Here is a 57,671-nt window from a genome sequence, read left to right as displayed (position 1 = left end):
CGTGCCGGAACTCGTGGAGGCGCTGGTCGGCGGTATGACCAAGCGTGAGTTCCTGGAGCGCCACTCCGAGCCGACCTCGGTCCGCTTCCATGTGATGGATCTGGACGACTTCCTGCTGGACCCGCTGCCCAACCACCTCTTCACCCGCGACACCTCCGCCTGGATCTACGACGGGGTGTCGATCAACTCGATGCGCTGGCCCGCCCGGCAGCGCGAGACCGTCCACTACGAGGCGATCTACCACCACCATCCGCTGTTCCGCCACGAGGACTTCCATGTCTGGTCGGAGGGGCAGGCGGACTTCCCCTCGACGATCGAGGGCGGCGACGTGCTGGTCCTGGGCAGCGGCGCGGTGCTGATCGGGATGAGCGAGCGGACCACTCCGCAGGCCGTCGAACTGCTGGCGCGCGGACTGTTCGCGGCGGGTTCGGCGCGCACGATCGTGGCGCTGGACATGCCCAAGCGGCGGGCGTTCATGCACCTCGACACCGTCATGACGATGATCGACGGGGACACCTTCACCCAGTACGCGGGTCTGGGCATGCTCCGCTCGTACACCATCGAACCGGGCTCGGGCGACCGGGACCTCAAGGTCACCGACCATCCGCCGGAGCACATGCACCGCGCCATAGCGGCCTCCCTGGGCCTCTCCGACATCCGGGTGCTGACCGCGACCCAGGACGTCCACTCGGCCGAGCGCGAGCAGTGGGACGACGGATGCAACGTGCTGGCGGTGGAGCCGGGGGTGGTGGTGGCGTACGAGCGGAACGTCACCACGAACACCTTCCTGCGCAAGCGCGGCATCGAGGTGATCACCATCCCCGGGAGCGAGCTGGGGAGGGGGCGCGGTGGTCCGCGCTGTATGAGCTGCCCGGTGACGAGGGAGGCGGTACCGGGGGCGGCGTGAGCGGGGCGGGGCCGGGCCGGTGCGTTCGGACGCGGCGCCCCACCGCGCGCCCCACCCGACGATGCCGTATAGAGATACGGTGTGTCGTATACACTTCCAGTGTTCGACCCCGTCCCCGATTGCCGCGAACCAGGAGCCGACCCATGGCGATAGACCTCACGGGCCGCCACTTCCTCAAGGAGCTGGACTTCAGCGCAGAGGAGTTCCGCCGACTGATCGACCTGGCCGCCGAGCTGAAGGCGGCCAAGCGCGCCGGCACCGAGGTCCCGCGCCTGAAGGGCCGCAACATCGCCCTGATCTTCGAGAAGACCTCGACCCGTACCCGCTGCTCCTTCGAGGTCGCCGCCGCGGACCAGGGCGCCTCGACCACCTACCTGGACCCGTCCGGTTCGCAGATCGGGCACAAGGAGTCGGTCAAGGACACCGCACGCGTCCTCGGCCGGATGTTCGACGGTATCGAATTCCGCGGCAGCCGCCAGTCCGACGTCGAGGAGCTCGCCGCGTACGCCGGCGTGCCCGTCTTCAACGGGCTGACCGACGACTGGCACCCCACCCAGATGCTCGCCGACGTGCTCACCATGGTCGAGCACGGCAACGGCCGCCCCCTGGAGGAGACCGCCTTCGCCTACCTCGGCGACGCCCGCAACAACATGGGCAACTCCTACCTCGTCACCGGTGCGCTGCTCGGCATGGACGTGCGGATCGTGGCGCCGAAGCAGCTGTGGCCCGAGGAGGCGGTCGTCGCACAGGCGCGGTCGCTGGCCGAGGCCAGCGGCGCCCGGATCGCCCTCACCGAGGACGTCGCCGAGGGCGTCCGCGGCGCGGACTTCGTCGCCACCGACGTCTGGGTCTCCATGGGGGAGCCGAAGGAGGTCTGGGACGAGCGGATCGCGCTGCTCGCCCCGTACGCGGTCACGATGGACGTGCTGCGCGCCACGGGCCGGCCCGACGTGAAGTTCCTGCACTGCCTGCCCGCGTACCACGACCTGGGTACGGCGGTCGGCCGGGAGATCCACGCCCGGCACGGCCTGTCGTCGCTGGAGGTCACCGACGAGGTCTTCGAGTCCGCGCACTCGGTCGTCTTCGACGAGGCGGAGAACCGGATGCACACGATCAAGGCGGTGCTGGTGGCGACGCTGGCCCGGCCCTGACCTGACCCATCGGACGGCCCCTGGAGTCCCGCGGGAAGCCGGCGGCAGCCCCGGGCGGCACCCCGCGTCAGTGCATAGCCATACGGGTCAATGGGCGATCATGCAGTTCCGGCGGTTACCATCGAGCCGCTCACGGGGTCCGGACCCACCGGTTCGGACCCCGCTCCGCGCCCGGCGCCACCCCGCCGCGCGCACCGCACCACCAGAGAGAGAACCACCCCATGTCCCGCTCAGGCCCGTCCGGACTGCGCATCAAGTCCCCCGACCTCCTCATCGCCGAATCCGGCGCGGACCTCGAAGGCAACGGCCTGCGGCGCAGCATGGGCCTCTTCCAGCTCGTCTGCTTCGGCATCGGCGCCATCGTCGGCACCGGCATCTTCGTCGGCCTCTCCGACACCGTCGCGCAGGCCGGCCCCGCCGTCATCGTCTCCTTCGTCCTCGCCGCGATCACCTGCGTCTTCACCGCCTTCTCCTTCGCGGAACTGGGCGGCGCCATCCCGGTCTCCGGCAGCTCGTACTCCTACGCCTACGCCACCCTCGGCGAGCGCACCGCCTTCCTCGTCGGCTGGTGCCTGCTCCTCGAATACGGCATCTCGATCTCCGCGGTCGCCGTCGGCTGGGGCCAGTACCTCAACGAACTGCTGGGCAGCCTGACCGGCTGGCAGCTGCCCGCCGCGCTCTCCAGCCCGCCCGGCGCCGGCGGCATCGTCAACGTCCCCGCCGTCGTCGTGATGCTGCTCGCCGCGCTGCTGCTCGTCCGCGGCGTCCGCGAGAGCGCACGTGCCACCGCCGCGATGGCGGTGCTCAAGCTGGCGGTCCTGGCGCTGTTCTGCGTGATCGGCTTCAGCGCCTTCCGGAGCGGAAACCTCGCGCCGTTCGCCCCGCAGGGCATCGCCGGGATCACCTCCGGAGCGTCCGTCGCGTTCTTCTCGTACATCGGCTTCGACGCCGTCACGACCGCCGGTGAAGAGGTCCGCAACCCGCGGCGCAACATCCCCGTCGCGATCATGATCTGCATCGGCGTGGTCACCGTCCTGTACTGCCTGGTCGCGCTCGGCGCCATCGGCGCGCTCTCGTCCGGGAAGGTCGCCGGGCAGCCGGCCGCACTGTCGCTGATCGTCAACCACGTCACCCACTCCACCCTCGGCGGCGGCGTGATCGCCTTCGGCGCGGTGGTCGCCATCGCCTCCGTCGTCCTCGCCGTGATGTACGGGCAGACGCGCATCCTGATGTCGATGTCCCGGGACGGGCTGATCCCGCGGATCTTCGAACGGATCTCGCCCCGGACCTCCACCCCGGTCGCCAACACCTGGATCGTCGCGGCCGTCTTCGCGGTCCCCGCCGCGGTCGTCCCGCTCGACGTGGTGATGAACCTGACCACCATCGGGACCCTGGCGATCATGGCCGTGGTCAATGTCAGCGTGCTGGTCCTGCGCCGCACCCGGCCCGACCTGCCGCGCCGCTTCCGCGTCCCGCTCTTCCCGGTCAGCCCGGTCCTCGGCATCGCCTTCTGCGGCTATCTCATCTACGGCACCGGCCCGGCGACCTGGCTGCAGTTCGCCGGGTTCCTGGCCGTCGGCGCGCTGGTCTACGCGCTGTACGGGCGCCGCCACTCCCGCCTCGGGAGCGGGACCCGGGAGCCGGGCGGGGACACCGTCGGGGGAGCGGACGGGGAGCCGGGCGCCGGCGGGACCGAGGGCAGGATCCGGGACCGGGTCGGGGCCGTCCAGGAGTAGCCGGTCCGGGAAGCCGGGGCAGCCGCTCGGCGGTTCCCCCGCAGCGCGGGCCCGGCACCGGCCGGGCCGACGCGGTACCGGCGGGCAGCGGGTCAGGGCCGCCGCGGCAGCCGCGGCTCCCGCAGCGGGGGCAGGGTGAACCACACGGCCTTGCCGTGCGCGGTCGGCCGGCAGCCGGCGGCGGAGCTGAGCCCCCGGACCAGCCGCAGCCCGCGGCGCGCGGCCGGGCGCCGGCCGGCCGCCGCGCCGGCACTCCCGGTCTCCGGAACCGGCCCCGCCGCCGGTGCGCCGTACGCCGTGTCCTCCGGCCGCTCCAGCCCCGCCAGGGGCGCCGGGTCCCCGTCGTGCACCTCGACCTCGCAGCCCGCCGGCCGCAGCTTCACCACCAGCTCGATCGGAGCCGAACCGCCGGTGTGCGCCACGGCGTTGGCGACCAGCTCCGCGGTCAGCAGCGCCGCGGTGTCGTGGTCGGCGGTGACCCGCAGGTCCAGCAGCGCGGTGGTGATCAGCGCGCGGGCGATCGGCACGGCGGCCGGGGTGTGCGGCAGCGTGACGCGCCAGGAGGCGACGTCGGACGGTTCGGACAGCGGCGGGGCGCCGGCTTCCGGCAGGAGTGGTTCCGGCATCAGGTGTTCCGTTCGCCCGGGGCCGGGTCGGATCCCTCATGGCCCCATCGGACACCTTCACCGTAGGGCCGGGGCCGGGCCGGGCATCAGAGCCGAACGGCAGGGCCGACCGGGACCTGGGTCACCCGCCGGATGGGACGTTCGGCCCCTACGCACCCGCCCGCAGCGAGCGGCGCACACGGGACGATGTATCGCGCCATCATGACGGCAGTCACAAATGAGTGATAGCTTCGAGGGGTTCACGCGCACCGCCACCGCATCCGCAGCCACCGCACACACCAGCCGTCCGGCTGAGGGGGGCAGGCAGACCGATGAGCCCGTTCGCAGGATCCGCCCGAAGCACCGGCGCCTGGCAGCACATCCGGGTGACCAGGGAAGACGGCATCGCGACCGTCACCCTCGCGCGCCCCGAGAAGCTCAACGCGCTCACCTTCGAGGCATACGCCGACCTCCGCGACCTGCTCGCGGAACTGTCCAGAGAACGCTCCGTGCGCGCCCTGGTCCTCGCCGGGGAAGGCCGCGGCTTCTGCTCCGGCGGCGACGTCGAGGAGATCATCGGCGCCACCCTGGGCATGGACACCGCACAGCTGCTGGACTTCAACCGGATGACCGGCCAGGTCGTACGGGCGGTGCGCGAGTGCCCCTTCCCGGTCATCGCGGCGGTGCACGGCGTGGCGGCCGGCGCCGGCGCGGTGCTCGCGCTGGCCGCCGACTTCCGCGTCGCCGACCCCTCCGCCCGCTTCGCGTTCCTCTTCACCCGGGTCGGTCTCTCCGGCGGCGACATGGGCGCGGCCTACCTCCTGCCCCGCGTCATCGGCCTCGGACACGCCACCCGGGTGCTGATGCTCGGCGACGCGATCCGGGCGCCCGAGGCCGAACGCCTCGGCCTGATCAGCGAGTTGGCCGAGGAGGGCCGCGCCGACGAGACGGCCGCCGCGCTCGCCCGGCGGCTCGCCGAAGGGCCCGCGCTGGCCCACGCCCAGACCAAGGCGCTGCTCACCGCCGAGCTCGACATGCCGCTGGCCGCCGCCGTCGAAATGGACGCCGCCACCCAGGCACTGCTGATGAACAGCGCCGACTACGCCGAATTCCACGCCGCCTTCACCGAGAAGCGGACCCCCAAGTGGCAGGGGAAATGACGATGTCCGCGGCGCGGGCCGGCCGGCCGCTGAAGGTCGCCGTCCTCGGCGGCGGCCCCGGCGGGCTCTACGCGGCGGCGCTGCTCAAACGCCTCGACCCGGCCCGCGAGATCACCGTCTGGGAACGCAACGCCCCCGACGACACCTTCGGCTTCGGCGTCGTCCTCTCCGACGAGACCCTCGGCGGCATCGAGCACGCCGACCCGGTCGTCTACCGCGCCCTGCAAGCGGAGTTCGTCCGCTGGGACGACATCGACATAGTGCACCACGGCCGCACCCTGACCTCGGGCGGCCACGGTTTCGCCGCGCTCGGCCGGCGCCGGCTGCTCGCCGTCCTCCAGGAACGCTGCCGCTCGCTCGGTGTGCGCACCGTCTTCCGCACAGAGGCACCGCCGGCCGCCGAACTCGCCCGCGACCACGACCTGGTGATCGCCGCCGACGGCGTGCACAGCACCACCCGCGCCGCCCACGCCGACGTCTTCCGCCCGCAGTTGACCGCCCACCGCTGCCGCTACATCTGGCTGTCCGCCGACTTCGCGCTGGACGCCTTCCGCTTCGAGATCGCCGAAACCGGCCACGGCATCGCCCAGCTGCACGGCTATCCGTACGCCCGGCCGCGACCCGGCGCCGGCCCCGTGGAGCCCGCCGGCGGCGCCAGCACCGTCATCGTCGAGATGCGCGAGGAGGTCTGGCGGGCCGCCGGCCTGGACGCCTATGAGGAGCGCGCCTCGGCCGAATGGTGCGCGGCGCTCTTCGCCGGCGCGCTGGGCGGCCGCCCGCTGCGGTCCAACAACTCCAGCTGGACCGCCTTCCGCACCGTCGTCAACGAGCGCTGGTCGCACGGCCGGATCGTCCTCCTCGGCGACGCCGCGCACACCGCGCACTTCTCCATCGGCTCCGGCACCAAACTCGCCGTCGAGGACGCCCTCGCCCTCGCCGCCTGCCTCCAGGAGCACGCCACCGTGCCGGACGCGCTCACCGCCTACGAGGCCGAGCGCCGCCCCGTCGTCGCCTCCACCCAGCGCGCCGCCCGCGCCAGCCTCGCGTGGTTCGAGGACCTGGCCACCTACACGGGGCAGCCGCCGCACCAGTTCGCCTTCAACCTCCTCACCCGCAGCCGCCGGGTCACCCACGGCAATCTGCGGCTGCGCGACCGGGAGTTCGTCGACGCGGTGACGAAGGAGGCGGGCATCCCCACCGGGACACCGCCCATGTTCACCCCCTTCCGGCTGCGCGGACTGACCCTGCGCAACCGGGTCGTGGTCTCCCCGATGGACATGTACTCCGCCGACGGCGAGGGCACCCCCGGCGACTTCCACCTCGTCCACCTCGGCGCCCGCGCGCTCGGCGGCGCCGGCCTGGTCATGACGGAAATGGTGTGCGTCAGCCCCGAAGGGCGGATCACCCCGGCCTGCACCGGGCTCTACACCCGCGCCCACGAGACGGCCTGGCGCCGGATCACCGACTTCGTCCACACCTCGGCCCCCGGCACCGCCATCGGCGTGCAGCTCGGCCACTCCGGCCGCAAGGGCTCGACCCGGCGGATGTGGGACGGCATCGACCAGCCGCTCCCCGACGGCAACTGGCCGCTCGTCGCCCCCTCCGCACTGCCCTACCGCCCCGGCGTCAACCAGATCCCGCACGCCCTGACCGCCGCCGAACTCACCGCCGTACGCGACCGGTTCGCCCGCTCCGCCGCCGCTGCCGCGCGCGCCGGATTCGACCTCCTCGAACTCCACTGCGCCCACGGCTATCTCCTCTCCGGGTTCCTCTCTCCGCTGACCAACCAACGCACCGACGCGTACGGAGGTTCCCTGGCGGGCCGGCTCCGCTTCCCCCTCGAAGTCTTCGACGCGGTCCGCGAACAGTGGCCGGACGACCGGCCCATGACGGTCCGCATCTCCGCCACCGACTGGGCCGACGGCGGCACCACCGCCGAGGACGCGGTGGCCATCGCGGGCGCCTTCGCCGAGCACGGCGCCGACGCCATCGACGTCTCCACCGGACAGGTCGTACCCGACGAGCGCCCCGACTTCGGCCGCTCGTACCAGACGCCGTTCGCCGACCGGATCCGCAACAGCCTCGGCATCCCCGTCATCGCGGTCGGCGCGATCTCCTCCTGGGACGACGTCAACTCCCTGGTGCTGGCCGGGCGCGCGGACCTGTGCGCCCTGGCCCGCCCGCACCTCTACGACCCGCACTGGACCCTGCACGCCGCCGCCGACCAGGGCTACACGGGGCCGGGCGCCCCCTGGCCGCCGCCCTACCAGGCCGGCAGCCGCACTCCGCCCACCGGCCGCACCGACGCGCCGAAGCCCCGCCTCACGCTGCACTGACGGGGAGGCCACAAGCAGCGGGAGGCGGGGCGGACGGGGGGCGGTGCGGCGCCGGGAGGGAGGCTCTCAGGGCATCGGCAGGCTGCCGACCTTGGCGGCGAGCACCCGCCGGCCGTGCTGCTCCATGCCGACCTCGACCTCCCGGCAGCCGCCGCCGGAGCGCCCGGCGGTCCGGGCGATCACCCAGCAGGGCGCGTCCATCTCCGCGTACCGCTCGAAGGAGCACTCCAGCGTGACCGGCAGCGCCCCACGGGGCGTCAGCGCCAGCGTGGCCTGCCGGACGGCCTCGATCATCAGCATGCCGGGCGCGTGGTCCACGGGATGGTCGAACAGCACCGGATGAGAGGTGTCCACCCGCAGCTGCCAGCGGCCCGGGCCGTCGGCGGGGGAGAGCACCACATCACCGGTGCGGTCCCGGCCCACCAGATCCGGGGCGACCGGCTCCGGCACCGGCAGCTTCCGGGAGTTGGCCAGCGCAAGATCGCCGTAGTCGCCGCGCAGCCGGCGGTAGACGGCCGGGCTGCGGCAGGAGTAGTCGAGCATCGCGGAGGCCAGGTCGCTGCCGTCGCACACGATGCGGAACTCCTGGCGGACGCGGGCCAGCTGCTCTCCGTGCCGCACCACGTCGCGGTCGGTGATGCGCAGCTCCACGTCGGCCGGCGCGTCCGTGGCGCGCAGCGCCGTCGGCGAGAGCTCGTAGCGGACCCTGCGCCAGATGATCGGGTGGTCCAGCGGCACGCCGTGCGCGACGTGGCTCAGTAATATCCCCGCCTGCCGCACGGTCTCGGTCAGCAGCAGCGGGTCGTGCAGGCCGTTCACCGGCCGGTAGAAGCTGTGCGCCCGCGGCCACTGGGCGCTCACCAGCCAGCTGTCGGGGCCGCCGCGCCGCCAGTCCGTCAGGAACACCTCGGAGACGGCGGTGCGATGCACGTACTCGCGGGGCACGGTCATGGTCAGGGACCGCGGTCGGTTTCCGTCGGCGAACCGTCCGTGGGTGCCGACGCGGAGCTGATCGGGCGCGAACGAGGTGAGGGTGGCGCTGGCCATGGGGCCCCTTTCTGTGGGCGGCGCTCAGCGCCCTGACGGACCGAGTCCGGTCTCCGGCCCGGGGCACCAAGATACGAACCATGTGGTTTGTTTTCCAGTGCCGAGTGGACCATTACCCCGTCAGGGCGACGAGCGGCGGTCGGTCAGACGGCGATCTTCACGGAGCGGCCCTGCGGGTCCAGATGACTCAGCGCCCCCGGCGAGGCGAGACCCGGCAGGGTGTGCTTCCACAGGGTCGTGACCCGCTCCGGAAGGTCGGCGCGATTGGTGGCGGCCCGCGAGAACAACTGCACGCCCATATAGGCGGAGACGAAGAACTCGGCGGCTCGCTCCGGCGCCACGGCGGGCAGTAACTCCCCGTTGTCCCGGGCGTCGCTGAACATCGTGGTGATGATGTCGGTCCACGCCTGGTAGGGGACCAGCGGATCCTCGCTGAAGGTCGTCTCGACCGCGATCCGGGTCCCGGCCTGCAGCAACGGGTCGTTGCGCAGCGCCAGCGCCACCTGATGCGTGAAGTCGATGGCGTCCTGCAGCCGGGACTCGCTCACCTGCGGCACGAACGGCTCGGTCTGCTCCCGGATGACCGCGCGGGCGAGTGCATCCTTCGAGCGGAAGTGGAAGTAGACCGCGCCCTTGGTGACCCCGGCGCGCTGGATGATCTCGGCCATCGTGGCGGCCTGGTATCCACGAGTGCCGATGACATGGGCCGCGGCTTCGAGGACGGCGCGCCGGGTGCGCACTGCGCGTGCCTGCTTGACCACCGATCATCCTCCGTATGCTTTCTTGGAGTTGTTGTGCCTGAGTGCGACCCGCTGCCGTGGCGGCGCAGTCTATTTCCGCATCATAAAGAAGCCAACCATGCGGTATTCACACGCCGACCCGCCGCCGCGGCAGCGGGTCGCACCCGGGCGGAGCGGTGTCACGCGGCACCGCGCGCGTTCAAGGAGCTGCCCGATGCCCGTCCCCGTCCCGTCCGATGTGCCCGCCACGCACCGGGAGGTGCGGCTCGCCGGCCACCCCGGCAATGAACTGACGGAGCGTCATTTCACGCTGGCCGAAGCCCCGGTGCCGCAGCCGGTACCTGGCCAGGTGCTGGTACGCACCCGGGTGATGGCGGTGACCGCGGCGATGCGGACGCAGATGACCGGTGCGCGGCTGCCGATGCCGTCGTTCGTCCCGGGCGAGGCGCTGTGGGGCTCCGCGGTCGGCGAGGTCGTGGCGGCCCCCGGCGGCGGCTTCACCCCCGGCGAACTGGTCCATCACCCTTACGGATGGCGGGAGTTTGCGGTGGTGGAGGAAGGCAGGCTAAGGCGCCTCGCCCCGGACGCGCTGCCCTCTTTGGCCGCGCACCTCTCCCAGGGGGCGACCGCCTGGGGCGCGCTGCGCCGGGGAGCCGGGGTGCGGCCGGGCGACACCGTGTTCGTCAGCGGCGCCGCCGGCGGCGTGGGCAGCCTGGCCGGGCAGCTGGCGCGGCGGCTGGGGGCGCGGCGGGTGGTGGGCAGCACCGGCTCCGAGCGCAAGGCGTCCGTGCTGCGGGCCGAGCTGGGGTACGACGACACGATCGTGCGCGGCGCGGGTCCCATCGAGGAGCAGTTGCGCCGGGCGGCCCCGGACGGGATCGACGTCATGCTGGACACCGTGGGCGGCGAGCAGCTCGCCGCGGCGCTCGCGGTGGCCCGCCCGGACGCCCGGTTCGTGCTCGTCGGTGCGCTCTCCAGCCAGCTGGGCGAGGGCGGCGGCGTGGCCGCTCCGGTCGAACTGGACGCGGGGCTGATCATCACCCGCCGGGTCGCGCTGCGCGGCTTCGGGCTGTACGCGCATCCCGACCTGCCCGAGGAGTGGACCAGGGAGTTCGGCCAGGGCCTGCGGGACGGCTCCCTCGTCTTCCCGCACACCCTGCTGAAGGGGATCGAGCAGGCGCCGCGGGCGCTGTGCGAACTCGTGCAGGGGCGCCATATCGGGGCCGTACTCGTCGAGTTGTGAGCCCGGCGCGGGCTCGGCGCGGGCCCGTCCGGTCGCGGCGGGCCGGGCGGGTCAGCCGGCCGCGGCCTGCGCCGGCGCCGGGACGCAGCCGGCCGCGACCCGGCCCGGTGCGCCCGGCAGCAGCGCCCACAGGCCGGTGACGGCCTCCTGGTCCCACCATGTCCGGTCCGCGGCGCCCAGGTGCAGCAGTCCCACCACCATCGACGTCAGCAGCTGGGCGGTGCGCCGCGGTTCGGCGTCCGAGTGGCGCGGGCCGGCCGGGCCGTCCGCGGTGCCGACCGGCCCGCCGGTGCCGCAGGTCACCGCCTTGTCGAGGAAGAGCGCGTACCAGCGCTGCTCCAGGGGGTGGATCTCCAGGCCCGGCGCGGTCTCCGGCCGCAGCCGCAGTCCGGCGCGCAGCACCGCGTCCGACTGCACCCGGCCGAACAGCTCGGCGGCGAAGTCCCGTACGGCGAAGGAGAGCGGCTTCGGGGAGCGGAGGAAGCCGTCCTCGATCTCCTGCAGGGTGGCCAGCGCGGCGTCCCGCACCGCGAGGGTCAGGTCGTCTTTGGACGTGAAGTGGAAGTAGAGCGCTCCCTTGCTCAGCCGGGCCCGCCGGCTGATCTCGACCATGCCCGCGGCGGGCACTCCCTTTTCCAGGAAGGTCTCTGCGGCCGAGCGGATGAGCGCCTGGCGACTCTGGATGGCGCGATGCTGCGTGGGCACGGTGTCCGTCCCGTCTCTCGTACGACTGCAACCTCCTTGCAGTCTACATAGAAAACCAACCATGCGGTTCGGTATGCTCGGGGTAATTGGCCGGAACTGCCCGACGCTGTCGCGAAGCCGCCGGTCGCCCGGTGATCCGACCCCGGCGGCGGGGGGAGACCCGCGGGTAACCAGTCTGGTCCCGGCCGGGGGGTGTTGTCGACCCGTCAGGGTGTGACAAAGGCGCATTGACAAACAGCGCAGGCGGTTTTTAAATCTCCGAAGGCGGTAAACGGGACGATCCCTTCCGATGCCGCCGCCCCGACGGTCGCGTACCGCCCTTGGACAGCGGTGCGCCGTGGCGAGACCGCCTCTGCCTGCACCGGTCGTCGACCGCTGGCCGCCCGACCAGCTGTGCCAGCAACGTCACCCCGAGCCCCCGCACCCATCGGAACCCGGAAAGGTCTCCACCCCATGCGCGTATCAATGGAAGTCGGCGAACGTCCTGTAAGAGGCGCGCGGAGCGCCGGCACCGAGACGATCAGGGCCGCCGTCTTCGACCTCGACGGCACCCTCGCCAACACCCTTCCCGCGATCAGCAAGCTGCTCGTCAAGGTGGCTTCGGAACAGGGCTGTTCGGTCACCGCCCGGCAGGCGGCGGCCGCCATCGGCAAGCCTCCGGGCGCCGCCTTCGGCCGGCTGCTGGGCCGGCCCGAGGAGGACGGCCGGGTGCAGGCCGCCATCTCCCGCTACCGCGAGCTGTTCTCGTACGAGGTCCTGTGCCAGGGGCCGCAGCTGCTCTTCCCCGGAGTGACGGCCGGGCTGTCCGCGCTGCGCGCCCACGGCGTCGAACTCGCCGTCGCCACGTCCAAGACGACCCGCGGCGCCGAGGCCCTGTTGGACGTCATGGGCATCCGTGACCTGGTCGGCCCGGTCATCGGGCAGGACATGGTCCGGCGCGGCAAGCCGCACCCGGAGATGGTGCTGCGCGCGGCCGGCCGGCTGGGGGTCCCGGCCTGGCAGAGCGCGTATGTCGGGGACACCGTGGGGGACATGCGGATGGCGGTCACCGCGCGCATGGAGCCGGTGGCGGTGACCTACGGCAACGGGACGTTCGGTGAACTCGCCGCGGTCGCCGGGACGCGCATGTGCAGTTCCTTCAAGGACGTGGTCTCGGTGATCGCCGCCGCCCGGCCGCGGCCGACGGCCGCCGTCACGGTAGGGGCGCAGCAGCGGCGACGCTGACACGACGGGGACGGGGGACGGGGGGCGGGCGCGCGGCCTGGGGGACACCGGCCACAGGCAGGAGAGGCGACGGCGTACGGGCGTACGAGGGCGGGCCGGTCAGACGGTTCCCCGGGTGCGGTGGGGCCCGGCCGTCGCCTCACACGCGTAACGGGCGCCCGCCGCCCGCAACTTGGCGTCCAGCCGGCCGAACACCTCGGCCGCCCGGCCGCCCGGCCAGTCCTCCGGGAGGAGCGGAGAGGGCAGACCGGGGTCGGCGTACGGGAGGCGGCGCCAGGCGTCCAGCGCCAGCAGGTAGTCGCGGTAGGCCGCTTCGGGGGGAACCGACCGGCGCCGCGCCCAGCGCGCCAGCACCGGCTCGTGCTCCGCGAGGAACGCGCGGTGCCGTGCGGCGATGGCGTCCAGGTCCCACCAGCGCGCGACGGCCTGCGCGGTGGGCGCGAAACCGGCGTGGGTACCGGTGAACAGGTCGACGTACGGGCCGAGTTCCAGCCGCTCCAGGGTGTGCCGGGTCTCCTCGTACAGATGCGCCGGGGCGATCCACACGCCGGGCGCCGCGGTGCCGAAGCCCAGCCGGGACAGCCGGGAGCGCAGCAGGTGCCGCTTGTGCCGCTCCTCCTCGGGGACGGAGAACACGGCCAGCACCCAGCCGTCGGACAATCGGGCGGCCGGCCGGCCGAATATCCGCCGGTCGCCGTCCTCCAGGAGCTGGCGGGCGGCGTCGGAGAGTCCGTAGGCGGCGGCGCCGGCGGCGGTGCGCTCCGCGACGAGCAGCCCCCGGCGCTTGAGCCGGGACACGGCGGAGCGCACCGACGGCGGGTCCACCCCGAGCGCCCCGAGGAGCCGGATCAGCGCCGCCACCGGCACCGGCCCGGGCGCGCCGCCGGGACGGTCCGGGCCGCCGCGCCCGTAGGCGCCGTAGAACGTGACGATCAGGGACCGTGGGGTGTGCTGGGCCTGCTGGGCTTGCTGGTCGCTCACCGGGTCACTCTAGATCGGCTTCGCGCAGCCGGAAGCGCTGGAGCTTGCCGGTGGGGGTGCGCGGCAGCGCCGTGTGGAAGACGAAGACCCGCGGGCATTTGTAGGGCGCGATACGGCCCTTGACGAACGCCCGCAGCGCGTCGACCGTCGCGCCCCCGGAGGCGACGCCGGCGCGCAGCACGACATGGGCGACGGCGACCTGGCCGCGCTCCTCGTCGGGCCGCCCGACCACGGCCGCCTCGGTGACGTCCGGGTGCCGCAGCAGCGCGTCCTCCACCTCGGGGCCCGCGATGTTGTACCCGGCCGAGACGATCATGTCGTCCGCGCGGGCCACATAGCGGAAGTAGCCGTCGCCCTCGCGGACATAGGTGTCGCCGGTGAGGTTCCAGCCGTCCCGTACGTACTCCGTCTGCCGGTCGTCGGCCAGGTAGCGGCAGCCGGTCGGCCCCCGGACGGCGAGCAGTCCCGGTTCGCCGTCCGGCAGCGGCACGCCGTCGGCGCCCACCACGCGGGCCTCGAAGCCCGGCACCGGCAGCCCCGTCGTCCCCGGCCGGATCGCGTCGTCGGCGGCGGACAGGAAGATGTGCAGCAGCTCGGTGGCGCCGATCCCGTTGATGATCCGCAGGCCCGTCGCGTCGTACCAGGACTGCCAGGTGGCGGCGGGCAGGTTCTCGCCCGCCGACACGCACCGGCGCAGCGACGAGAGGTCGCGCCCGCCGAGTGCGGGCAGCATCGCGCGGTAGGCGGTGGGTGCGGTGAACAGGACCGAGATCCGGTGCTCGGCGATGTCGCCGAGCAGCCGCTCCGGCCCGCCCCAGTCCGCCAGATAGGCCGAGGCCCCGGCCCGTAGCGGGAAGACCACCAGCCCGCCGAGGCCGAAGGTGAAGCCGAGCGGCGGGCTGCCGGCGAACACGTCGTCAGGGTCCGGCCGCAGGACCTGGGCGGAGAAGGTGTCGGCAACGGCGAGCACATCGCGGTGGAAGTGCATGCACCCCTTGGGGTGGCCGGTGGTGCCCGAGGTGAAGGCGATCAGCGCGACGTCGTCGGCGGCGGTGGCCACCGCCTCGTAGGGGGCGCCGCCCGGTCGCGCCAGCCGCCGCAGGTCGCCCGGACCGTCCCCGCCGAACTCGGTGATCCGCAGCCCCGGCGCCTGCGCCCGCACCAGGTCGTCCACCGACCGGGCGTCGCACAGCGCATGGCCGATATGCGCGATCCGGCAGATGGTGGCCAGCTCGTCCGGCCGCTGCGCCGCCAGGACGGTCACCGCCACCGCGCCCGCCTTCATCACCGCGAGCCAGCACGCTGCCAGCCAGGGCGTGGTCGGCCCGCGCAGCAGCACCCGGTTGCCCGGCCGGACGCCCAGCGGGCCGCTGAGCGCGTGCGCGATGGCGTCGACCTGATCGCGCAGCTGCCCGTACGACCACACGGCGCCGGTCGCGTCGCGGACCGCGGGCCGGTCCGGGCCCAGCCGCGCGATGGTGCCGTCGAGCAGCTCCGCACCGCAGTTCAGCCGGTCGGGATAGCCCAGGTCGGTCAGGTGCGGCCACTGCTCGGGCGGGGGCAGCCGGTCGCGCGCGAAGGTGTCGGTGTGGGCCGAGGTCCGTAGCTCCATGCGGGGTGCGCCCCCTTGGGCCGGGTGGCCGACGGGCGGCCGGGAGAGGGGTGGAGGAGAGGGGGCGGGGAGCGGGCCGGTACGGCCGTGCCTGGGCCGCTTCCGGGGCCGGTCCCGCCGGACGGATAGCGGGCGGGGACGGGTCGGGGACTGCCGTACGGATCGGTCGTCAGCGTAACGTGTTCGTGACGGCAGTCAACAGATCGCGATAAGCCTCCGCGGCATCCGGCCGCGCGCCGGCGTCGCCGTCGACGACCGTCGGACCGACCGCCGCCACCGGTACCGCTACCAGGGGAGCCGCTCGTGACCGCATTCGCGCTGGGACCGGACGAACAGGAGTGGTGCGCCCGGCTGCGGGCCGACACCGCCGAACGGCTGCGCCCGCTCGCGGAGAAGGGGGAGCCGGGCCGCGTGAACCGTCCGCTGGTCGCCGCGCTCGGCGAACTGGGCCTGCTGCGCCGCCTCTTCCCCGCCGACGGTGACCTGCGCGCCCTGGACCTGTGCCTGCTGCGGGAGTCCCTCGCGCAGGAGTGCACGGAGGCGGAGACCGCGCTGGCGCTCCAGGGGCTGGGGACCTATCCGATCGTGCAGTCCGGCACCGCCGCCCAGCGCGCCCGCTGGCTGCCGGAGGTCACCGCGGGACGGGCGGTCGCCGCCTTCGCGCTGAGCGAGCCGGGCGCCGGCTCGGACGCCGCCGCACTGGCTCTGGCCGCGGTACCCGACGGGACCGGCGGCTGGCGGCTGACCGGCGAGAAGTGCTGGATCTCCAACGCCCCCGAGGCCGACTTCGCCACCGTCTTCGCCCGTACCGGGGGAGCGGCCGGCGCCCGCGGCATCACCGCCTTCCTGGTCCCCGCCGACCGGCCCGGCCTGACGGGCGAGCACCTGGACATGCTCAGCCCGCACCCCATCGGCACGCTGGTCTTCGACGGGGTCCCGGTGACCGGGGCGGACGTGCTCGGCGAGGTCGGCGGCGGGTTCGGTGTCGCGATGCGCACCCTGAACCTCTTCCGGCCGAGCGTGGGCGCGTTCGCGGTCGGCATGGCGCAGGCCGCCCTGGACGCGGCGCTGGCGCACGCCGGTGCGCGCACCGCGTTCGGCGGACCGCTCCGCGACCTCCAGTCGGTCGGCCACCAGCTCGCCGAGATGGCCACCCGCGTCGAGGCCGCCCGCCTCCTGGTCTACGCCGCCGCGTCGGCGTACGACACCGGAGCCCCCGACATCGCGCGCCGCTCGGCGATGGCCAAACTGCTGGCGACCGAGACCGCGCAGTACGTCGTCGACGCGGCCGTCCAGATCCACGGCGCGCGGGCGCTGCGCCGCGGCCACCTGCTGGAGCACCTCTACCGGGAAGTGCGGGCCCCGCGCATCTACGAGGGCGCCACGGAGGTCCAGCGCTCGATCATCGCGAAGGAGCTGTACCGCACGGCCGGCCCGGCGGTACAGGCGTGACCTGCGCCGTACCGGGGGTGAACGGGGGTCGGCCGGGGGCCAGTTGCCCGCCGGCGGGCGATTGTCAGTGGTGGGTGTCAGGCTGAAGGCACGGAGAGATCCGCCTGCGCCGGGGAGCGTCTCCGCGGCGCATCCGAGCCTCCGAGCCTCCGACATCCGAGCATCCGACATCCGAGCACCCGCGAAAGGCGATCACCATGATCACTACTGACTTCGTCCCCGGCTCGCCGTGCTGGCTCGATCTGGGCGCGCCCGACCTCCGCGCCGCGACCGCCTTCTACGGCGCGGTCTTCGACTGGGAGCCCGCGGCCTACGGCGACCAGGAGGAGGGCGGGTACACCCTCTTCCGGCTCGGCGGGAAGGTCGTCGCCGCGGTCGGCCCGCTCCCGGAGGAGGGTGCCCGCCCGGCCTGGACGGTCTATTTCCACACTCCTGACGCGGCGGCCACCGCCGAGGCTGTCCGGCAGGCGGGCGGCGAGGTCCACACCCCGCCCACCGCGGTCGGCGCCGGCGACGGGCACTACGCCCGGTTCACCGACCCGCAGGGCGCGCGGTTCGCCGTGTGGCAGCCCGCGGCGTATCCGGGCTTCGAGGCGGCGGACGGCCCCGGCGAGTTGAGCTGGACCGAGCTGTACACCACCGACGGGGCCGCCGCCCGTAGCTTCTACGGCAGCGTCCTCGGCTGGTCCGCCCAGGACGTGCCGCTCCCCGGCGGCCAGGGAGGCACCTACACCCTTCTCACGCCCGCCGGCTGCGGCGAGGAGCGGATGCACGGCGGCCTGATGGAGGTCCCGGAGATGTTCCGGGACGGCGGCACACCGTACTGGCACCCGGTGTTCGGCTCCGCCGACTGCGACGCCACGGCCACCCTGGTCAAGGACCACGGCGGCGCCGTGCACATGGGCCCGCACACCGCCGAGGGCGTCGGCCGGATGGCCGTCTGCACGGACCCCGCCGGTGCGGAGTTCGTCGTCCTCGCCCCGGAGGTGCCGCGTGGATGACGGTGGTGGGGCGGATCAGATGCCGCGGTCGGCGGCTGCACACCGCGCCCCGGTGCCGTCGGGTGTTGCCGCCGGCTCGGGACGCAGGGGTACGCCGTAGGTCTCCCGCATGCGGAAGGCGGCCGGGAGGCCGAGGAGGCTGACGGCCAGGGGCAGCAGCAGGGCGAGGCGGCAGTCACCCAGGGTCCGGTGTGACGGGTCGTCGGTGACGGCGTCCAGCAGGCGGCCGAAGAGAGGTTGGATGACGGCGGAGGCGAGGAAGACACCGGAGTTCACCACGGACGGAGCGGTTGCCGCGCTGCGGCTGTCGACACTTTCCCTGAGCGCGGCGAAGGACACGGTGACCTGGGCGGCGGCCAGCCCCACCAGCCGGTACAGGGCGAGTGCCGACCAGCCGGTGCACGACCGCCTCTTCCGCCGTGTAGGGAGCGGGGACGCTGCATGCGTACATGGACCGGGGACGCTGCACGGCAGGCCGCGGTGCTGGTACTCGGCGATCCAGCTGTCCTGACGGATCACCTGATCCCACCGCTGGATGCACGGGGGAGCGACGCTGTCGAAGCCCGGACGCGCCGTGGTTTCGGCGGGGAATATGCTGCGGCCGCGGGCGGATCTGACGGGGGAGAAGGCTGTGGAACTGCGCCGGTTACAGTACTTTGCCGTTCTGGCGAAACACCTGCATTTCGGACGGGCCGCAGCGGAGATCGGAATCGCGCAGCCCGGCCTCTCCCAGCAGATCAAGGTGCTGGAACGCGAGTTGGACGCTCGGCTCTTCGACCGGGGCGGGCGGGCCGTCCGGCTGACGCCCGCCGGGGAGGCGCTGGCGCGTGAGGTGCCCGCCCTGTTCAACCTCTGCGACGCCGTGCGGAGTTCGGTGCGTGCGGCCGCGCAGGGCAGGCTGGGCGCACTGCGCGTCGCCTACACCCGGTCCGGTGCCGACCTGAACCCCGGCGAACTCGTCCGCCGGTTCCGGGGACTCAACCCGCGGGTCGACGTCGAGGCGATGACGGGCTGGACGACGTGGAACCTGGACCTGCTCCGCGACCACAGCGTCGACGTCGCATTCGTCCGCGGGCCGGTGCGGGAGGAGGGGGTGCGTTCGCTCCGGCTCGGTGCGGAGGAACTGGTCGCCGTCGTGCCCCAAGGACATCGCCTGTCGGAAGGCGACTCGTTGCGCGCCGACGACCTCGCCGACGAGCCGGTGGTGCTCTGGCCGCGGCACCAAGGGACGGCGTTCTACGACGAGATCGTGCGCCAGGTGTGGCCGCACCGCGCTCCCAGGGTCATGCAGGAAGAGCCGGAGTCCGAGCAGATCCTCGCCGCCGTCGCCGGTGGCGCGGGGGTTTCGGTGCTCGGCCGCAGACGCGCGGTGAAACTGTGCCCGCCGGGTGCCGTGGTGCGGGACTTCACCGGGAGCCGGCCCACCGTGTCGGTGTCGGTGGCGTGGCGGGAGGGCGACGGTTCGCCGACGGTGAGGGACTTCGTGGCGTTCTGCCGGCAGGCGGCCGTCGAGGTGCGCCCGGGAGCCCGGGCGGCGGGTCCGGCGGACCGGTCGGCGGAACCGGCCCAGGGCGGCCCCGGCTGATCGTGCGGGGTGCGGCGAGGCGGCTCTCACCGCACCCCGGACACGCCGGCTTGTCCCGTCACGCACCGAAGACCGCGCTCTCCGGCCGCTGTTGTGCGGCCGGTTCCGCTCCGGCGACGCGGTCAGCCTCGGCACCGGCCGGGCCCGGGTCCGACAGGGCGGTGGGCGCACAGCACGACGCCGAACGAACAGGCGGCCGCGGTCAGAGCGAAGGCGCCGGCGAGCGAGGCGAACGCGAACCCGCCGAGGGCGAGCGAGCCCAGCAGGCTGGTCCCCACGGCGATACCCGCGTTCATCATGGAGTTGTTCCACGAGACCACCGAGGCCCGCTGGGTGGGGTCCACCGTGCTCAGATACGACTGCTGGGTGCTGTAGAAGGCCCCGCCCACAAGGAACCACACGAAGAGTGCGGCCAGACTCAACCACAGGACGGTCGAGGTCACCGCGACGACCACGGCCCCGGAGAAGACCACCGCCCACCCCACCGACAGCCAGATCTCGTGGCGGCCACGCGCCCGGGCCCGGCCGACGAGATGGCCGGTCAGGGTGGAGCCGACGACGGAGGCGAGCCCCACCAGCAGGCCGACGAGCCCGAGGTCGCCGAGCGAGAAGCCGAAGCGCTGGGAGAAGAGCACGCCCGCGAACGTGTAGGCGCCGAGCCGGCCGGCCTGCAGCAGCGCGGTGGCCAGCAGGCCCAGCCGGATACGTGAGTCGGCCCACGGGTGCAGCACGGCCGCGAAACTGCGTCCGCCGCCCGGCCGGGCGCCGCGCAACCGGGTGGCGAGCACCGGAACCGCGCAGGCCAGGGCGACACCGATGGCGGCGAACGGCCAGCGCCAGCTGGACAGCCCGGCGACCGCGGTGCCGAGCGGGACGCCCAGCACCTGCCCCAGCGAGTAGAGCGAGGCGCCCCAGGAGACGGCCTTGCCGCGCCGCTCGGGGGCACTGTGCTCGGCCAGGTAGGCCCAGATCGCCGGTGCCGCCGCGGCACCTCCCAGCCCGGTCACGGCCCGGGCGGCGATCAGGGTGCCCAGCGTCGGTGCCAGGGCGCACAGCACGTTGCCGACCAGGAAGACGACGACGCCGGCGGTGATGAACACCCTGCGCTCCACACGGTCGGCGGGCACGCCCAGGACCGGTCCGGCGATCGCGTAGGTCAGGACGTAGGACGTGACCACCGCGGCCGCCGCCGCGGTCGAGGTGTGCAGATCCCGCGAGATGGTCGGCAGGAAGGGCGAGACGAGATACATCTCGGCGCCCATCATGAAGAACACCGCGTACAGGAGGGCGAATCGGCCCCAGGGGGTGGTCGGCCGGGGCTCGCCGCCGGTGGTGCGGGACGGCGGCTTCGTCATGGCCACGCTCGCCGCCCCGGCACGGGGCGGAGCGGCGGAGGCGGCGCGCCGGGGAGTGTCGGAGGTGCTGCGACGTGCCATGGGATGGCCTTCCGTACATGGCGGGAATGGGGGCGGGGCCTGTCGGCGGTCGGACGGCGGGTGCGCGCGTCGCGGTGGTGACCTCGGGGAGGGCGGCGGTCTCCTGCAGGGCTGCGAGCTGTGCGCACGCGTCGGAACCGGGCACCCGGCCACCGGCGACCACGACCGGCCGCCGCGCCCGGGCCGGCAGTTCCGCCGCCTCGCGCACCGCCGCCGTGAACGCCATGTCGACGTCGTCGTCGACGCGTTCGGGGTCGTCGAGTCGCCGCACCCACTTTGCGCAGGAAGCGAAAAGCGTGAAGTGGTTCAGTTCCTGCAAGGCATTCCGGTCACGAAATTCCACCGGAACGTCCTGGGCGATGGCGACGATCGCCGTGGAGGATTTCATGGCCTCGGTCAGCGGCGGTACCAGAAGTGTCGCGACGGGACCGTTTTGCGCCGCAACGACAGCGGGCCGGTGTGCCACGCCCGCAAAACCGTCCGCCATCGCGCCGCCCGCGTTCTCCGTTCGATATGCCACCTGCCGGATTCCGCGCTCCTCCGCAGTCAGTAGGAAAGCCGAGGGCAGACTCTGGCCGACCACCTCGCGGACCTCGTGCCGCACCATCGCGTCGGCGATGACTTCCGCTGCTGTCATGCGCAACTGGTCCTCCACGGCGGTTCGTTCATGACGTGGAGCCAGCTTGGCGGGGAAAAGCCGGACCGGTCCAATACCAGCTTTTTCTGAGTTGATAAGGCGCCCTTATCGATGCGACGTCAGGCTTCTCGGGCAGCAGCGCGCGGGCCGGCGGCCATCAGGCGGCACCGGAGATATCGACGGCCCGGCGGATCCCGGTCCGCACACTCCGGCGCGGCGCGGATCGACGCCGTGACACCGGCTCCAGTTGTCAATGGCGCTCTGACGGGAGGTCGGGGAGCCGGCCTGCAGGGATCTCCAACCTGGCTGGAGAGCGTGCCGTTGGAGAGCGCACGCTCTCCGGTGCATGGGGTTGGCGTGTCGATGTGGACCGGGTGAGGCGCAGGATGTTGCCGTAGGGGTCGATGACCTCCATCGTCGGCCCGCCGGGGGTGTCGGGGGCGATCTCCGGGCGGACTCGGGCGTTCTGCCGGCCGAGCAACTCCTTGTGCGGTGAGGCGACATCGCGCACCGGGAGCCGGACCACGCCGTGCGGGCTGCCGTCACCGTGGTGCTCGGACAGATGCAACACGGCGTCACATCGTGACACTTGGGCGTACAAGGGCGGCCCGGGTTCGAACCGATGCTCCCGGTCCAGAGTGAAGCCCAGGTAGTCGAGGGAGAGCGGCAGCGCCTGCGCGGCGGACGTCACCCGCAGGACCGGCACCGCCGGGCCGAGGCCCGGGGAGGGTTTCGCCCACCTCGGCGGATCGAGATCTCGGATCCAGGGTCGACGCGAGCGGCCACGCTCGGAGAGCGAACGGCCATACGCGCTCTCAAGGCGCGGGCCGGTCCCGCTTCGATGTGTCACGAGCCGTGGGTCATGAAGCGCTTGAGCACGTCGAGCCAGGCGGTGTTGCTGTTGCCGTGCGGGCCGCCTCCCCACAGGACGACGGCCTTCGTGGTCTTGCCGCAGGCGCGAAGCTCGTATGACCAGGGCGCGGGGGGCCGGTTCTGTCCGGATCGCAGTCGGTCTCGGAACTGGGGCCACAGATACGGGGTATACGGGTTTGCCGGGGGCGATCTGCTGCGCCTCGGTGTGAGCTTGGTCGAGCCTGTGCTGCCAGCTGGTCTCGCTGTCCGTCGAGCTGGTGTAGCGGCTGGGCAGGAAGACGTCCTCGTGCGTCGTCAGGGTGCGGGCCAACGGGTAGGAGGCGCGGCTGGTGTTGCCGAGCAGATCCCAGTAGCCGATCTGCTTGTGCGGTGCGACTTCGCGCGTCCAGGTCAGCAGGGTCGACAGTTTCCGGAGGTGGCGCTTGGCCACCTCTGGTGTGCCCGCGAAGCCAGCCATCCTTTTTGTGGGCCTTCACAAGAAACGGGGAGCCCCGGGCGACCGGCCGTCGGAGCGGATCACGCGCGACAGCCCTGCGGTCCCTCCCCGACGGGTCGTCAACACCCCATGCCCATGGCCCTGTTGCGGCCGCGGCTGCGCTAACGCTCCGCGTCCGTGGCGTCGACGGCGGCCTGCGCGAGGTTCTGCTCCAAGCGTTCCAGGGTGTGCAGGGCCGCTGTCCTCTCGTCGGCGGTGAGGCCCGCCGTCGAGAGGTCTTCGAGCTGGCTCCAGACCTGCTCGACCTCGCGGCGCAGGGCGTGGTCGGCCGCTGTCGGTTCGATGAGTGAGGCGCGCTTGTCGGTGGGCGACGGGCGGCGACGGACGAAGCCGGCCTGCTCCAGGCGCCGTACGGTGCGGGTCATGGTGGCGGCGTCGGAGTCCATCAGGCGCACCAGGTCGGTCTGACGCTGGGGGCCGAGCTACCACAGGTGCATCATGACCAGTTCCTGGCCGGGGTGCAGGCCGATGCGGCGGAGCAGCTGTCCGGCGAACATGCGGTGCAGGCGGGCCAGGCGGAAGATCGCGTGACTGACCGGCCCGCCACTGGCCGCGGCCGGCACCGGGACGGTGGCGTCCTGCCTGATCCCTGCGGAGCCCCTGCCCGCCTCCGGTGTGGACTGCGTCCCGGAAACCCGTACAACGACATGGCCGAGGACGGCCTGGGCGAGGTCTACGGGGCGCTGCTGGACAGGCTCGCCGGCCTTGAACTGGCCTACCTGCACCTGTTGTGGAGCCCGGACCGTACCCTGACCCCGCGGCTGCGCAAGGCGTGGCCCGGCACGTTCGTCCTCAACCCGTTCACCCACCCCGACGCCACCGGGCCCGACGCGCTGGCCCTGGTCGAGGACGGCAGTGCGGACGCGATCGCCTATGGGGCGCTGTTCCCGGCCAACCCCGACCTCCCGCGCCGCCTCGCCGCCGGCGGCCCGTTCAACACCCCGGACCCGGCCACCTTCTACGGCGGCGACCACCGCGGCTACACCGACTAACCGACCATGGGCTGACGTCCGCCGCCGCCCTGTGGCCTGTCCGCGTCCGTCTCGCACCAGCGTGATCGCGCTGTGTGCGTTCGTGCCGGTGCCGGTGCCGGTGCCGGTGCTCGTGTTCGCGATAGTGCTCGTGCTCGCGCCTGTGTCGGTATTCGGTGCCGCCGGTACGGCTTCGGCCGAAGGCCGATCAGAGGTCGGCTCCGCACTGCCTCTGACGCCCCCACAGATGCCGCCGCATCCCCTACGGGCCCGCGTTCGGTTCGCGCAGGTCGGTCAGGGTGCGGCGGCATCCGGTGGTCAGATGTCCCGGAAGGTCTCGATCTGCGCGCCGATGGAGTTGAGGCGTTCGGCCAGGTCCTCGTAACCGCGGTTGATGACATAGACGTTGCGCAGGACGGAGGTGCCCTCGGCGGCCATCATGGCCAGGAGGACGACGACGGCCGGGCGCAGGGCCGGCGGGCACATCATCTCCGCGGAGCGCCAGCGGGTCGTGCCGTCGATCAGGACGCGGTGCGGGTCGAGCAGCTTGACCTGGGCGCCGAGGCGGTTCAGGTCCGTCAGATAGATCGCGCGGTTGTCGTAGACCCAGTCGTGGATCAGGGTCTGGCCCTGGGCGCTGGCCGCGATGGCGGCGAAGAACGGGACGTTGTCGATGTTGAGCCCCGGGAAGGGCATGGGGTGGATCTTGTCCAGTGGAGCCTGGAGCTTGGAGGGGCGGACGGTCAGATCGATGAGCCGGGTGCGGCCGTTGTCGGCGTGGTACTCGGTGCTGCGCTCGTGGTCCAGGCCCATCTCCTCCAGGACCGCCAGCTCGATCTCCAGGAACTCCACCGGGACCCGGCGGATCGTCAGCTCCGACTCGGTGACAACCGCCGCGGCCAGCAGGCTCATTGCCTCGACCGGGTCCTCGGAGGGGGAGAAGTCCACATCGCGGTCGATCTTCGCGACGCCGTGGACGGTGAGGGTGGTGGTGCCGACGCCGTCGACCCGGACGCCCAGCTCCTCCAGGAAGAAGCAGAGGTCCTGGACCATGTAGTTGGACGAGGCGTTGCGGATGACCGTGACGCCGTCGTGCCGGGCGGCGGCCAGCAGGGCGTTCTCGGTGACGGTGTCGCCGCGTTCGGTCAGGACGATGGCGCGCTTGGGGGCGACGGTGCGGTCGACCTCGGCGAGGTAGGTGCCGTCGGTCGCGGTGATCTCCAGGCCGAAGTGCCGCAGTGCGGTCATATGGGGTGTGACGGTGCGGGTGCCGAGGTCGCAGCCGCCCGCGTACGGCAGCTTGAAGTGGTCCATCCGGTGCAGCAGCGGACCGAGGAACATGATCACGCTGCGGGTGCGGCGGGCCGCCTCCAAGTCCATGGCGCCGAGGTCGAGTTCGGCGGGCGGCACGATCTCCAGATCGTTGCCCTCGTTGATCCAGCGGGTGCGGACGCCGATGCTGCCCAGCACTTCCAGGATGCGGTAGACCTCTTCAATGCGGGCCACCCGGCGCAGAGTTGTCCGGCCCGCGTTGAGCAGGGTCGCGCACAGCAGCGCGACACAGGCGTTCTTGCTCGTCTTGACGTCGATGCTGCCGGAGAGCCGGCGTCCGCCGACCACCCGCAGATGCATCGGCCCGGCGTAGCCGAGCGAGACGATTTCACTGTCCAGGGCCTCGCCGATGCGGGCAATCATCTCAAGGCTGATGTTCTGGTTGCCGCGTTCGATGCGGTTGACCGCGCTCTGGCTGGTGCCGAGGGCCTCGGCGAGCTGCGTCTGCGTCCAGCCCCGGTGCTGCCGGGCGTCACGGATGAGCCTGCCGATGCGTACGAGGTAGTCGTCTGCCATGGGGTGACCGTATCTCAGATATGAGATGGGTGCGCCACCGGTGATCCCTGGCTGCTCTATCGCCGGTTGTTCTACTAGAATGCGAACAACTGGAGGTTGCCATGAAGCGATCCACGCGTTCGGCCCTGCCCGCGAACAACCGCCCGCGGGGCTGGATTGCCGCATTCCCCTTCGTCGCCGCGATCGTGGCGCTCGGAGGTTTCTACGCAGCGACGGCCGGCCGGCTGCCCGCCCGTCTCGCGACCCATTTCGGCGACGACGGCCGGGCCGACGGCTACTCCTCGGCCCAGGGCCTGCTGACGGTGTGCCTGGTGCTGCTGCTCGTCTTCGGCACCGCGGTCGTCGTGTGCGTCCAGCGGCGGGTGCCCGCCCAGGGCGGCCGGTCGCTGACCGCCGCCGGGTACGCCACCGCCGCCGCGACCGGCTATCCGGGCGTGCTGACCCTGCTCGGCAACGTCGACGTCACCGACGCCTCCACCGTCCGGCTGCCGCTCTGGCAGCTCGCCGTGACCTTCGCCGTGGCCGCCGCGGCCGGCGGGCTCGGCTGGCTGCTGGCCGGCGCCGAACCGCCCGCGGAGCGCCCGGCGCCCGGCGCCGCTCCCCGGCTCGACCTGCCCGACGGGATGACCGCCGGCTGGTCACGCACCGTCAGCTCGACGCCGCTGGCCGTCCTGGGCGTCCTCACACTGTGCACGGGCGTCGCCATCGGAGCGCTCGCCGACGTGGCCGCCGGCGCGGCCCTGGTGCTCGGCTCGATATTGATCATCCTCCCTGCCTCCGTCCGGGTGACGGTCGACCGGCGCGGCCTGACCCTCGCCCCGACGCTGGTGCCCTGCCGGCTCCGCCGCATACCGCTCGGCCGGCTGGTGGAGGTGACCAGCCGCCGGATCTCGATCGGGACGGAGTTCGGCGGCTGGGGCTACCGTGTCCGACCGGGCGGCAGCGGCCTGGTGCTCCGCTCCGGCGACGGCATCGTGCTGCGGATGACCAACGGGCGGGAGTTCGTGGTGACCGTCGACGACGCGGCCACCGCCGCCGCGGTGCTCAACACGTATCTCGACCGCGCCCGTTCACCGCAAGGAGGCTGACGTGCTCTTCCGTGTCGACCCCGGTTCGTCCGTCCCCCTCGGCGACCAGATCGCGGGCTCGGTCCGCGGGGCGATCGCCGACGGCACGGTGGCGGCCGGCGAGCGCCTGCCCGCCGCCCGGGAACTCGCCGGGTCGCTCGGCGTCAACGTCCACACGGTGCTGCGCGGTTACCAGCGCCTCAAGGAGGAGGGCCTGATCGAACTCCGCCGCGGGCGCGGCGCGGTGGTCACCGGCGCCGCCTCCCCGGCCCGCGCCCGCCTGGGCGAGACCGCCGAGCGCCTGATCGCCGAGGCGCGCGGGCTGGGCCTCTCCGACGAGGAGATCGTGCGGGTGGTGCGGACGGGGCTGGCGGGGCGGTGAGCGCCGCGGCGGGGGCGGCGGAGCCGGTGCCGCCCCCGTCCTGCGCTCAGCCCGCCGCCGCGCTCCGCAGGCCGCGCACCTGCGGGGCGAGCAGCGCCGCCGCGGTGGCCAGGACGACCAGGGCGGCGCAGCCGGCCAGCGCGTGGCCCGCGCCGATCCGCGCCGCCAGCGGGCCGGCGACCAGGAGCCCCAGCGGGGCGAACGCCAGCGAGCCGAACCAGTCGTAGGAGCTGACCCGGGAGAGCGCCTCCTTGGGGACCTCCTGCTGGATGGTGGTGGCCCAGAGCACGCCGAAGACATCGGCGGCGACACCGGCGCAGAACATCGCCGGCGCCACCGCCGCCACCGGCGCCCGTACGGCGAGCAGCGCCAGCGGCAGCGCGAGCGGGAAGGTGGCCAGTACGGCGACGAGCACCGGGCGGCGCACCCGCAGCCGCGCGGTCAGCCCCGCGCCCGCGATGGTGCCCAGCGCCTGCGCGGCGACGATCACCGACCAGGCGCGCGCACCGCCCAGATCGCGCTCGGCCACGAGCGGCCCCAGCACCCCGGCGTTGGCGTTGAGCGCGGCGACCACGACCGAGTACTGCGCGACGACCACCCACAGCCACTGGCGGCCCGCGAACTCCCGCCAGCCGTCGCGGAGATCGGCCCACCCGGACGAGGCGGCTGACCGCGGCACCGCGGTCAGCCGCAGGCCGCGGATGAGCAGCGCACTGGCGAGGAAGGACGCGGCGTTCAACGCCAGCGCCCAGCCGGCGCCGACCAGGGCGACGGTCACACCGGACAGCGCCAGCCCCAGCAGCATCGAGCTGTTGGTGGCGACCCGGAGCAGCCCGTTGGCCCGTTGCAGCCCCGCGGCCGGAACGAGGAGCGGCAGCACGCCGTCCATGGCCGGGGCGAAGAGGGCGGTGGCGGTGCCCGCCAGGACGGCCAGTGCGCACACCCCGACCAGTGGCGCGTGCCCGGTCAGCACCATCGCGGCCAGGCCCGCGTACGCGGCGGCGCCCACGGCATCCGAGACGACCATCAACCGGGAGCGCGAGAACCGGTCCGCGATCACCCCGCCGACGAGGACGAACGCCAGCTGCGGCACCGCCTGGCAGGCCAGCACCAGCGACAGCCGGCCCGGGCCCGCGCCCGGCAGCGCGAGCACCGCGAAGGCCAGCGCGACCCGGGCGAAGCCGTTGCCGAGGACGGAGACGGTGCGGGCGGCGGCGAGCAGCGCGAACCGGCGGTCGCGTCGCAACGGCGGTGCGGGGACGGCGGGTTCGGGCGGGGGCTGCGCGGGCAGGGGGGATGGGGACGCGGGTTCCGGGGTGGCCGTCACGGCGGTCAGCGTAGGGGGCGGGCCCTCGGCCCGGCGATCGAGCGGACGCCGGACGCGCACGGGGGCGGCTGAGCCGTAGGGGACCGGCCCCGGTCGTGTCGTCCCGACGGCCGTCGCCCCCCGGCTCTCACTCGTCCGGCATCGTCAGGTCCCGACGGCTCTCGACGGCTCTCGAAGCAGGGACGAGGTCCCCGGCCCTCACTCGTCCAGGATCGTCAGGTCCAGCCGTTCGAGCCGGGCCAGGTCGGCCAGGATGTTGATCTCCACGATCTTGCCGTGCGCGATGGTGAAGCCCATGACGGAGAACGGCCGCCCGCCGCGCGCGGTGACCAGCCCCGGCGCCCCGTTGACCAGTGCCGGGCGCGCGAACGGGACGAACCGGGAGTAGAGCAGGGCCTGTTCGACCACCGAGGCGGCACCGCGGACCAGCCGCGAGGCGCCCGGGGCGCCGGGTCCGCTGTCCGCCCGCAGCACGACATCGGGGTCGAGGACCGCCAGCAGCGCGTCGAAGTCGCCGCCGCGCGAGGCGGCGAGGAAGGCGCCGACCACCTCGCGCTGCCGGGCCCGGTCGGTGTCGGGGGCCGGGGCGGTGCCCTGCACCCGGCGGCGGGCCCGGCTGGCGAGCTGGCGGGCGGCGGCGGGGGAGCGGTCGACGATCGGGGCGATCTCGTCGAAGGGGACGGCGAACATGTCGTGCAGGACGAAGGCGAGCCGCTCGGCCGGTGCCAGGGTCTCCAGGACGACGAGCAGCGCGAGCCCCACCGAGTCGGCCAGCAGCACCTCCTGTTCGGGGTCGGGGCCGTCCTCGCGGCTCACGATCGGCTCCGGGACGTGGATGCCGAGGGGGTCCTCGCGCCGTGCCCGGCGGCTGCGGAGCTGGTCCAGGCAGACCCGTCCGACGATGGTGGTCATCCAGCCGCCCAGGTTCTCCACGCCGTGCACGCCGGCCCGGCTCAGCCGCAGCCACGCTTCCTGGACCGCGTCGTCCGCCTCGCTCAGCGAGCCCAGCATCCGGTAGGCGACCGCCCGCAGATGGCCGCGGTGCTCCTCGAACCGCTCGGCCAGCCACTCGCGGTCGTCCCGGCCGGGGGTGCCCGTCCCGTCGTTCTCGTCCATCGCTCGCTTCCGCCCTCTTCCTCCGTTGTCGTCCGTCACCGCAATGACGGACGCCAGGGTGCAGGTGTGACACGAGACGTCGGGCGGGGCCGCCCGCCGCGCCGGTCCCGACCCGCCACGCCTCCTTGTCCGGCCACCGGCTCACCGGACGGCCGGCATCTCCGCGGGCGCCGCCCGCGCGGTACGCGGCGCGGGCGCCCTCGGTCAAGATCGTGCCCCCTCGTGTACCGGGCCACGAGACCGGGGTGGGCGGTCAGGGGGCCGCGGAAGCGCCGCCGGCGCGGCGCCGTGGTCGTGGCCGTGGTCACGGCCGTGGCCCTCGCGGTCACCTCGGCTCGGTGGTGTACGTCATGGAGGTGACGGGCCGCGGCGAGGAAAGGTGACCGATGCGCGAGCAGGACCGGACGGACGGGCGGGGCGAGCTGGCGGTGGGGGACGGGCAGGACCGGCTGGCGGAGCGTTTCGAGGCGGAGCGCGGCCGGCTGCATGCGGTCGCCTACCGGATGCTCGGTTCGTCCGGCGAGGCGGACGACGCCGTCCAGGAAGCCTGGCTGCGGCTCAGCCGGGCCGGTGCCGGCGGGGTCGGGAACCTGGCCGCCTGGCTGACCACCGTGGTCTCCCGGATCTGCCTCGACATGCTGCGCGCCCGTACGGCCCGGCGAGAGGAGCTGTTCGGCGAGGAGCTGCCCGACCGGCTCGCCGGCCCCGGCCCCGGGAGCGGCGGGCCGGCGGCGGGCGACCCCGAACAGGAGGCGCTGCTGGCCGACTCGGTGGGCCGGGCGCTGCTCGTGGTGCTGGACACGCTCGCCCCCGCCGAGCGGATCGCGTTCGTGCTGCACGACATGTTCGCCGTGCCGTTCGACCGGATCGCGCCCATCGTGGAGCGCACCCCGGTCACCGCGAAGAAGCTGGCCAGCCGCGCCCGCCACAAGGTGCGTGGCACCCCGGCGCTGCCCGCCGCCGAACTCACCCGCCACCGGCGGGTCGTGGACGCCTTCCTGGCGGCCTGCCGCGACGGCGACATCGCCGGGCTGCTGGCGGTGCTGGACCCCGATGCGGTGCGCCGGGCGGACCGCGCCGCGCTGCCCGCCGGCGTACCCGCCGAGGTCCGCGGTGCGGCGGCCGTGGTGGAGCAGACCGTGGTCCTCGGCAAGCGGGCGCGGTTCGCGGCACCGGCTCTGGTGAACGGCGCGGTGGGAGCCGTCGTGGCCCCGGGCGGCCGGCTGCGGATCGTCCTCACCTTCACCATCGGGACCATCGACGGCGGCACCCGGATCACCGGCTACGAGGTGATCGCCGACCCGGCGCGGCTGCGCGGGCTCGACCTGGCCGTCCTCGACGCGTAGGGCGGGTCCCCCGGCGCCGGGACGGCGAGAACGAGCCCGTGCGCCCCGGTCAGCCCTCGGCGATCTGGCGGACCTCGGCGGTGACCGTCAGATCCGCGTCGTGGACCCGGAGGAACCGCTCGGTCCACTCCAGCGCCTCGGCCTTGTCCTCGGCCTGGAGGAGGGCGTAGCCGCCGATGACCTCCTTGGCCTCGGCGAACGGGCCGTCGGTGTACGACAGTGCGCCGCCGGACCAGGTGACCCGGGTCCCCTGGGCGCTCGGGGTGAGTCCCGCGGTGTCCAGCATGACCCCGGCCTTGGTGATCTCTTCCAGCAGTTCGCCCATCCGCCGTGCCATCTCGGGGCTGGGGCCCCCGGCGGGGATCTGCTGCTCGTCGATGCGGATCAGTGTCAGAAAGCGCGGCATGGTCACTCCTCGGTCGGGTGGGCGGGGTCCGTTCCCCGCCTCTCACCTGTGCGTCGAACGGGCGGCGGCCGGATCGACAGCTCCCGCGGCTTTCGGGAAAAAAATTCTCCGGGACCTGCCGGGAGCCGGCCAGCGGCACCCGTACGGTCAACGGGCGAGCGCACCGTCCCGTCGCGCGCGGGCGATCAGCACCTGCTGCTGGGCCAGCAGCACGACGCCGAAGTACAGCAGGACGGTGACCGTGCCGAGCCCGGCCGCGACCGTGGTGTCGATCAGGAAGTGCTGCCCCAGGCCGGCGATCCACAGTGCCGCGGTGGCCAGGTTGCCCTGCCGCATCACCGTGCCGCCCTTCAGGGACAGCCGCACGGTGAACGCGCGGACCGTGGCGAGCAGCACGCCGACGGCGAGGCTCGCGGCGAGCATCCAGGCGTCGTGCCCGGACAGCGGACTGGATGTGGTGTACGCGGCGGTCTCGACGGCGCCGATGACGACCAGGACCAGGCCGATCGGCGACTTCTCGCGCAGCGGGCGCTCGGTGAGCTGCCGGGACAGCAGCCATACCAGCACGGCGGCGGTGATGGCGAGGTTGGCGGTGGTGGTGTTGTGGTCCATGACCCCTGGGCCTTCTCTGCGAAACGGGTGTGCGCGGGCTGCGCCGCGTGCCTTCCACGGTGCCGCCGGGCGCGGGCGGAGGGATCGGCCGCCGGGGTGGAGAAAGGGGTGGAGATCACGTCGGCCCGGTACGGGACCCGCGGTGCGTGCCGCCATGATGGGCGGGTGCGGAACGAGGGGATACGACGGCTGCGGCCCGGCCGGTTCCGGGACGGCCTGGACGCGTCCCGGCTGCGCCGGATCGCCCTGAACGGGCTCGCCATCGCCGTCGCGGTCGTCCTGCCGAGGGACACCCCCCAACTGCCGGGCGTCACCGTGCTGTTCCACGTACTGATCGCGCTGTGGGCGGTGACGACGGTGGTCCGGCACCTGCTGGCGCCGCCCTGGCCGGGCGCGGTGTGGAGCGTGCTGCTGGTCGGCGGCGCGGTCTGCGCCGGAACGAGCCCGCAGCCCTCCGGCCCGGCGTTCGTGGCGTCGGCGGGCCTGTTCCTGCTGACCTCGGCCGTCGAGAACGGCGTCCGGTGGATCGCCGCCGCCACCGCGGCGGGGATCGCCGCCTTCGCGCTGGCGCACGCCGCCGCCGGCGGGAGCCCGGACGCGGCCGTTCCGTCGCTGATCTCGGCCGTCACGGGCGGCGGCTTCGGCCTCCTGGCCCGGCTGAACGGCCTCGACCGCCGTACCGAGCGCAGCGCGGCCGAGCGGCGCGCGGAGAAGGCGGTGCTGGAGGAGCGCGCCAGGATCGCCCGGGACATCCATGACGTACTGGCCCATTCGCTCGGCGGCCTGGTGCTCCAGCTGGACGCGCTGGAGGCGGTCTCGGCGGCGCGCGGCGCGGACGAGGAGGTGCTCGTCCGGGTGCGCGGGGCGCGGGAGATGGCGGCGGACGGCCTGGTGGCGGCGAAGCGCGCGGTCGACGCGCTGCGCCGGCTGCCCGCCGGCATCGACGCCGCGCTCGGCGAGATCGTCGCCGGGGCCCGCGCGCTCGGCATGACCGTGGACGTCGAGCTGCGCGGCGAGGCGGCCCGGGTCCCCGCACCGGTCGCCGAGGTGGCCGCCTCGGTCACCGTCGAGGCGCTGACCAACGCCCGCAAGCACGCGCCGGGCGCGCCGGTCGCCGTGACGCTGGAGACCGGCCGGGACGCGGTGCTGCTCCGGGTCGCCAACCGGCTCGCGGCGCCGGGCGGCCCGGTGGTGCCGCTGCCCTCGGGCGGGCACGGCGTGGCCGGCATGCGGGAGCGGGCACAGATCGTCGGGGGCACACTCGACGCGGGTGGGAAGGACGGGGTGTGGACGGTGGAATGCCGGGTTCCGTATGAGTGACGGCGGCACGTATGGCGACCGCGGGGGCCGAAGTGGCCGGCCGGTCACGGTGGTTGTCGCCGACGACCAGGCCGCGGTGCGCGACGGCCTGGTGACGATCCTCGACCACGAGCCGGAGATCGAGGTGGTGGGGACCGCCGCGGACGGCGCCGAGGCCGTCGAGCTGACCCGGCGCCTGGCCCCGGACGTGGTGCTGATGGACCTCCGGATGCCCGGTGTCGACGGCGTCGCGGCGACCCGCGCCATCACCGCGCCCGGCCCGGGGCCCGCGGTGCTGGTGCTGACGACCTACGCCGACGACGAGTCGGTGGTCCGGGCGCTCCAGGCCGGTGCGGCCGGCTATCTGACCAAGAGCGCGGGGCGTGCCCAGATCGTCTCCGCGATCACCGCCACCGCCGACGGGCACCGCACCTTCGCCCCGGAGGTCGCCTCGGTGATGGTGCGCGGCCTGACCCGCCGGACGGCGCTGGAGCGGATCGCGGCGGCGCATGCGCTGACCGTCCAGGAGACCCGGGTTCTCCAGCTGCTCACCGAACGGCGGAGCAATCGGGCCATCGCGGAGGAGCTGTTCGTCTCGGTCGCCACCGTCAAGACGCACATCAACAACCTCTTCGGCAAGCTCCAGGTCGGCAACCGGGCGCAGGCGGCGGAGCTGGTCGAGCGGGTGCGCGGCGAGCGGGCGTGAGATGCCGCCGGTGGGGACGGCCGTGCGGGGCCGCCGCCCGCAGGAGCGGGCCGGATCACGCGGGCAGGGCATGACCCCGCCGCGGCGATGTACTAGTGTTATCTCGACATCGAGATATCTGGCGAGAGGCGTACCGCTGCCGCGCTAGTTAGGCATACCTAACTAAGGCGTACCTTAGCGGATCGGCTGGGACCTGTGACGGCAGGATGCAGGTGGTACGCGCGAAATCATGCATGAAGGAGACTGTCGTGTCGGCGAACAGCTTCGACGCCCGCAGCACCCTGAAGGTGGGCGACGAGTCTTACGAGATCTTCCGGTTGGACAAGGTCGAGGGCGCAGCCCGCCTGCCGTACAGCCTGAAGGTGCTGCTGGAGAACCTGCTCCGTACCGAGGACGGCGCGAACATCACCGCCGACCACATCCGTGCGCTCGGCGACTGGGACTCCCAGGCGCAGCCGAGCCAGGAGATCCAGTTCACGCCGGCCCGCGTGATCATGCAGGACTTCACCGGCGTGCCCTGCGTCGTGGACCTCGCGACCATGCGTGAGGCCGTCAAGGAGCTGGGCGGCGACCCGGCGAAGATCAACCCGCTGGCGCCGGCCGAGCTGGTCATCGACCACTCCGTCATCGCCGACAAGTTCGGCACCCACGACGCGTTCGCGCAGAACGTCGAGCTGGAGTACGGCCGCAACAAGGAGCGCTACCAGTTCCTGCGCTGGGGCCAGACCGCGTTCGACGAGTTCAAGGTCGTCCCCCCGGGCACCGGCATCGTCCACCAGGTCAACATCGAGCACCTGGCCCGTACGGTCATGGTCCGCAACGGCCAGGCGTACCCCGACACCCTCGTCGGCACCGACTCGCACACCACCATGGTCAACGGCCTCGGTGTGCTGGGCTGGGGCGTCGGCGGCATCGAGGCCGAGGCCGCGATGCTCGGCCAGCCGGTCTCCATGCTCATCCCGCGCGTCGTCGGCTTCAAGCTGACCGGTGAGCTGAAGCCGGGCACCACCGCCACCGACCTGGTGCTGACCATCACCGAGATGCTGCGCAAGCATGGCGTCGTCGGCAAGTTCGTGGAGTTCTACGGCGAGGGCGTCGCCGCCACCTCGCTCGCCAACCGCGCCACCATCGGCAACATGTCGCCGGAGTTCGGCTCCACCGCCGCGATCTTCCCGATCGACGGCGAGACCCTGAACTACCTGCGCCTGACCGGCCGCAGCGACCAGCAGGTCGCGCTGGTCGAGGCGTACGCCAAGGAGCAGGGCCTCTGGCTCGACCCGGCCGCCGAGCCGGACTTCTCCGAGAAGCTGGAGCTGGACCTCTCGACGGTCGTCCCGTCGATCGCCGGCCCGAAGCGCCCGCAGGACCGCATCGTCCTCGCCGAGGCCGCGCAGCAGTTCGCCCAGGACGTCCGCAACTACGTCGACACCGCCGACGAGGCGGGCAAGGAGTCCTTCCCGGCCTCCGACTCCCCGGCCGCCGCCAACGGCGTCCCGACCAACCCGGTCACCGTCACCGCCCCCGACGGCTCGACGTACCAGATCGACCACGGTGCGGTGACGGTCGCGGCCATCACCTCCTGCACCAACACCTCCAACCCCTACGTCATGGTCGCCGCCGCGCTGGTCGCGAAGAAGGCCGTGGAGAAGGGCCTGACCCGCAAGCCGTGGGTCAAGACCACCCTGGCGCCCGGCTCCAAGGTCGTCACCGACTACTTCGACAAGGCGGGCCTGACCCCGTACCTGGACAAGGTCGGCTTCAACCTCGTCGGCTACGGCTGCACCACCTGCATCGGCAACTCCGGCCCGCTGCCGGAGGAGGTCTCCAAGGCCGTCAACGACCACGACCTGGCCGTGACCTCGGTGCTCTCCGGCAACCGCAACTTCGAGGGCCGGATCAACCCCGACGTCAAGATGAACTACCTGGCGTCCCCGCCGCTGGTCGTCGCGTACGCCCTCGCCGGCTCCATGAAGGTGGACATCACCCGCGAGGCGCTGGGCACCGACACCGAGGGCAACCCGGTCTACCTCAAGGACATCTGGCCCTCCGAGGCCGAGGTCAACGACGTCGTGGCCAACGCCATCGGCGAGGACATGTTCAACAAGTCCTACAGCGACGTCTTCGCGGGCGACGCCCAGTGGCAGGCGCTGCCGATCCCGACCGGCAACACCTTCGAGTGGGACGCCGAGTCCACCTACGTCCGCAAGCCCCCGTACTTCGAGGGCATGGCCATGGAGCCGGCGCCGGTCCAGGACATCGCCGGCGCGCGGGTCCTCGCCAAGCTGGGCGACTCGGTCACCACCGACCACATCTCCCCGGCCGGTGCGATCAAGGCCGACACCCCGGCCGGCCAGTACCTCACCGAGCACGGTGTGGAGCGCCGCGACTTCAACTCCTACGGCTCGCGCCGCGGCAACCACGAGGTCATGATCCGCGGTACGTTCGCCAACATCCGCCTGCGCAACCAGATCGCGCCGGGCACCGAGGGCGGCTTCACCCGCGACTTCACGAAGGACGGCGCTCCGGTCTCCTTCATCTACGACGCGTCGCAGAACTACCAGGCCGCCGGCATCCCGCTGGTCGTCCTGGCCGGCAAGGAGTACGGCTCCGGCTCGTCCCGCGACTGGGCCGCCAAGGGCACCGCGCTGCTCGGCGTCAAGGCCGTCATCGCCGAGTCCTACGAGCGCATCCACCGCTCGAACCTCATCGGCATGGGCGTCCTGCCGCTCCAGTTCCCGGAGGGCGCGTCCGCCCAGTCGCTGGGCCTGACCGGCGAGGAGACCTTCGCCTTCTCCGGTGTGACCGAGCTGAACGACGGCAGCACGCCGCGCACGGTCAAGGTCACCACCGACAGCGGTGTGGAGTTCGACGCGGTGGTCCGCATCGACACCCCCGGTGAGGCGGACTACTACCGCAACGGCGGCATCATGCAGTACGTGCTGCGGAGCCTGATCCGCAAGTAAGCGGCGCCCGAGGGCGCTTGAGCACAAGGGCCGCACTCCCCGGAAGGGGGGTGCGGCCCTCTGCCTGCCTCGGCTCAGGACTCCTCATGGGCCGTTCAGCCGCCGGCTACCCCTGCGGCGGCGCGAGAAGCTCCACTTCCGCCAGTACCGCCTTGTGCGAGGAGACCAGGCGGTAGTGCCGGTACGCACCCGGCGAAGCGATCGAGAAGGCGCGGGTCTGGCGGTCCCAGGCGAAGGATTCACCGGTTCGCCGATCCAGTTCCGTCCACGACGTCCCGTCCTGTGACCCTTCCAGCACCCAGTCGCCGGGCGCCCGCGCACGGTCCGCCGAGGTGAGCGTGTACTGCACGGCCCGCACCGGCCGCGCCACCGGCAGCTCCACCGACGTGAACTCCTGCGACGTGGCCGAGGAGTTGTCGAAGAGCGGGCCGGACGGGATCGTCACGTCCACCGGCGGCGCCGGCACCCGGTCGTCTTGGGTGATCGAGGTGGGCGCGGCGTCCGGACCGGTGGCCCATCGGGAGGGGCGGGGGCCCATGGCGAAGTCCAGGGTGCCGCCGCGGGCCAGCAGCGCATGCGGCAGGGCGGTGGAGTTCCACGGCTTCCCGTTGACCCGCAGGCCCTGGACATAGACGTTGCGGGCGCTGTTGCCGGGGGCGTTGACGGTGAGGTCGCGGCCGTTCTCCAGGTGGATGGTGGCCTTGGTGAAGAGCGGGGAGCCCACCGCGTACTCGCCCTGCCCCATCACCAGCGGATAGAAGCCGAGCGAACTGAAGACGTACCACGCGGACATCTCGCCGTTGTCCTCGTCGCCCGGATATCCCTGGCCGATCTCGCTGCCGAGATAGAGCCGGCCGAGCACTTCGCGGACCTTCTGCTGGGTCTTGTAGGGCTGCCCGGCCGCGTCGTAGAGGTAGGCGATGTGGTGGGCGGGCTGGTTGCTGTGCCCGTACATGCCCATCCGGACGTCGCGGGCCTCGGTCATCTCGTGGATGACCTCGCCGTACGAGCCGGCGAACTGCCTGGCCGCGGTCTCCGGGGTGGCGAAGTACGCGTCCAGCTTCCTCGCCAGACCGGCCCGGCCGCCGTAGAGGTTGGCCAGCCCCCGGGTGTCCTGCGGTGCGGTGAAGGCGTAGGTCCAGGCGTTGGTCTCGGTGTAGTCGTAGCCCCAGACGCGGGGGTCGAACTTCTCCGGTGGCAGCCGCCAGTCGCCCCGCGCGTCCCTGCCCTGGAAGAAGCCGATCCGGCGGTCGAAGAGGTTGACGTAGTTGCGGGCCCGGCCCAGGAAGTACGCGGACTCCTCCCGGTAGCGGGGGTTGTGGGTCTTCGCGTAGAGCGCCTGTCCCATCCGGGCGATGCCGAAGTCGTTGAGATAGCCCTCCAGCGCCCAGGACGCGCCCTCGCGGGTGTCGGTGCTCGTGTAGCCGAGGAACGGCGCGGTGGTCATGCCCTTGCGGCCGACGCCGGAGGACGGCGGGGCGACGGTGGCGTTCTTGACGGCGGCGTCGTAGGCCGCGGCGGCGTCGAACCTCACGCCCTTGACATAGGCGTCGGCGAAGGCGACATCGGAACTGGTCCCGGTCATCAGGTCCGCATAGCCCGGTGACGACCAGCGCGAGATCCAGCCGCCGTCCTTGTACTGCTGGACGAAGCCGTCGGCCATCTTCCCGGCCAGGCCCGGGGTGAGCAGGGAGTAGGCGGGCCAGGTGGTGCGGTAGGTGTCCCAGAAGCCGTTGTTGACGTACACCGCGCCGTCGACGATCTTCGAGCCGGTGCGGGTGGGGGTGTCCGGGCCGGCCGGCGGGGAGAACGGACTGGCGTAGCGGACCCGCGAACCGACCTGCTCCGAACCGGAGTTGGGGTAGAGGTAGAGCCGGTAGAGGCTGGAGTAGAGGGTGGTCAGCTGGTCGCGGGTGGCGCCCTGCACCTCGATGCGGCCCAGGAGGGCGTCCCACCGCGCCTGCGCGCGGTCCCGGACGGCGGCGAACGTGGCGCCGTCGGGGATCTCCCGGGCGAGGTTGGCCTTCGCCTGGTCGACGCCGATCAGCGAGGTGGCGATCCGCATCGTCACGGTGCGGTCCGCGCCGGGCGCGAAGCGGAGGTAGCCGGTGACGTCCTTGCCGCCGCCCCCTCCGACGGGGCCGCCGCCGGTCACCGGCTTGTCGAAGACGCCGTAGACGAACAGCCGGCCGGCGCCGATCGACAGCCCGCTCTTGACGTCCGAGTAGCCGCTGACGACACCGTGCGCGAGGTCCAGGTGCAGGCCGCCCTTGTCGTTGACGTTGTCGAAGATCAGGCCGGCGTGGTCGCCGGGGAAGGTGAAGCGCATCATCGCGGCGTGGTCGGCCGGGGCGATCTCCGTCTTCAGGCCGTTGTCGAAGGTCACGCCGTAGTAGTGCGGGCGGGCCGTCTCGTTGGCGTGGTGGAAGGGCAGCGCGCGGCCGGTGCGCGAGGCGTCCGGGGTGCCGGCGGCGACGGTCGGCATCACCTGGAAGGTCTGCCGGTCGCCCATCCAGGGGCTCGGCTCGTGGCTGGCGCTGAACGCCTGGAGGGTGGGCAGGTTGTCGGCGTTGTTCCTCCGCGCGTAGTCGTAGAGCCAGTCGGCGGAGCCCGCGTTGGTCACCGGGGTCCAGAAGTTGAAGCCGTTGGGGACGGCGGTGGCGGGGAAGGTGTTGCCGCGCGAGAAGCTGCCGCTGGAGAGCGTGCCGCGGGTGGTGACGGCGTAGTCGGAGAGGTGCGCGAGCGGCTTCTCCGGGGCCTTGGGGCCGATCGCGATGTCGTCGACCCAGCCGCGGAAGGCCGGCGCGGTGCGCGGTGCGGCGGGCGCGTCGTAGGCGAGCAGGATCCGCGCGATGGTCTTGCCGGCGGCGACCGCGCCGATCCGCGACTCCCGGTTGTTCCACTGGTTGACGTAGAGCGTCTTGGCCGCGGCCTGGCCCTGCGGGGTCAGCGGAGCCCCGTACTGGTCGACCGGGTGCAGCTGGCTCAGATACGTGCCGTCGGTGAAGGCCAGGTCGACGGCGACATGGGTCGCGGGGTAGTCCAGATCGGTGGTGGACATCTCCGGGAAGATCTTGTACGAGAGCGAAGTCGCCGCGGTGACCGGGGTGTTGACCCGGAAGATCTTGTTGTACGAGTACCCGCGGCCGGCGGCGGTGTGGGTGCCGGCGTACCGCAGCGCGTGGCCGCCGGTGAAGCCGGCGTGCGCCTTGGCGGTGGGGGAGTCGGCCGGGCCGGTGTCGGTCCGGGTGCTCATACCGGGCGCTCCGGGGGCGGCCTCCGGACTGACGCCGGAGGTCTTCGGCCTGCCGTCGGGGCCGGTCTCGACGGTGTCGGTCCAGTCCGGCTGCGGCTGGCCCGGTTCGAAGGAGGAGCTGAACTGCGCCGGCCCCTGGGGCGGTTGCGGCGGCGCGGCCTGGGCCGCGCCGGTCGCGCCCGGCGCGGTGACCAGGAGCAGAGCCGCCGCCGCGAGGGCGACGGGGCGGGCGATCCCCCGCGGTGGACTGTGCCGGTGTCTGTGCCGCACGCGAGCCCTCTCAACGAGATTGACATCGTTGTCAGTTGCGTATTGCAGAGATAAGTAAGGTGCGTGGGCACTTTGGTGTCAAGGGTGCCGGGGTGATCCGCGGGTGCCCGTGTCGCGGAGAACGAGGGGCCGGGTGTGTGCATACCGGTGAGGTCTCAACTAGGGAAAGAAGCCCGGCCGATCCGGTATCCGATCTTGCCCCTTCGGCCGGAAGTGGACTATACCTGTCGGCGTCCGAGCGGCCGTGCGACCAGAGGCCGTGGATGCCGGGGAAAACCGGGGGAAAGTGCGGGCCGGAGGAATTCCCCGCATATCCCCGGTGAGCCCGGTGCACATCCCGTACCACTCAGCTTCATCTGACCTGCGGTGCCGGGGTGGCTCCGGTACACCGCCTGAGTCCTGAAGAAGGCGAGGACTTGAGCATGGGATCCACCTCTGAAGTCAACCGTCGCGATCTGGTCAAGCGGGCCGCGGCCCTGGGAATTCTCGCCGTACCGGCCATGGGCGCACTGTCGTCGTGTGCCACCGGCGGCGGTGGCGGCTCGGACGACGGTACCAAGAACAAGGGCGCCACCTCGGCAAGGAATCCCCTCGGCGTGAAGAACGGGGCGCCGCTGGAGGCGTTCATCTTCAAGGGCGGGCTGGGCGACCAGTACGCGAAGGACGCCGAGGCCGATTTCAACAAGACGTACGGCACCACCGTCAAGCACACCGGCACCCAGCAGGTCGGCCCCAAGCTCCAGCCGCGCTTCGCCGGTGGCAATCCGCCGGATCTGATCGACAACTCCGGGGCCGACCACCTCGATATGAACAAGCTCTCCGCCCAGGGGCAGTTGCAGGATCTCACGCCGCTGCTCGACGCCCCGTCGATGGACGACCCCAAGAAGAAGGTCCGGGACACGCTCTACCCCAGCACCATCGAAAAGGGCAAGCACAAGGACACCTTCGACGTCTTCTACTACGCCTTCACGGTCTACGGCACGTGGTACTCCGGCAAACTGCTGAAGGACAAGGGCTGGGCCTATCCCGCGTCGTTCGACGACATGATCACGCTCTGCGCCGAGATCAAGAAGGCGGGGATCGCGCCCTGGACGTATCCGGGGAAGTACCCGTACTACGTCCACTTCAACATCTTCGCGCAGATCGCCAAGATCGGCGGACTCGACAAGTGGATCGCCATCGACAACCTGGAGCCGAACGCCTGGACCTCGAACGACGCGGTCAAGCAGGTCATCGGGCACTACGAGGAACTGGCCGCCAAGGGCTACTTCCTGGAAGGCAGCCAGGGCCTGACGCACATTCAGGCGCAGACCGCCTGGACCCGCGGGAAGGCGGCCTTCATCCCGAACGGCTCCTGGGTGGAGAACGAGGCCGCGCCGACCACCCCCGCCGACTTCGGCATGGCCGTCGGCCCGCTCTTCGACGGCGGCAGCGGCGACAAGATGCCGCACGGGACCCTGCGCGCCGAGCCCAGCGAACCGTTCATCGTGGCCAAGGGCGGCAAGAACCCCGTCGGCGGCATGGAACTGCTGAGAATCATGCTGTCCAAGAAGCACGCGCAGAATTTCGCGACCAAGGTCAAGTCGCTGACCTCCGTCCAGGGCGCGACCGACGGAATGCAGCTGTCCCCGGGCCTTTCCTCCGCGGCGCGGGCCGTCAAGGAGGGCGGAAAGAACCTGCTGATGATCCAGCTTCAGGAGTGGTACCCGAAGCTGACGGACGAAAAGCTGGGCGGGCTCACCAGCCAGCTGCTGACCGGCGACATGAAGGCCGCCGACTGGATCAGGAAAGCCCAGCAGTACGCGGACGAGACCGCCAAGGACAGCTCCGTCACCAAGTTTCACCGCGGCTCCTGACCGGGGATCGACCACGTACCACCGCTGACGAGGGAGGGCCGGGGAGCGCCATGCGACACGGCAAGTACCGATTCATCGTGGGGTTCCTGGCCCTGCCTCTGCTGCTCTACGGGGTGTTTGTGATCTCCCCGTTCGTCCAGGCGTTCCAGATCTCGACGACGGAGTGGAGCGGACTGCGCGGTACCGCGAAGAGCGTCGGGCTGGACAACTACGCCAAGCTGCTGCACAGCGGCGAATTCTGGAACGCGCTCCGGCACAACGTCGTCATGCTGGTGCTGGTGCCGATCGCGACACTGACGCTGGGGCTGTTCTTCGCCTTCATGCTGAACGTCGGCGGAAGGGCCCGCCGCGGGGCGGTCATCACCGGCGTCCGCGGCGCGTCGTTCTACAAATTCGTCTACTTCTTCCCGCAGGTCATCTCGATCACCATCATCTCGGTGATCTGGTTCAACATCTACAATCCGGATCCGCACGACGGCATGCTCAACTCGCTGCTGGGCGCGGTCGGTCTGCACTCCCTCCAGAGTTCCTGGCTGGGCGCCGGCAGCATCGCGCTGGCCTGCATCATGGTGGTGATGGTCTGGGCGAACGTCGGCTTCTACGTCGTGCTGTTCTCCGCCGCCATGGCCTCCATTCCCCGGGAGATCTACGAAGCCTCGCTGCTGGACGGTGCCAACCGCTTCCACACCTTCTTCCGGATCACCCTGCCGCTGCTGTGGGACACCGTGCAGACCGGCTGGGTCTATATGGGCATCATCGCGATGGACGCCTTCGCGCTGGTGCAGATCATGTCGGTCAACATGGGCGGCCCGGCCGGCGCGACGGACGTCGTACCGCTCCGGCTGTACCAAACCGCCTTCCGTGACAGTCAGTTCGGCTATGCGGCGGCGATGGGTGTGGCCATGCTCGTCGTGACGCTGTTGTTCGCCGTCCTCACGATGCGCTTCGCGCGCCGTGAGCGGATCGAGTTCTAGGGGCGGGGCGCATGACGACGGAAACCAACGCGGCGGAGGAGCGTCCGGTGATCGGCGGGCCGCGGTCGGACGACCGGAAAGGCGCCCGGTCCGGGCGCCGGAGTTCCGAGGGCGGCACGCTCAACGTCTTCTCGCACGGCATCCTGTTCGTCTGGGCGCTGATGGTGGGCATGCCGCTGCTGTGGGTGCTCTGGAGTTCCTTCAAGAGCAGCGGTGACATCCTCACCACCCCCTGGTCGCTCCCGGGAAAGCTGCACTTCGAGAACTGGGTCAACGCCTGGGACAAGGCGAACATCGGCAAGATGTTCCTCAACACCCTGATCGTGGTGGGCGGTTCGGTCACCGGCACGATGGTGCTCGGATCCATGGCGGGCTATGTCCTGGCACGCTTTCAGTTCCCCGGCAACCGGGTCATCTACTACCTCTTCGTCGCCGGTATGTCCTTCCCGGTCTTCATGCTGGTCATCCCGCTGTTCTTCGTGATGCGGGACTTTCCCGGAATCCCGTTGCTGGCGACGTACCAGGGCCTGATCGCCGTCTACATCGCCTACTCGCTGCCGTTCACCGTCTTCTTCATGACGTCGTTCTTCCGCACCCTGCCGACCTCCGTGGCGGAGGCGGCGATGATCGACGGGGCCTCGCACGCCCGGACGTTCTTCCAGGTCATGCTCCCGATGGCCAAGCCCGGCCTGATCAGCATCGGGATCTTCAACTTCCTCGGGCAGTGGAACCAGTACCTGCTGCCGATGGTCCTCAACCAGGACGAGGACAAGTACGTGCTGACCCAGGGCCTCGCCAATATCGCGCTCCAGCAGGGCTACGAGGGCGACTGGGGCGGTCTGATGGCCGGCATGATGATCGCGATGCTGCCGGTGCTCCTCGTCTACTTCGTCTTCCAGCGCCAGGTGCAGGCCGGACTGACGGCGGGGGCGCTCAAGTAGGGATCCGGCACGGAGGGGGCGCTCACGTCCCACGGCGAATGTTTCGCGCCACACCGGGCGGCTCCGCGGCGGCGGGCCGCCCTTGCGGTGCGGGCGCCGCCGCGCTCCTGCACCGCCGATCACTCAGGGCTCAACGCCTTGACGAGACTTCCCCGTCGGCGTTCTGCTTAGAGTTCACATGTTGAAATCGGAAGCCGCCCCCCGATGGTGTGGGTGCGGCCGGCGGGCAGTCGTCGCACTGCCCGACCCAGGCGGGAGTGGATGAGTCGATGGAGACTCCGGGGTCGCAGTCCTCGCTGCACCGGGCCAATCTGGAGCGGGTCGTGCGCGCGGTACGCATGGCCGGCTCGCTCACGCAGGCGGAGATCGCCCGGACCACGGGGCTGTCGGCGGCCACCGTCTCGAACATCGTGCGCGAGCTGAAGGACGGCGGGACCGTCGAGGTGACGCCCACCTCCGCGGGCGGCCGGCGGGCCCGCAGCGTCTCGCTCTCCGGGGACGCGGGCATCGTCGTCGGCGTCGACTTCGGCCACTCCCACCTGCGGGTCGCGGTCGGCAACCTGGCGCACGAGGTGCTGGCCGAGGAGGCCGAGCCGATCGACGTGGACGCCTCGGCGGCGGAGGGCTTCGACCGGGCCGAGCGCCTGGTCAGCCGGCTGATCGCCAAGACCGGTATCGACGCCGGCAAGGTCATCGGGGTCGGCCTCGGCGTGCCGGGCCCCATCGACGTGGAATCCGGCACGCTGGGATCGACGGCGATCCTGCCGGGCTGGTCCGGCACGAACCCCGGCGAGGAGCTGTCCGGGCGCCTCGGCGTGCCCGTGTACGTCGACAACGACGCCAACCTGGGCGCGCTGGGCGAGCTGGTGTGGGGCGGCGGTCGCGGCGCCGCGGACCTGGCGTACATCAAGGTGGCCAGCGGTGTCGGCGCCGGGCTGGTGATCAGCGGGCAGATCTACCGCGGGCCGGGCGGCACGGCCGGCGAGATCGGGCACATCACCCTGGACGAGTCCGGGCCGGTCTGCCGCTGCGGCAACCGCGGCTGCCTGGAGACCTTCACCGCCGCCCGCTACGTCCTCCCGCTGCTCCAGCCGAGCCACGGCCCCGATCTGACCATGGCGCGGGTGGTGCAGCTGGCGCGCGAGGGCGACCCGGGCTGCCGCCGGGTGATCGCGGACGTAGGCCGTCATATCGGTAGTGGTGTGGCTAACCTGTGCAATCTGCTCAATCCCAGCCGAGTGGTGCTCGGCGGTGACCTCGCGGACGCCGGCGAGCTGGTGCTCGCGCCGATCCGGGAGTCGGTGTCGCGATACGCGATCCCCAGCGCGGCACGCCAGTTGGGCATCGTGCCGGGCACGCTCGGCGGCCGGGCCGAAGTCCTGGGGGCGCTGGCCCTCGTGCTGAGCGAGATGGGCGATTCGAGTCTGCTCGACGGGACGCACGGTGCGGACGCACCCGCTATAGCGTGAGCGGCTTACGTTCACACCCCAAACGCATGGCACCGTTGTCATCTCGTTAAGGATTTACTCCTTGACGGTCGGGCGGCGGCCGAGTTGACTTCCAGCCACCTCGGCCGCAACGACGCGGCCATGTCAGGGAGGCAACCCCCATGAACGTTTGGACGCGTCGCGTCGTCATAGGTACCGCCGCCGTCTCGATGGCCCTCTCCGTGGCCGCCTGCGGCAAGGCCGGCGACGGCGGCAAGGCCGGTGGCGGCGACACCAAGACCATCGGCCTGTTGCTGCCGGAGAACAAGACCACGCGGTACGAGACCTTCGACCGCCCGCTGATCGAGGCGAAGATCAAGGCGCTGTGCGCCGACTGCACGGTCAAGTACAACAACGCCGACCAGGACACCCAGAACCAGAAGAAGCAGTTCGACGCCCTGATCACCCAGGGCGTGAAGGTGATCATCCTGGACTCGGTCGACTACAAGGCCACCAAGTCCTGGGTGAACGAGGCCGCGAAGAAGGGCGTCAAGGTCGTCGCGTACGACCGGCTGGCCGAGGGCAACATCTCCGCCTACGTCTCCTACGACAACGAGAAGATCGGCCGCCTCCAGGGCCAGGCACTGGTCAAGGCGCTCGGCGACAAGGCCAAGGACAGCAATGTCGTCATGATCAACGGCTCGCCGACCGACCCCAACGCGCCGTTCTTCAAGAAGGGCGCCCACAGCGTCCTCGACACGCAGGTCAAGAAGGTCGTCTACGAGCAGGACATCCCCGACTGGTCGCCGGACGAGGCCAACAAGAAGATGAGCGCGGCCATCGACTCGCTCGGCAAGGACGGCTTCCAGGGCGTCTACTCGGCCAACGACGGCATGGCCGGCGGCATCATCACCGCCCTCAAGCAGCAGGGCGTCCAGGTCCCGGTCGGCGGCCAGGACGCCGAGCTCGCGGGTCTCCAGCGGATCCTCAAGGGCGACCAGGCGTTCACGATCTACAAGCAGATCAAGCCGCAGGCCGACTCCACCGCCGAGATCGCCGTCGCGCTGCTCAAGGGCGACAAGATCGACTCCCTGACGCCCACCAAGGTCGACAGCCTCAGCGGCGAGGTCAAGGGCATCCCGGCGAAGCTCTACGACGCGCAGATCGTGACCAAGGACAACATCGAGGACACGATCATCAAGGACAAGGTCTACCAGGCGAGCCAGATCTGCACCGGCGACGTCAAGGCGGCCTGCGAGGCGGCGGGCATCAAGTAACGCGCCACGCCCCCGGCCCCCGGCCCGCCACGGGCCGGGGGCCCGTACCCCCGCTCTTCGCACCACCACTCCCGCCGCAGCGACGGCGGTGAAGGAGATGATTCACGTGTCCGCTACGCCTGTGCTGGCGTTGCGCGGAGTCTCCAAGCGGTTCGGCGCCGTCCAAGCGCTCACGGACGTCACCCTGGAGATCCGCCCCGGTGAGGTGGTCGCCCTCGTAGGCGACAACGGCGCCGGCAAGTCCACCCTCGTCAAGACCATCTCGGGGGTCCACCCGGTCGACGACGGCGTCATCGAGTGGGAGGGCAAGGCGGTCCGTATCGGCAAGCCGCACGACGCCCAGGAACTCGGCGTCGCGACCGTCTACCAGGACCTCGCGCTCTGCGACAACCTCGACGTCGTCGCCAACCTCTACCTCGGCAGCGAGATCCGCTCCGCCGGCGTGCTCGACGAGATCGCCATGGAGAAGCGCGCCAAGGAGCTCCTGGACACCCTGTCCATCCGCATCCCCAGCGTCCGCATCCCCGTCGCCGCGCTCTCCGGTGGCCAGCGGCAGGTCGTCGCCATCGCCCGTGCGCTGATCGGCGAGCCGAAGGTCGTCATCCTCGACGAGCCGACCGCCGCCCTGGGCGTCGAGCAGACCGCGCAGGTCCTCGACCTCGTCGAGCGGCTGCGCGAACGCGACCTCGGCGTCATCCTCATCAGCCACAACATGGCCGACGTGCAGGCCGTCGCGGACCGCGTCGCGGTGCTGCGGCTGGGTCGCAACAACGGTGTCTTCGACGTCGCGGACACCTCCCACGAAGAGATCATCGCCGCCATCACCGGCGCCTCGGACAACGCCGTCACCCGCCGCAAGGCGCGTACGGACCAGGTGAAGAAGGAGGCCGGGGCATGAGCGAGCAGACCACTGAAGCGGCGCCCGAGACCCCGCAGCCGGCCGCCGTCGACCCCCGGCTGCTGGTCCGGGAGAAGGGCTTCGCCGGCTACCTCGAAGAGTTCGCGCGCCGGGTGCGCGGCGGTGAGCTGGGCTCGCTGCCGGTCATCATCGGCCTGCTCGTCATCGCGGTCGTCTTCCAGATCAAGAACAGCAGCTTCCTGTCCGCGGACAGCCTCGCCAACATCGGTGTCTACACCTCCGGCATGGGCATCATGGCCGTCGGCATCGTGTTCGTGCTGCTGCTCGGCGAGATCGACCTGTCGGTCGGCTCGGTGGCCGGCGTCGGCGCGGCCGTCTGGGCCGTGCTGAGCGTCACACACGGCCTCAACGACTGGCTCGCGGTCGTGCTGGCCATCGTCGCGGGCGCCGCCATCGGCGCCCTGCACGGGTTCTTTTTCGCCAAGGTCGGGGTGCCCGCCTTCGTCGTCACCCTGGCCGGGTTCCTGGGCTGGAGCGGCCTGCAGATCTGGATGATGGGCAAGGAAGGCTCCATCAACACGCCCAGCGGCAGCCTGGTGGAGAACCTCACCGGCTACTACTTCGAGAACAAGGCCGCCGCCTACGGCCTCGCCGCGATCGCGGTCCTCGCGTACGCCGGCTCGCTCCTCCTGGAGAGCAAGCGCCGCCGGGCCGCCGCCCTGCCGTCCCGGCCGCTGGGCGAGATCCTGCTGCGCACCGGCGTCGTCGCGGTGATCGCCTTCGTCGTCGCGTACGAACTCAACGAGCCGAGCGGCGCCCGCGGGCTGCCGCTGGCCCTGGTGCTCTTCCTGGCCGTCCTGGTCGTCGCCGACTTCGTGGTGCGCCGCACCTCCTACGGCCGGCAGATCTTCGCGGTCGGCGGCAACGCGGAGGCGGCCCGCCGGGCCGGTATCAACGTCAACCGGATCCGGATCACCGTCTTCGCCATCTCCGGCATGCTGGCCGCCTTCGGCGGTCTGTTCATCGCCAGCCTCTCCGGCGGCGCCACCAAGAACCTGGGCGCGGGCAACACGCTGATGAACGTCATCGCCGCGGCGGTCATCGGCGGCACCAGCCTCTTCGGCGGGCGCGGCAAGATCTGGTCCGCGCTGCTGGGCATGCTGGTCATCCAGTCGATCCAGCAGGGGCTGAACCTGCTCGGCATGGCCAGCGAGATCCAGTACATGATCACCGGCGCGGTGCTGCTGGCCGCCGTCGTGATCGACTCGGTGTCGCGGCGGACGCAGAAGACCGCCGGCCGGACCTGATCCACAGCGGCCGTATATCGGCAGAAACCGGCCTCTATCGGGCGTGTCCCGGTCGGGGCCGGTTTCCGTGCGGTGACCCACGCCACGGCGGCCGAAAAGCGCCGTTTCAGGCCGCTGTCACCCAAGTGACATACATCGCCGCACCCGGCCGCGCCCGCGGCGGACGCAACATTAGACTCATCTGATCGGCAAGCTCGACCACGGCAGCAAGGAGGCATGGGGTGGCATTGCTGACCCGTATCAAGGGGCCGCGCGACCTGGACCGCCTGAGTCCGGACCAGCTGACACAGCTGGCGGGGGAGATTCGTGGCTTCCTCGTCGACGCGGTCTCCAAGACCGGCGGACACCTCGGCCCGAACCTCGGCGTGGTCGAGCTGACCATCGCCCTGCACCGCGTCTTCCACTCCCCGAAGGACAAGGTCCTCTTCGACACGGGGCACCAGTCCTACGTCCACAAGGTGCTGACCGGCCGCCAGGACTTCACCAGGCTCAAGGCCAAGGGCGGGCTCTCCGGCTACCCCTCCCGCGCCGAGTCCCCGCACGACATCATCGAGAACAGCCACGCCTCCACGGTCCTGGGCTGGGCCGAGGGCCTCGCCAAGGCCAACGAGCTCCGCGGCACGGACGACCGGGTCGTGGCCGTCATCGGCGACGGGGCGCTGACCGGCGGCATGGCCTGGGAGGCGCTCAACAACATCGCCGCCGCCAAGGACCGCCCGCTCGTCATCGTCGTCAACGACAACGAGCGCTCCTACGCGCCCACCATCGGCGGCCTCGCCAACCACCTCGCCACCCTGCGCACCACGGACGGCTACGAGCGCTTCCTGGCCCGCGGCAAGGACATCCTGGAGCGCACCCCGGTCGTCGGCAAGCCGCTCTACGAGACCCTGCACGGCGCCAAGAAGGGCCTGAAGGACTTCATCGCGCCGCAGGGCATGTTCGAGGACCTGGGCCTGAAGTACGTCGGCCCGATCGACGGCCACGACATCGAGGCGCTGGAGTCCGCGCTGACCCGCGCCAAGCGCTTCGGCGGCCCGGTGATCGTCCACTGCCTCACCGAGAAGGGCCGCGGCTACAGGCCCGCCGAGCAGGACGAGGCCGACCGCTTCCACGGCATCGGCCCCATCCACCCCGACACCGGCCTGCCCGTCTCCTCCGGCGGCAAGGACTGGACCTCCGTCTTCGGCGACGAGATGGTCGCGCTCGGCAAGGAGCGCGAGGACATCGTCGCCATCACGGCGGCCATGCTCCAGCCGGTCGGCCTGGAGAAGTTCGCCAAGAGGTTCCCGGACCGGGTCTACGACGTCGGCATCGCCGAGCAGCACGCCGCGGTCTCCGCCGCCGGCATGGCCACCGGCGGCCTGCACCCGGTCTTCGCGGTCTACGCCACCTTCCTCAACCGCGCCTTCGACCAGGTCCTGATGGACGTCGCGCTGCACAAGTGCGGCGTCACCTTCGTACTGGACCGCGCCGGCGTCACCGGCACCGACGGCGCCTCGCACAACGGCATGTGGGACATGTCGATCCTCCAGGTCGTCCCCGGCCTGCGGATCGCCGCCCCGCGCGACGCCGACCAGGTGCGCGCCCAGCTGCGCGAGGCCGTCGAGGTCGACGACGCGCCGACCGTGGTGCGCTACTCCAAGGGCGCGGTCGGCCCGGCCGTCGAGGCGGTCGGACGGGTCGGCGGCATGGACGTGCTCCGCGAGCCCGCCACCGACCGCCCCGACGTGCTGCTGGTCTCGGTCGGCGCGCTCGCCCCGATGTGCCTGGAGGTCGCCGACCTCCTCGACAAGCAGGGCATCTCCACCACCGTCGTCGACCCGCGCTGGGTCAAGCCGGTCGACGAGGCGCTCCCGGGCCTGGCCGCGCGGCACCGCGTGGTGGTCACCGTCGAGGACAACATCCGCTCCGGCGGCGTCGGTTCGGCCGTCGCCCAGGCGCTGCGGGACGCCGGGGTGGACATCCCGCTGCGCGACTTCGGCATCCCCGAGCGGTTCCTGGACCACGCCTCCCGCAAGGAGGTGCTGGCGGAGATCGGGCTCACCGCACCGGACATCGCGCGCCAGGTGACCGGCCTGGTCGCCAAGATGGACAACCGCGGCGACACCGCCGGCGCCCCCGCCGCGGACGCCGAGGCGGTCCCGGAGGCCGGCGGCCCCGGGAAGGCGGCCGAGCCCGCCGAGGTGGCCCGCGACTGAGGCGGCGCCCGCAGCCGTCACCCCTGATGGGCCGGCCGGACATCCGTACGGGTGTTCCGGTCGGCCCATCGGCATGACCGCGGTTGCACCCCATCGGGTGAATCCCCGCGTCCGAAAGGCCCGCCGAAGCTCACTGTTTACGGACATTGCAGACACTCGGTCAGTTCAGGACAGTTGCGTCAGGGCCATCCAGGCGGAGGTTCGCCCATGAGCACACAGCACGGACCGCAGGGTCACCGGCCACCGGGACCGCCCGGGGAATCCCGCCGCGATCGCGGCATGTTCCGCACGAAGACGGTCGAGCAGTCGATCCGGGACACCGAGGAGCCGGAGCACTCGCTCAAGAAGTCCCTCTCGGCGCTCGACCTCACCGTCTTCGGCGTCGGTGTCGTCATCGGCACCGGCATCTTCGTCCTCACCGGAAAGATCGCCAAGGAGCAGGCCGGGCCCGCCGTCGCGGTGTCCTTCGTCGTCGCGGGCGTGGTCTGCGCGCTGGCGGCGCTGTGCTACGCGGAGTTCGCCTCCACCGTCCCGGTCGCCGGGTCGGCCTACACCTTCTCGTACGCGTCACTGGGCGAGCTGCCCGCCTGGATCATCGGCTGGGACCTGATCCTCGAACTCGCCCTGGGCTGCGCGGTGGTCGCCGTCGGCTGGTCCGGCTATGTGCGCTCGCTGCTGGACTCCGCCGGGCTGCACCTGCCGTCCGCACTGTCCGGCACCCATGGCGGGCGGTTCGGCTTCGACCTGCTCGCCTGCGTCCTCGTCCTGGTGCTCACCGCCGTCCTGGTGTTCGGCATGAAGCTGTCCTCCCGGGTGACGACGGTGGTCGTCGGCATCAAGGTCGCCGTCGTCCTGCTGGTCGTCATCGCCGGCGCGTTCTTCGTCTCCGGCGCCAACTACCAGCCGTTCGTCCCGCCGAGCCGGCCGGCCGTGGGCGGCGGCGGACTGGCCGCGCCGCTCTCCCAGCTGATGTTCGGCTTCACCCCCTCCGACTTCGGCATCATGGGCATCTTCGCCGCCGCCGCGGTGGTCTTCTTCGCCTTCATCGGCTTCGACATCGTGGCCACCGCCGCCGAGGAGACCCGGGTCCCGCAGCGCGACGTACCGCGCGGCATCCTCGGCTCGCTGGCCATCTGCACCCTGCTCTACGTCGCCGTGTCCGTCGTCGTCACCGGCATGGAGAAGTACGACCGGCTCTCCGTGGACGCCCCCCTCGCCGACGCCTTCAAGCACGTCGGACACCCGTTCTTCGCCGACCTGATCAGCTTCGGCGCCGCCGTCGGCCTGACCTCGGTCTGCATGATCCTGCTGCTCGGCCAGAGCCGGGTGTTCTTCGCGATGAGCCGCGACGGGCTGCTGCCCCAGGTCTTCTCCCGCGTCCACCCCACATTCGGCACCCCGCACCGCTCCACCATCGTGCTCGGCGCCGTCGTCGCGGTCGTCTCCGGCTTCACCTCCATCGACGTGCTGGCCGAACTCGTCAACATCGGCACGCTCTTCGCCTTCGTGGTCGTCGCCATCGGCGTCATCCTGCTCCGCCGCTCCCGCCCCGACCTGCCGCGCGCCTTCCGCACCCCCCTGGTCCCCCTGATCCCGGTCCTCTCCGTCCTCGCCTCGCTCTGGCTGATGCTCAACCTGCCCGCCGAGACCTGGATCCGGTTCGCGATCTGGATGGCGATCGGCTTCGCCGTCTACTTCGTCTACGGCCGCGGCCACAGCCGCCTCGGCGCCCGCACCGAGGACCGGGGCCCGGCCGGCGCCCGCGCGTAGCGGACCGCTCGCCAACCACCGCGGCCCGTACGGCCCTTGGGGCGGTACGGGCCGTCCTCGCGGCCGCACGGAACGGTGCCGCGAGGGCCGCGCACCGCCCTGTGCGCCGGTCCGGGGCGCTACGGGGCCTCGCCGCGGCCGCGTCCACCCCACACCGTCCGGGGGCCCGTCACGGCGGCCCCCAGCGCCTGTACGCGCTCCCGCAGCCCGCGGTCCGCGGTGACCACGAGGCAGTCCCGCCCCCGGCCCTCCTCGGCCACCAGCTGCACGATCCGGTCGTCGCCGCTGCCGTACGCGGACACCACCCGCACGCCCTCGGCGGACGGCACGCCGCGCGCCGCGCCCTCCACCACGAGGACCATCTCCAGCGGCGGCGCGACCAGCCCCGGCAGCCCCGTGCCGGCGTACTGCGCGAGCGCGTCCCGCAGCCGCCGGGCCGCCCCGCGCCGGTCCCGCCACCAGCCGTCGGGCACCGAGCCGACCACATTCGCGGCATCGACGATGACCAGGGAGTCCATGGAATCCATACGGCCACCCTGTCATGGCCGCCGGCCTGCCACGGGTCGCGAGGTCTTCCCCCGCCCCCTCCCCCTCTCCCCCTTCGGGGGAGGGGGCGGGGGGTGGGTTCGGGGGTGGGGGACGCGCGTGGACGCGCTCCGCCTCCCGGGCACGCCCGGGAGGCGGAGCCCGAAAACGCGGCGGCGCGCGGGCCGGCTCCACCGAGCCGGCCCGCGCGCCCGACCATCCCCGCGCGAGGCCCCTTAGACGGGAACGCTCGCGATGCCCGGGGACAGGAACTTCTTGCCGGTCACCCGCTCGGAGACGCCCTCACGGTCCAGGTACGGCGTGATGCCGCCCAGGTGGAAGGGCCAGCCGGCGCCGGTGATCAGGCACAGGTCGATGTCCTGCGCCTCGGCGACCACGCCCTCGTCCAGCATCAGGCCGATCTCCTGCGCCACGGCGTCCAGCACGCGGTCGCGGACCTGCTCCTCGGTCAGCACCGAGTCGCCCTGCTGCAGCAGGGCGGCGACCTCCGGGTCCAGCTCCGGCTTCCCGCTGTCGTAGACGTAGAAGCCGCGCTTGCCGGCCTCGACGACCGCCTTCAGGTTGGGGGAGACCGTGAAGCGCTCCGGGAAGGCGCCGTGCAGCGTCTCGGAGACGTGCAGGCCGATCGCCGGGCCGACCAGCTCCAGGAGGACGAGCGGCGACATCGGCAGGCCGAGCGGCTCGACCGCCTTCTCGGCGACGGCGACCGGGGTGCCCTCGTCGATGACGTTCTGGATCTCGCCCATGAAGCGGGTCAGGATGCGGTTGACGACGAACGCCGGGGCGTCCTTCACCAGCACGGCCGTCTTCTTCAGCGACTTGGCGACCGCGAAGGCGGTGGCCAGCGACGCGTCGTCGGTCTTCTCGGCCCGGACGATCTCCAGCAGCGGCAGGATCGCCACCGGGTTGAAGAAGTGGAAGCCCACGACCCGCTCGGGGTGCTTGAGCTTCGACGCCATCTCGGTGACCGAGAGGGAGGAGGTGTTGGTGGCGAGCACGGCGTGCTCCGGCACCACGGCCTCGACCTCCGCGAACACCTTCTGCTTGACGCCCATCTCCTCGAAGACGGCCTCGATGACGAAGTCCGCGTCGCCGAAGGCGGCGGCCTTGTCGAGGTGACCGCTGACCAGGCCCTTGAGGCGGTTGGCCTTGTCCTGGTTGACCCGGCCCTTGAGCAGCAGCTTGTCGATCTCGCCGTGGACGTACGCGACGCCCTTGTCGATCCGGGCCTGGTCGATGTCCGTGAGGACGACCGGGACCTCCAGGCGGCGGGCGAACAGCAGCGCCAGCTGGGAGGCCATCAGGCCCGCGCCGACCACGCCGACCTTGGTGACGGGACGGGCCAGCGACTTGTCCGGAGCTCCGGCGGGCCGCTTGGCGCGCTTCTGCACCAGGTTGAACGAGTAGATGCCGGACCGCAGTTCGCCGCCCATGATCAGGTCGGCGAGCGCCTGGTCCTCGGCGTCGAAGCCCTGCCGCAGGTCGCCGTTCTTGGCCGCCGCGATGATGTCCAGCGCCCGGTAGGCGGCCGGGGCCGCACCGTGCACCTTGCCGTCCGCGATCGCCTTGCCGCGCGCCACGGCCGCGTCCCACGCCTCGCCGCGGTCGACCTCGGGCCGTACGACCTCGGTGTCGCCCTTGAGGACGGCGGCGGTCCAGTGCAGCGACTGCTCCAGGAAGTCCGCGCCCTCGAAGAGCGCGTCCGCGATGCCGAGGTCGAAGACCTGCTGGCCCTTGAGCTGCTTGTTCTGGTTGAGCGAGTTCTCGATGATCACGCTCACCGCGCGGTCCGCGCCGATCAGGTTCGGCAGCAGCGCGCAGCCGCCCCAGCCGGGCACCAGGCCGAGGAAGACCTCGGGGAGCGAGAAGGCGGGCAGCGCCTTGGAGACGGTGCGGTAGGTGCAGTGCAGACCGACCTCGACACCGCCGCCCATCGCCGCGCCGTTGTAGTACGCGAAGGTGGGCACGGCCAGCGACGACAGCCGCTTGAAGACGTCGTGGCCGCCCTTGCCGATGGCCAGCGCGTCCGCGTGGCGCTTGAGCAGCTCGACGCCCTTGAGGTCGGCGCCCACGGCGAAGATGAACGGCTTGCCGGTGATGCCCGCGGCGACGATCGCGCCGTCCGCGGCCTCCTTCTCGACCTGGTCGATGGCGGTGTTGAGGTTCGCCAGCGACTGCGGGCCGAAGGTGGTCGGCTTGGTGTGGTCCAGGCCGTTGTCCAGCGTGATCAGCGCGAACCGGCCGGCGCCCTTGGGGAGGTCGAGGTGGCGGACATGCGCCTGCGTCACGACCTCGTCCGGGAACAGCTCGGCCGCACCCTTCAACAGCTCAGCGGTAGTAGTCACTTGTTCCCCTCGAAGTGCGGGTTCTCCCAGATAACCGTGCCGCCCATGCCGAAGCCGACGCACATGGTGGTGATGCCGTAGCGGACCTCCGGCTGCTCCTCGAACTGCCGGGCCAGCTGCGTCATCAGACGCACACCGGACGACGCCAGCGGGTGGCCGAAGGCGATCGCGCCGCCGTACTGGTTGACGCGCGGGTCGTCGTCGTCGATGCCGTAGTGGTCGAGCAGCGAGAGCACCTGGACGGCGAACGCCTCGTTGATCTCGAACAGGCCGATGTCGTCGATCGTCAGACCGGCCTTGGCCAGCGCCTTCTGGGTCGCCGGGACCGGGCCGATGCCCATGACCTCGGGCTCGACACCCGCGAAGGCGTAGTCGACGAGGCGCATCTTGACCGGCAGCCCCAGCTCGCGCGCCACGTCCTCGGCGGCGATCAGCGAGGCGGTGGCGCCGTCGTTGAGGCCGGCGGCGTTGCCCGCGGTCACCCGGCCGTGCGGCCGGAACGGGGTCTTCAGGCCGGCGAGGTTCTCCAGCGTCGTGCCCGGACGCATCGGCTCGTCGGCGGTGGCCAGGCCCCAACCGGTCTCGCCGGCCTCGGCGTTGGTGCGGCGCACCGAGATCGGCACCAGGTCGGCCTGGATCTTCCCGTCGGCGTACGCCTTCGCGGCCTTCTCCTGGCTGCGCACCGCGTACTCGTCGGCGCGCTGCTTGGTGATGTGCGGCAGCCGGTCGTGGAGGTTCTCCGCCGTCATGCCCATGAAGAGCGCGGACTGGTCGACCAGCTTCTCCGACACGAAGCGCGGGTTGGGGTCCACGCCCTCGCCCATGGGGTGGCGGCCCATGTGCTCGACACCGCCGGCGACGGCGATGTCGTACGCGCCGAAGGACACCCCGCCGGCGACGCTGGTCACCGCGGTCATCGCGCCGGCGCACATCCGGTCGACGGAGAAGCCGGGCACGGACTGCGGCAGGCCCGCCAGGATGGCGGCGGTACGGCCCAGGGTCAGGCCCTGGTCGCCGATCTGGGTGGTGGCGGCGAGGGCGACCTCGTCGATCCGGGCCGGGTCCAGGTCCGGGTTGCGGCGCAGCAGCTCCCGGATGCACTTGACGACCAGGTCGTCGGCGCGGGTCTCGTGGTAAATGCCCTTCGGGCCCGCCTTGCCGAACGGGGTGCGGACGCCGTCGACGAAGACGACGTCCCTAGCGGTACGAGGCACGTTGGCTCTCCTCCAGGTGCGGGGTGGCACTGCTGCGGGGCGCGCCCCGGAGGACGCGTCACACCCCACATGCTACTTACGGGTAACCAAGCTGCACACCCCTCTCGCCCGGAGCGGCGAACGTCACACCGCACCCCGGCCGCGGCGGCCGCACGCACACGGCCCCGGCCGCGCGGTCTCGCGCGGCCGGGGCCGTGTGCCACCGGGAAACGGAAGGAGCCGGCTCACTCGCCGTTCGTCAGCAGCGCCTCGGTGAGGATCGGAGCGACCTGGTCGACCTGCCAGGGGCGGGCGCCGTGCCCGGCCAGGATCCCGGCGACCGCATCCTCGGTGGGGCGGGCCGGCGGCTCCCAGCACAGCCGGCGCACCGTGTCCGGGGTGATCAGGTTCTCCTGCGGGAGGCTCAGGCGCTCGGCCAGCGCCGTCACCGCGGCCCGCGCGGCCGACAGCCGGGCCGCCGC

44 protein-coding genes and 3 pseudogenes (2 of these 47 only partly in view) are annotated in these 57,671 nt (G+C 72.0%); 26 read left to right on the top strand and 21 right to left on the bottom strand.

The annotated features are described in order from the left end of the window. The 3 genes from GR130_RS30075 to GR130_RS30065 all read left to right on the top strand — a co-directional run. Positions 1–907 carry the 3' portion of an arginine deiminase gene (locus tag GR130_RS30075; RefSeq protein WP_159507618.1) on the top strand. 329 nt of this gene lie to the left of the window's left edge, so 907 of the gene's 1,236 nt are visible here — the last part of the coding sequence; its start codon lies off the left edge, out of view; the stop codon is at positions 905–907. A 143-nt stretch (positions 908–1,050) separates the two neighbouring features. Next, the gene (argF, locus tag GR130_RS30070) at positions 1,051–2,058 is read left to right on the top strand and encodes an ornithine carbamoyltransferase (protein ID WP_159507617.1); all 1,008 of its coding nucleotides are present in this window, start codon (positions 1,051–1,053) and stop codon (positions 2,056–2,058) included. Between the two features lie 221 nt (positions 2,059–2,279). After that, the gene (locus GR130_RS30065; RefSeq protein ID WP_159507616.1) at positions 2,280–3,794 is read left to right on the top strand and encodes an amino acid permease; all 1,515 of its coding nucleotides are present in this window, start codon (positions 2,280–2,282) and stop codon (positions 3,792–3,794) included. A 92-nt stretch (positions 3,795–3,886) separates the two neighbouring features. On the opposite strand, the gene GR130_RS30060 is transcribed toward GR130_RS30065, so the two are convergent. Next, positions 3,887–4,420 carry an ATP-binding protein gene (locus tag GR130_RS30060; RefSeq protein ID WP_236573660.1) on the bottom strand — a complete coding sequence of 178 codons (534 nt, stop codon included), beginning with the start codon at positions 4,418–4,420 and terminating at the stop codon, positions 3,887–3,889. Positions 4,421–4,731: 311 nt separating this feature from the next. Here GR130_RS30060 and GR130_RS30055 point away from each other — a divergent pair, with 311 nt between their 5' ends. Both GR130_RS30055 and GR130_RS30050 read left to right on the top strand, forming a co-directional pair. Continuing rightward, on the top strand, positions 4,732–5,559 hold the full coding sequence (locus GR130_RS30055; protein ID WP_159507615.1) for an enoyl-CoA hydratase family protein: 828 nt from the start codon (positions 4,732–4,734) through the stop codon (positions 5,557–5,559). Then, positions 5,556–7,895: a bifunctional salicylyl-CoA 5-hydroxylase/oxidoreductase gene (locus GR130_RS30050; protein WP_236574039.1), complete on the top strand. Its 2,340-nt coding sequence runs from the start codon at positions 5,556–5,558 to the stop codon at positions 7,893–7,895. The genes GR130_RS30055 and GR130_RS30050 overlap by 4 nt, the downstream gene beginning before the upstream one ends. 66 nt (positions 7,896–7,961) lie before the next feature. Here the strand turns inward: GR130_RS30050 and GR130_RS30045 are convergent, their stop codons facing one another. Further along, positions 7,962–8,942, bottom strand: a complete 981-nt coding sequence (locus GR130_RS30045; RefSeq protein WP_159507614.1) for a ScbA/BarX family gamma-butyrolactone biosynthesis protein — start codon at positions 8,940–8,942, stop codon at positions 7,962–7,964. A gap of 143 nt (positions 8,943–9,085) precedes the next feature. Further along, complete coding sequence (locus GR130_RS30040) at positions 9,086–9,703, bottom strand: ScbR family autoregulator-binding transcription factor (RefSeq protein ID WP_159507613.1); 618 nt, start codon at positions 9,701–9,703, stop codon at positions 9,086–9,088. Between the two features lie 193 nt (positions 9,704–9,896). On the opposite strand from GR130_RS30040, the gene GR130_RS30035 reads away from it, so the two are divergent. Further along, the gene (locus GR130_RS30035; protein ID WP_159507612.1) at positions 9,897–10,925 is read left to right on the top strand and encodes an MDR family NADP-dependent oxidoreductase; all 1,029 of its coding nucleotides are present in this window, start codon (positions 9,897–9,899) and stop codon (positions 10,923–10,925) included. A gap of 51 nt (positions 10,926–10,976) precedes the next feature. Here the strand turns inward: GR130_RS30035 and GR130_RS30030 are convergent, their stop codons facing one another. Further along, complete coding sequence (locus GR130_RS30030) at positions 10,977–11,630, bottom strand: TetR/AcrR family transcriptional regulator (protein ID WP_159507611.1); 654 nt, start codon at positions 11,628–11,630, stop codon at positions 10,977–10,979. Between the two features lie 453 nt (positions 11,631–12,083). Here GR130_RS30030 and GR130_RS30025 point away from each other — a divergent pair, with 453 nt between their 5' ends. Then, positions 12,084–12,854: an HAD family hydrolase gene (locus GR130_RS30025; RefSeq protein ID WP_236573659.1), complete on the top strand. Its 771-nt coding sequence runs from the start codon at positions 12,084–12,086 to the stop codon at positions 12,852–12,854. Between the two features lie 99 nt (positions 12,855–12,953). Here GR130_RS30025 and GR130_RS30020 read toward each other — a convergent pair whose 3' ends face one another. Together GR130_RS30020 and GR130_RS30015 are read right to left on the bottom strand one after the other, a co-directional pair. Beyond that, positions 12,954–13,835: a PaaX family transcriptional regulator gene (locus tag GR130_RS30020; protein ID WP_159507610.1), complete on the bottom strand. Its 882-nt coding sequence runs from the start codon at positions 13,833–13,835 to the stop codon at positions 12,954–12,956. A gap of 4 nt (positions 13,836–13,839) precedes the next feature. Next, positions 13,840–15,447: an AMP-binding protein gene (locus GR130_RS30015; RefSeq protein WP_159507609.1), complete on the bottom strand. Its 1,608-nt coding sequence runs from the start codon at positions 15,445–15,447 to the stop codon at positions 13,840–13,842. A gap of 303 nt (positions 15,448–15,750) precedes the next feature. On the opposite strand from GR130_RS30015, the gene GR130_RS30010 reads away from it, so the two are divergent. Then, positions 15,751–16,899 (top strand): acyl-CoA dehydrogenase family protein, encoded by a 1,149-nt coding sequence (locus GR130_RS30010; protein ID WP_159507608.1) that lies wholly within the window; start codon positions 15,751–15,753, stop codon positions 16,897–16,899. 197 nt (positions 16,900–17,096) lie between these two features. Further along, positions 17,097–17,900: a VOC family protein gene (locus GR130_RS30005; protein WP_159507607.1), complete on the top strand. Its 804-nt coding sequence runs from the start codon at positions 17,097–17,099 to the stop codon at positions 17,898–17,900. Positions 17,901–17,915: 15 nt separating this feature from the next. Here GR130_RS30005 and GR130_RS30000 read toward each other — a convergent pair whose 3' ends face one another. After that, complete coding sequence (locus GR130_RS30000; protein ID WP_159507606.1) at positions 17,916–18,419, bottom strand: hypothetical protein; 504 nt, start codon at positions 18,417–18,419, stop codon at positions 17,916–17,918. 112 nt (positions 18,420–18,531) lie between these two features. Between GR130_RS30000 and GR130_RS29995 the strand changes: the two genes are divergently transcribed. Further along, positions 18,532–19,485: a LysR family transcriptional regulator gene (locus GR130_RS29995; RefSeq protein WP_159507605.1), complete on the top strand. Its 954-nt coding sequence runs from the start codon at positions 18,532–18,534 to the stop codon at positions 19,483–19,485. Positions 19,486–19,607: 122 nt separating this feature from the next. On the opposite strand, the gene GR130_RS29990 is transcribed toward GR130_RS29995, so the two are convergent. The 4 genes and pseudogenes from GR130_RS29990 to GR130_RS29975 form a co-directional block, all read right to left on the bottom strand. After that, positions 19,608–20,921 (bottom strand): MFS transporter, encoded by a 1,314-nt coding sequence (locus tag GR130_RS29990; RefSeq protein ID WP_201305046.1) that lies wholly within the window; start codon positions 20,919–20,921, stop codon positions 19,608–19,610. Positions 20,922–21,231: 310 nt separating this feature from the next. After that, positions 21,232–21,558: pseudogene (locus GR130_RS42110) on the bottom strand (thiamine pyrophosphate-binding protein); the annotation flags it as partial. Between the two features lie 250 nt (positions 21,559–21,808). Further along, positions 21,809–22,888: a glyoxalase superfamily protein gene (locus tag GR130_RS41050; protein ID WP_236573658.1), complete on the bottom strand. Its 1,080-nt coding sequence runs from the start codon at positions 22,886–22,888 to the stop codon at positions 21,809–21,811. 140 nt (positions 22,889–23,028) lie between these two features. After that, positions 23,029–23,514, bottom strand: a pseudogene (locus GR130_RS29975) (MarR family winged helix-turn-helix transcriptional regulator). Between the two features lie 24 nt (positions 23,515–23,538). On the opposite strand from GR130_RS29975, the pseudogene GR130_RS29970 reads away from it, so the two are divergent. Further along, positions 23,539–23,919, top strand: a pseudogene (locus GR130_RS29970) (alkene reductase); the annotation flags it as partial. A 297-nt stretch (positions 23,920–24,216) separates the two neighbouring features. On the opposite strand, the gene GR130_RS29965 reads toward GR130_RS29970, so the two are convergent. Further along, positions 24,217–25,746: a helix-turn-helix domain-containing protein gene (locus tag GR130_RS29965; protein ID WP_159507604.1), complete on the bottom strand. Its 1,530-nt coding sequence runs from the start codon at positions 25,744–25,746 to the stop codon at positions 24,217–24,219. 101 nt (positions 25,747–25,847) lie between these two features. Here GR130_RS29965 and GR130_RS29960 point away from each other — a divergent pair, with 101 nt between their 5' ends. Continuing rightward, entirely contained in the window at positions 25,848–26,834 is a 987-nt protein-coding gene (locus GR130_RS29960; protein ID WP_159507603.1) for a DUF1648 domain-containing protein, read from the top strand. Between the two features lies 1 nt (position 26,835). Continuing rightward, a complete protein-coding gene (locus GR130_RS29955) occupies positions 26,836–27,195 on the top strand; it encodes a GntR family transcriptional regulator (protein WP_159507602.1) in 360 nt (119 codons plus the stop codon). Between the two features lie 46 nt (positions 27,196–27,241). Here GR130_RS29955 and GR130_RS29950 read toward each other — a convergent pair whose 3' ends face one another. Both GR130_RS29950 and sigJ read right to left on the bottom strand, forming a co-directional pair. Next, complete coding sequence (locus tag GR130_RS29950; protein WP_236573656.1) at positions 27,242–28,522, bottom strand: MFS transporter; 1,281 nt, start codon at positions 28,520–28,522, stop codon at positions 27,242–27,244. Positions 28,523–28,720: 198 nt separating this feature from the next. Next, the gene (sigJ, locus tag GR130_RS29945) at positions 28,721–29,638 is read right to left on the bottom strand and encodes an RNA polymerase sigma factor SigJ (protein ID WP_159507601.1); all 918 of its coding nucleotides are present in this window, start codon (positions 29,636–29,638) and stop codon (positions 28,721–28,723) included. Positions 29,639–30,024: 386 nt separating this feature from the next. On the opposite strand from sigJ, the gene GR130_RS29940 reads away from it, so the two are divergent. Then, positions 30,025–30,984, top strand: coding sequence for a sigma-70 family RNA polymerase sigma factor (locus tag GR130_RS29940; RefSeq protein WP_159507600.1), 960 nt, complete (start codon positions 30,025–30,027; stop codon positions 30,982–30,984). Between the two features lie 49 nt (positions 30,985–31,033). Here the strand turns inward: GR130_RS29940 and GR130_RS29935 are convergent, their stop codons facing one another. Continuing rightward, positions 31,034–31,390, bottom strand: coding sequence for a YciI family protein (locus GR130_RS29935; protein WP_159507599.1), 357 nt, complete (start codon positions 31,388–31,390; stop codon positions 31,034–31,036). Positions 31,391–31,537: 147 nt separating this feature from the next. Beyond that, on the bottom strand, positions 31,538–32,002 hold the full coding sequence (locus GR130_RS29930; protein ID WP_159507598.1) for a DUF1453 family protein: 465 nt from the start codon (positions 32,000–32,002) through the stop codon (positions 31,538–31,540). Positions 32,003–32,167: 165 nt separating this feature from the next. On the opposite strand from GR130_RS29930, the gene GR130_RS29925 reads away from it, so the two are divergent. The 3 genes from GR130_RS29925 (at position 32,168) to acnA (ending at position 36,970) form a co-directional block, all read left to right on the top strand. Then, the gene (locus tag GR130_RS29925) at positions 32,168–33,322 is read left to right on the top strand and encodes a sensor histidine kinase (RefSeq protein WP_159507597.1); all 1,155 of its coding nucleotides are present in this window, start codon (positions 32,168–32,170) and stop codon (positions 33,320–33,322) included. After that, complete coding sequence (locus GR130_RS29920) at positions 33,315–34,007, top strand: response regulator transcription factor (RefSeq protein ID WP_159507596.1); 693 nt, start codon at positions 33,315–33,317, stop codon at positions 34,005–34,007. Before GR130_RS29925 ends, GR130_RS29920 begins: the two co-directional genes overlap by 8 nt. Positions 34,008–34,255: 248 nt before the next feature. After that, positions 34,256–36,970, top strand: coding sequence for an aconitate hydratase AcnA (acnA, locus tag GR130_RS29915; protein ID WP_159507595.1), 2,715 nt, complete (start codon positions 34,256–34,258; stop codon positions 36,968–36,970). Between the two features lie 106 nt (positions 36,971–37,076). Here acnA and GR130_RS29910 read toward each other — a convergent pair whose 3' ends face one another. Then, entirely contained in the window at positions 37,077–40,496 is a 3,420-nt protein-coding gene (locus tag GR130_RS29910; RefSeq protein ID WP_159507594.1) for a GH92 family glycosyl hydrolase, read from the bottom strand. Positions 40,497–40,918: 422 nt separating this feature from the next. Here GR130_RS29910 and ngcE point away from each other — a divergent pair, with 422 nt between their 5' ends. The 9 genes from ngcE to GR130_RS29865 all read left to right on the top strand — a co-directional run bounded on the left by ngcE (position 40,919) and on the right by GR130_RS29865 (position 53,105). After that, positions 40,919–42,352, top strand: coding sequence for an N-acetylglucosamine/diacetylchitobiose ABC transporter substrate-binding protein (gene ngcE, locus GR130_RS29905; protein WP_159507593.1), 1,434 nt, complete (start codon positions 40,919–40,921; stop codon positions 42,350–42,352). A gap of 50 nt (positions 42,353–42,402) precedes the next feature. Beyond that, positions 42,403–43,326 (top strand): carbohydrate ABC transporter permease, encoded by a 924-nt coding sequence (locus GR130_RS29900; protein WP_159507592.1) that lies wholly within the window; start codon positions 42,403–42,405, stop codon positions 43,324–43,326. Positions 43,327–43,337: 11 nt separating this feature from the next. Then, positions 43,338–44,267: a carbohydrate ABC transporter permease gene (locus GR130_RS29895; RefSeq protein WP_159507591.1), complete on the top strand. Its 930-nt coding sequence runs from the start codon at positions 43,338–43,340 to the stop codon at positions 44,265–44,267. Between the two features lie 269 nt (positions 44,268–44,536). Further along, positions 44,537–45,736: an ROK family transcriptional regulator gene (locus GR130_RS29890; RefSeq protein ID WP_159507590.1), complete on the top strand. Its 1,200-nt coding sequence runs from the start codon at positions 44,537–44,539 to the stop codon at positions 45,734–45,736. Positions 45,737–45,876: 140 nt separating this feature from the next. Then, a complete protein-coding gene (locus GR130_RS29885) occupies positions 45,877–46,971 on the top strand; it encodes a substrate-binding domain-containing protein (RefSeq protein WP_236573647.1) in 1,095 nt (364 codons plus the stop codon). Between the two features lie 97 nt (positions 46,972–47,068). Beyond that, on the top strand, positions 47,069–47,869 hold the full coding sequence (locus GR130_RS29880) for an ATP-binding cassette domain-containing protein (RefSeq protein WP_159507589.1): 801 nt from the start codon (positions 47,069–47,071) through the stop codon (positions 47,867–47,869). Continuing rightward, the gene (locus GR130_RS29875; protein ID WP_159507588.1) at positions 47,866–49,137 is read left to right on the top strand and encodes a sugar ABC transporter permease; all 1,272 of its coding nucleotides are present in this window, start codon (positions 47,866–47,868) and stop codon (positions 49,135–49,137) included. The genes GR130_RS29880 and GR130_RS29875 overlap by 4 nt, the downstream gene beginning before the upstream one ends. A gap of 221 nt (positions 49,138–49,358) precedes the next feature. Further along, positions 49,359–51,335 (top strand): 1-deoxy-D-xylulose-5-phosphate synthase, encoded by a 1,977-nt coding sequence (dxs, locus tag GR130_RS29870; RefSeq protein WP_159507587.1) that lies wholly within the window; start codon positions 49,359–49,361, stop codon positions 51,333–51,335. A 279-nt stretch (positions 51,336–51,614) separates the two neighbouring features. After that, complete coding sequence (locus GR130_RS29865) at positions 51,615–53,105, top strand: amino acid permease (protein ID WP_159507586.1); 1,491 nt, start codon at positions 51,615–51,617, stop codon at positions 53,103–53,105. A gap of 119 nt (positions 53,106–53,224) precedes the next feature. Here GR130_RS29865 and GR130_RS29860 read toward each other — a convergent pair whose 3' ends face one another. The 4 genes from GR130_RS29860 to GR130_RS29845 all read right to left on the bottom strand — a co-directional run. Then, a complete protein-coding gene (locus GR130_RS29860; protein WP_201305234.1) occupies positions 53,225–53,623 on the bottom strand; it encodes an NTP pyrophosphohydrolase in 399 nt (132 codons plus the stop codon). A gap of 243 nt (positions 53,624–53,866) precedes the next feature. Continuing rightward, positions 53,867–55,996 (bottom strand): 3-hydroxyacyl-CoA dehydrogenase NAD-binding domain-containing protein, encoded by a 2,130-nt coding sequence (locus GR130_RS29855; protein ID WP_159507584.1) that lies wholly within the window; start codon positions 55,994–55,996, stop codon positions 53,867–53,869. Further along, entirely contained in the window at positions 55,993–57,210 is a 1,218-nt protein-coding gene (locus GR130_RS29850) for a thiolase family protein (protein WP_159507583.1), read from the bottom strand. The genes GR130_RS29855 and GR130_RS29850 overlap by 4 nt, the downstream gene beginning before the upstream one ends. Positions 57,211–57,434: 224 nt before the next feature. Next, positions 57,435–57,671, bottom strand: the end of a protein-coding gene (locus GR130_RS29845) for a ribonuclease D (RefSeq protein WP_159507582.1). Its footprint extends 1,038 nt past the window's final position; only the last 237 of its 1,275 coding nucleotides appear in the window; its start codon lies off the right edge, out of view; the stop codon is at positions 57,435–57,437.

It is taken from the genome of Streptomyces sp. GS7 (assembly GCF_009834125.1).
Taxonomy (GTDB): Bacteria; Actinomycetota; Actinomycetes; order Streptomycetales; family Streptomycetaceae; genus Streptomyces.
The sequence above is the reverse complement of the archived record's forward strand: the minus strand, read 5'-3'. Positions and strand labels throughout refer to the sequence as shown.

What these genes read in the sequence shown, in the direction of transcription:
- argF (WP_159507617.1), top strand. Translation starts at nt 1,051, where the DNA reads ATGGCGATAGACCTCACGGGCCGCCACTTCCTCAAGGAGCTGGACTTC.
- GR130_RS30065 (WP_159507616.1), top strand. Translation starts at nt 2,280, where the DNA reads ATGTCCCGCTCAGGCCCGTCCGGACTGCGCATCAAGTCCCCCGACCTC.
- GR130_RS30060 (WP_236573660.1), bottom strand. Translation starts at nt 4,420, where the DNA reads ATGCCGGAACCACTCCTGCCGGAAGCCGGCGCCCCGCCGCTGTCCGAA.
- GR130_RS30055 (WP_159507615.1), top strand. Translation starts at nt 4,732, where the DNA reads ATGAGCCCGTTCGCAGGATCCGCCCGAAGCACCGGCGCCTGGCAGCAC.
- GR130_RS30050 (WP_236574039.1), top strand. Translation starts at nt 5,556, where the DNA reads ATGACGATGTCCGCGGCGCGGGCCGGCCGGCCGCTGAAGGTCGCCGTC.
- GR130_RS30045 (WP_159507614.1), bottom strand. Translation starts at nt 8,942, where the DNA reads ATGGCCAGCGCCACCCTCACCTCGTTCGCGCCCGATCAGCTCCGCGTC.
- GR130_RS30035 (WP_159507612.1), top strand. Translation starts at nt 9,897, where the DNA reads ATGCCCGTCCCCGTCCCGTCCGATGTGCCCGCCACGCACCGGGAGGTG.
- GR130_RS30025 (WP_236573659.1), top strand. Translation starts at nt 12,084, where the DNA reads ATGCGCGTATCAATGGAAGTCGGCGAACGTCCTGTAAGAGGCGCGCGG.
- GR130_RS30015 (WP_159507609.1), bottom strand. Translation starts at nt 15,447, where the DNA reads ATGGAGCTACGGACCTCGGCCCACACCGACACCTTCGCGCGCGACCGG.
- GR130_RS30005 (WP_159507607.1), top strand. Translation starts at nt 17,097, where the DNA reads ATGATCACTACTGACTTCGTCCCCGGCTCGCCGTGCTGGCTCGATCTG.
- GR130_RS29990 (WP_201305046.1), bottom strand. Translation starts at nt 20,921, where the DNA reads ATGGCACGTCGCAGCACCTCCGACACTCCCCGGCGCGCCGCCTCCGCC.
- GR130_RS41050 (WP_236573658.1), bottom strand. Translation starts at nt 22,888, where the DNA reads ATGGCTGGCTTCGCGGGCACACCAGAGGTGGCCAAGCGCCACCTCCGG.
- GR130_RS29965 (WP_159507604.1), bottom strand. Translation starts at nt 25,746, where the DNA reads ATGGCAGACGACTACCTCGTACGCATCGGCAGGCTCATCCGTGACGCC.
- GR130_RS29960 (WP_159507603.1), top strand. Translation starts at nt 25,848, where the DNA reads ATGAAGCGATCCACGCGTTCGGCCCTGCCCGCGAACAACCGCCCGCGG.
- sigJ (WP_159507601.1), bottom strand. Translation starts at nt 29,638, where the DNA reads ATGGACGAGAACGACGGGACGGGCACCCCCGGCCGGGACGACCGCGAG.
- GR130_RS29940 (WP_159507600.1), top strand. Translation starts at nt 30,025, where the DNA reads ATGCGCGAGCAGGACCGGACGGACGGGCGGGGCGAGCTGGCGGTGGGG.
- GR130_RS29935 (WP_159507599.1), bottom strand. Translation starts at nt 31,390, where the DNA reads ATGCCGCGCTTTCTGACACTGATCCGCATCGACGAGCAGCAGATCCCC.
- GR130_RS29930 (WP_159507598.1), bottom strand. Translation starts at nt 32,002, where the DNA reads ATGGACCACAACACCACCACCGCCAACCTCGCCATCACCGCCGCCGTG.
- GR130_RS29920 (WP_159507596.1), top strand. Translation starts at nt 33,315, where the DNA reads ATGAGTGACGGCGGCACGTATGGCGACCGCGGGGGCCGAAGTGGCCGG.
- ngcE (WP_159507593.1), top strand. Translation starts at nt 40,919, where the DNA reads ATGGGATCCACCTCTGAAGTCAACCGTCGCGATCTGGTCAAGCGGGCC.
- GR130_RS29900 (WP_159507592.1), top strand. Translation starts at nt 42,403, where the DNA reads ATGCGACACGGCAAGTACCGATTCATCGTGGGGTTCCTGGCCCTGCCT.
- GR130_RS29895 (WP_159507591.1), top strand. Translation starts at nt 43,338, where the DNA reads ATGACGACGGAAACCAACGCGGCGGAGGAGCGTCCGGTGATCGGCGGG.
- GR130_RS29890 (WP_159507590.1), top strand. Translation starts at nt 44,537, where the DNA reads ATGGAGACTCCGGGGTCGCAGTCCTCGCTGCACCGGGCCAATCTGGAG.
- GR130_RS29885 (WP_236573647.1), top strand. Translation starts at nt 45,877, where the DNA reads ATGAACGTTTGGACGCGTCGCGTCGTCATAGGTACCGCCGCCGTCTCG.
- GR130_RS29880 (WP_159507589.1), top strand. Translation starts at nt 47,069, where the DNA reads ATGATTCACGTGTCCGCTACGCCTGTGCTGGCGTTGCGCGGAGTCTCC.
- GR130_RS29875 (WP_159507588.1), top strand. Translation starts at nt 47,866, where the DNA reads ATGAGCGAGCAGACCACTGAAGCGGCGCCCGAGACCCCGCAGCCGGCC.
- GR130_RS29865 (WP_159507586.1), top strand. Translation starts at nt 51,615, where the DNA reads ATGTTCCGCACGAAGACGGTCGAGCAGTCGATCCGGGACACCGAGGAG.
- GR130_RS29860 (WP_201305234.1), bottom strand. Translation starts at nt 53,623, where the DNA reads ATGGACTCCCTGGTCATCGTCGATGCCGCGAATGTGGTCGGCTCGGTG.